The sequence below is a fragment of the Methanoregula sp. genome (assembly GCF_052325125.1).
Lineage (GTDB): Archaea > Halobacteriota > Methanomicrobia > Methanomicrobiales > Methanospirillaceae > Methanoregula.
Genome location: NZ_JBKQWO010000033.1, coordinates 1 through 54,710, shown reverse-complemented (window position 1 = coordinate 54,710; position 54,710 = coordinate 1). Strand labels below are relative to the sequence as shown.

63 protein-coding genes, 1 tRNA gene and 1 pseudogene (1 of these 65 running past the window's edge) are annotated in these 54,710 nt (G+C 56.0%); 28 read left to right on the top strand and 37 right to left on the bottom strand.

The window, feature by feature from the left end:
- Positions 1–236, bottom strand: the beginning of a protein-coding gene (locus tag ACLQMU_RS07805) for an NOG1 family protein (RefSeq protein ID WP_422149638.1). It extends 742 nt beyond the left edge of the window; the window shows 236 of its 978 coding nt (coding positions 1–236); the start codon lies at positions 234–236; its stop codon lies beyond the left edge, outside the window.
- 61 nt (positions 237–297) lie between these two features.
- Between ACLQMU_RS07805 and ACLQMU_RS07800 the strand changes: the two genes are divergently transcribed.
- The gene (locus tag ACLQMU_RS07800; protein WP_422149664.1) at positions 298–1,176 is read left to right on the top strand and encodes a CBS domain-containing protein; all 879 of its coding nucleotides are present in this window, start codon (positions 298–300) and stop codon (positions 1,174–1,176) included.
- Positions 1,177–1,340: 164 nt separating this feature from the next.
- Entirely contained in the window at positions 1,341–1,595 is a 255-nt protein-coding gene (locus ACLQMU_RS07795) for a PRC-barrel domain-containing protein (protein WP_422149637.1), read from the top strand.
- On the opposite strand, the gene ACLQMU_RS07790 is transcribed toward ACLQMU_RS07795, so the two are convergent.
- From ACLQMU_RS07790 to ACLQMU_RS07770, 5 genes are all read right to left on the bottom strand, one after another.
- Positions 1,577–2,275: a phosphoglycolate phosphatase gene (locus ACLQMU_RS07790; RefSeq protein WP_422149636.1), complete on the bottom strand. Its 699-nt coding sequence runs from the start codon at positions 2,273–2,275 to the stop codon at positions 1,577–1,579. The two genes, ACLQMU_RS07795 and ACLQMU_RS07790, sit on opposite strands and share 19 nt — an antisense overlap.
- Positions 2,269–3,246 carry a DNA repair and recombination protein RadA gene (radA, locus tag ACLQMU_RS07785; RefSeq protein ID WP_422149635.1) on the bottom strand — a complete coding sequence of 326 codons (978 nt, stop codon included), beginning with the start codon at positions 3,244–3,246 and terminating at the stop codon, positions 2,269–2,271. The genes ACLQMU_RS07790 and radA overlap by 7 nt, the downstream gene beginning before the upstream one ends.
- 80 nt (positions 3,247–3,326) lie before the next feature.
- Positions 3,327–4,637, bottom strand: a complete 1,311-nt coding sequence (locus ACLQMU_RS07780) for a nucleic acid-binding protein (protein WP_424039521.1) — start codon at positions 4,635–4,637, stop codon at positions 3,327–3,329.
- Between the two features lie 16 nt (positions 4,638–4,653).
- Positions 4,654–5,946: a diaminopimelate decarboxylase gene (gene lysA, locus ACLQMU_RS07775; protein ID WP_422149633.1), complete on the bottom strand. Its 1,293-nt coding sequence runs from the start codon at positions 5,944–5,946 to the stop codon at positions 4,654–4,656.
- Positions 5,943–7,091 carry an LL-diaminopimelate aminotransferase gene (locus tag ACLQMU_RS07770; RefSeq protein WP_422149632.1) on the bottom strand — a complete coding sequence of 383 codons (1,149 nt, stop codon included), beginning with the start codon at positions 7,089–7,091 and terminating at the stop codon, positions 5,943–5,945. The genes lysA and ACLQMU_RS07770 overlap by 4 nt, the downstream gene beginning before the upstream one ends.
- A 107-nt stretch (positions 7,092–7,198) precedes the next feature.
- Here ACLQMU_RS07770 and cutA point away from each other — a divergent pair, with 107 nt between their 5' ends.
- From cutA to ACLQMU_RS07730, 8 genes are all read left to right on the top strand, one after another.
- Positions 7,199–7,564: a divalent-cation tolerance protein CutA gene (gene cutA, locus ACLQMU_RS07765; protein WP_422149631.1), complete on the top strand. Its 366-nt coding sequence runs from the start codon at positions 7,199–7,201 to the stop codon at positions 7,562–7,564.
- Between the two features lie 95 nt (positions 7,565–7,659).
- The gene (locus ACLQMU_RS07760) at positions 7,660–8,136 is read left to right on the top strand and encodes a DUF1890 domain-containing protein (RefSeq protein ID WP_422149630.1); all 477 of its coding nucleotides are present in this window, start codon (positions 7,660–7,662) and stop codon (positions 8,134–8,136) included.
- Positions 8,124–8,405 (top strand): DUF1894 domain-containing protein, encoded by a 282-nt coding sequence (locus ACLQMU_RS07755; protein WP_422149629.1) that lies wholly within the window; start codon positions 8,124–8,126, stop codon positions 8,403–8,405. Before ACLQMU_RS07760 ends, ACLQMU_RS07755 begins: the two co-directional genes overlap by 13 nt.
- 220 nt (positions 8,406–8,625) lie before the next feature.
- On the top strand, positions 8,626–9,015 hold the full coding sequence (locus ACLQMU_RS07750; protein ID WP_422149628.1) for a response regulator: 390 nt from the start codon (positions 8,626–8,628) through the stop codon (positions 9,013–9,015).
- A gap of 92 nt (positions 9,016–9,107) precedes the next feature.
- Positions 9,108–10,766, top strand: a complete 1,659-nt coding sequence (locus tag ACLQMU_RS07745) for a 2-oxoacid:acceptor oxidoreductase subunit alpha (RefSeq protein ID WP_422149627.1) — start codon at positions 9,108–9,110, stop codon at positions 10,764–10,766.
- Positions 10,763–11,611, top strand: coding sequence for a thiamine pyrophosphate-dependent enzyme (locus ACLQMU_RS07740; RefSeq protein ID WP_422149626.1), 849 nt, complete (start codon positions 10,763–10,765; stop codon positions 11,609–11,611). The genes ACLQMU_RS07745 and ACLQMU_RS07740 overlap by 4 nt, the downstream gene beginning before the upstream one ends.
- 78 nt (positions 11,612–11,689) lie before the next feature.
- On the top strand, positions 11,690–12,526 hold the full coding sequence (locus ACLQMU_RS07735) for a hypothetical protein (protein WP_422149625.1): 837 nt from the start codon (positions 11,690–11,692) through the stop codon (positions 12,524–12,526).
- A 182-nt stretch (positions 12,527–12,708) separates the two neighbouring features.
- The gene (locus ACLQMU_RS07730; RefSeq protein WP_422149624.1) at positions 12,709–13,677 is read left to right on the top strand and encodes an IPT/TIG domain-containing protein; all 969 of its coding nucleotides are present in this window, start codon (positions 12,709–12,711) and stop codon (positions 13,675–13,677) included.
- A gap of 105 nt (positions 13,678–13,782) precedes the next feature.
- Here ACLQMU_RS07730 and ACLQMU_RS07725 read toward each other — a convergent pair whose 3' ends face one another.
- The gene (locus tag ACLQMU_RS07725; protein ID WP_422149623.1) at positions 13,783–13,950 is read right to left on the bottom strand and encodes a hypothetical protein; all 168 of its coding nucleotides are present in this window, start codon (positions 13,948–13,950) and stop codon (positions 13,783–13,785) included.
- Between the two features lie 60 nt (positions 13,951–14,010).
- Here ACLQMU_RS07725 and ACLQMU_RS07720 point away from each other — a divergent pair, with 60 nt between their 5' ends.
- The 9 genes and pseudogenes from ACLQMU_RS07720 (at position 14,011) to ACLQMU_RS07680 (ending at position 21,900) form a co-directional block, all read left to right on the top strand.
- On the top strand, positions 14,011–14,142 hold the full coding sequence (locus ACLQMU_RS07720; RefSeq protein WP_422149663.1) for a rubredoxin: 132 nt from the start codon (positions 14,011–14,013) through the stop codon (positions 14,140–14,142).
- Positions 14,143–14,157: 15 nt separating this feature from the next.
- On the top strand, positions 14,158–15,342 hold the full coding sequence (locus ACLQMU_RS07715; RefSeq protein WP_422149622.1) for an FprA family A-type flavoprotein: 1,185 nt from the start codon (positions 14,158–14,160) through the stop codon (positions 15,340–15,342).
- Positions 15,343–15,395: 53 nt separating this feature from the next.
- Positions 15,396–15,692 (top strand): annotated as a pseudogene (locus ACLQMU_RS07710) (desulfoferrodoxin); the annotation flags it as partial.
- Between the two features lie 75 nt (positions 15,693–15,767).
- Positions 15,768–17,225 carry a TrkH family potassium uptake protein gene (locus ACLQMU_RS07705; RefSeq protein ID WP_422149621.1) on the top strand — a complete coding sequence of 486 codons (1,458 nt, stop codon included), beginning with the start codon at positions 15,768–15,770 and terminating at the stop codon, positions 17,223–17,225.
- A 75-nt stretch (positions 17,226–17,300) separates the two neighbouring features.
- Complete coding sequence (gene cfbC, locus ACLQMU_RS07700) at positions 17,301–18,113, top strand: Ni-sirohydrochlorin a,c-diamide reductive cyclase ATP-dependent reductase subunit (RefSeq protein ID WP_422149620.1); 813 nt, start codon at positions 17,301–17,303, stop codon at positions 18,111–18,113.
- The gene (locus ACLQMU_RS07695) at positions 18,079–19,119 is read left to right on the top strand and encodes a nitrogenase component 1 (RefSeq protein WP_422149619.1); all 1,041 of its coding nucleotides are present in this window, start codon (positions 18,079–18,081) and stop codon (positions 19,117–19,119) included. The genes cfbC and ACLQMU_RS07695 overlap by 35 nt, the downstream gene beginning before the upstream one ends.
- Complete coding sequence (locus ACLQMU_RS07690) at positions 19,112–20,239, top strand: nitrogenase component 1 (RefSeq protein ID WP_422149618.1); 1,128 nt, start codon at positions 19,112–19,114, stop codon at positions 20,237–20,239. Before ACLQMU_RS07695 ends, ACLQMU_RS07690 begins: the two co-directional genes overlap by 8 nt.
- 146 nt (positions 20,240–20,385) lie before the next feature.
- Positions 20,386–20,805, top strand: a complete 420-nt coding sequence (locus ACLQMU_RS07685) for a hypothetical protein (RefSeq protein WP_422149617.1) — start codon at positions 20,386–20,388, stop codon at positions 20,803–20,805.
- A 174-nt stretch (positions 20,806–20,979) separates the two neighbouring features.
- A complete protein-coding gene (locus ACLQMU_RS07680) occupies positions 20,980–21,900 on the top strand; it encodes a PAS domain-containing protein (protein ID WP_422149616.1) in 921 nt (306 codons plus the stop codon).
- Between the two features lie 958 nt (positions 21,901–22,858).
- On the opposite strand, the gene ACLQMU_RS07675 is transcribed toward ACLQMU_RS07680, so the two are convergent.
- The 3 genes from ACLQMU_RS07675 to ACLQMU_RS07665 all read right to left on the bottom strand — a co-directional run bounded on the left by ACLQMU_RS07675 (position 22,859) and on the right by ACLQMU_RS07665 (position 25,772).
- Positions 22,859–23,977: an isocitrate/isopropylmalate dehydrogenase family protein gene (locus ACLQMU_RS07675; RefSeq protein ID WP_422149615.1), complete on the bottom strand. Its 1,119-nt coding sequence runs from the start codon at positions 23,975–23,977 to the stop codon at positions 22,859–22,861.
- Entirely contained in the window at positions 23,956–24,453 is a 498-nt protein-coding gene (locus tag ACLQMU_RS07670) for a 3-isopropylmalate dehydratase small subunit (protein WP_422149662.1), read from the bottom strand. Before ACLQMU_RS07670 ends, ACLQMU_RS07675 begins: the two co-directional genes overlap by 22 nt.
- Before the next feature lie 68 nt (positions 24,454–24,521).
- A complete protein-coding gene (locus tag ACLQMU_RS07665; RefSeq protein ID WP_422149614.1) occupies positions 24,522–25,772 on the bottom strand; it encodes a 3-isopropylmalate dehydratase large subunit in 1,251 nt (416 codons plus the stop codon).
- Positions 25,773–25,940: 168 nt separating this feature from the next.
- Between ACLQMU_RS07665 and ACLQMU_RS07660 the strand changes: the two genes are divergently transcribed.
- The 3 genes from ACLQMU_RS07660 (at position 25,941) to hisE (ending at position 27,589) form a co-directional block, all read left to right on the top strand.
- Positions 25,941–26,669, top strand: a complete 729-nt coding sequence (locus ACLQMU_RS07660; RefSeq protein WP_424040442.1) for an SIMPL domain-containing protein — start codon at positions 25,941–25,943, stop codon at positions 26,667–26,669.
- A 165-nt stretch (positions 26,670–26,834) separates the two neighbouring features.
- Positions 26,835–27,278, top strand: a complete 444-nt coding sequence (locus tag ACLQMU_RS07655) for a NusA-like transcription termination signal-binding factor (RefSeq protein WP_422149612.1) — start codon at positions 26,835–26,837, stop codon at positions 27,276–27,278.
- Entirely contained in the window at positions 27,275–27,589 is a 315-nt protein-coding gene (gene hisE / locus ACLQMU_RS07650; protein WP_422149611.1) for a phosphoribosyl-ATP diphosphatase, read from the top strand. The genes ACLQMU_RS07655 and hisE overlap by 4 nt, the downstream gene beginning before the upstream one ends.
- Positions 27,590–27,622: 33 nt before the next feature.
- On the opposite strand, the gene ACLQMU_RS07645 is transcribed toward hisE, so the two are convergent.
- From ACLQMU_RS07645 to ACLQMU_RS07620, 6 genes are all read right to left on the bottom strand, one after another.
- A complete protein-coding gene (locus ACLQMU_RS07645) occupies positions 27,623–28,072 on the bottom strand; it encodes a bifunctional nuclease family protein (RefSeq protein ID WP_424040444.1) in 450 nt (149 codons plus the stop codon).
- Between the two features lie 68 nt (positions 28,073–28,140).
- Positions 28,141–29,157 carry a lysylphosphatidylglycerol synthase transmembrane domain-containing protein gene (locus ACLQMU_RS07640; RefSeq protein ID WP_422149609.1) on the bottom strand — a complete coding sequence of 339 codons (1,017 nt, stop codon included), beginning with the start codon at positions 29,155–29,157 and terminating at the stop codon, positions 28,141–28,143.
- A 106-nt stretch (positions 29,158–29,263) separates the two neighbouring features.
- Positions 29,264–29,845 (bottom strand): DUF357 domain-containing protein, encoded by a 582-nt coding sequence (locus ACLQMU_RS07635; protein WP_422149608.1) that lies wholly within the window; start codon positions 29,843–29,845, stop codon positions 29,264–29,266.
- On the bottom strand, positions 29,839–30,591 hold the full coding sequence (dph5, locus tag ACLQMU_RS07630; RefSeq protein WP_422149607.1) for a diphthine synthase: 753 nt from the start codon (positions 30,589–30,591) through the stop codon (positions 29,839–29,841). Before dph5 ends, ACLQMU_RS07635 begins: the two co-directional genes overlap by 7 nt.
- Positions 30,592–30,650: 59 nt before the next feature.
- The gene (locus ACLQMU_RS07625; protein WP_422149606.1) at positions 30,651–31,814 is read right to left on the bottom strand and encodes a GTP-binding protein; all 1,164 of its coding nucleotides are present in this window, start codon (positions 31,812–31,814) and stop codon (positions 30,651–30,653) included.
- On the bottom strand, positions 31,811–32,518 hold the full coding sequence (locus ACLQMU_RS07620) for an RAD55 family ATPase (protein ID WP_424040447.1): 708 nt from the start codon (positions 32,516–32,518) through the stop codon (positions 31,811–31,813). The genes ACLQMU_RS07625 and ACLQMU_RS07620 overlap by 4 nt, the downstream gene beginning before the upstream one ends.
- Before the next feature lie 148 nt (positions 32,519–32,666).
- On the opposite strand from ACLQMU_RS07620, the gene ACLQMU_RS07615 reads away from it, so the two are divergent.
- Positions 32,667–33,308, top strand: coding sequence for an undecaprenyl diphosphate synthase family protein (locus ACLQMU_RS07615; protein ID WP_422149603.1), 642 nt, complete (start codon positions 32,667–32,669; stop codon positions 33,306–33,308).
- Between the two features lie 9 nt (positions 33,309–33,317).
- Here the strand turns inward: ACLQMU_RS07615 and ACLQMU_RS07610 are convergent, their stop codons facing one another.
- From ACLQMU_RS07610 to ACLQMU_RS07570, 9 genes are all read right to left on the bottom strand, one after another.
- Positions 33,318–33,980, bottom strand: coding sequence for a hypothetical protein (locus ACLQMU_RS07610; protein ID WP_422149602.1), 663 nt, complete (start codon positions 33,978–33,980; stop codon positions 33,318–33,320).
- A 78-nt stretch (positions 33,981–34,058) separates the two neighbouring features.
- On the bottom strand, positions 34,059–34,826 hold the full coding sequence (gene uppS / locus ACLQMU_RS07605; RefSeq protein WP_424040449.1) for a polyprenyl diphosphate synthase: 768 nt from the start codon (positions 34,824–34,826) through the stop codon (positions 34,059–34,061).
- Positions 34,823–35,854 (bottom strand): radical SAM protein, encoded by a 1,032-nt coding sequence (locus ACLQMU_RS07600; RefSeq protein WP_424040451.1) that lies wholly within the window; start codon positions 35,852–35,854, stop codon positions 34,823–34,825. Before ACLQMU_RS07600 ends, uppS begins: the two co-directional genes overlap by 4 nt.
- A 363-nt stretch (positions 35,855–36,217) precedes the next feature.
- Entirely contained in the window at positions 36,218–37,147 is a 930-nt protein-coding gene (locus ACLQMU_RS07595; protein WP_443673646.1) for a hypothetical protein, read from the bottom strand.
- 60 nt (positions 37,148–37,207) lie between these two features.
- On the bottom strand, positions 37,208–38,608 hold the full coding sequence (locus ACLQMU_RS07590) for a hypothetical protein (protein WP_443673645.1): 1,401 nt from the start codon (positions 38,606–38,608) through the stop codon (positions 37,208–37,210).
- Entirely contained in the window at positions 38,595–39,197 is a 603-nt protein-coding gene (locus tag ACLQMU_RS07585) for a hypothetical protein (protein WP_443673644.1), read from the bottom strand. The genes ACLQMU_RS07590 and ACLQMU_RS07585 overlap by 14 nt, the downstream gene beginning before the upstream one ends.
- A 1-nt stretch (position 39,198) precedes the next feature.
- The gene (locus ACLQMU_RS07580) at positions 39,199–39,756 is read right to left on the bottom strand and encodes a hypothetical protein (RefSeq protein ID WP_422148199.1); all 558 of its coding nucleotides are present in this window, start codon (positions 39,754–39,756) and stop codon (positions 39,199–39,201) included.
- Complete coding sequence (locus ACLQMU_RS07575; protein ID WP_422148200.1) at positions 39,749–39,937, bottom strand: hypothetical protein; 189 nt, start codon at positions 39,935–39,937, stop codon at positions 39,749–39,751. The genes ACLQMU_RS07580 and ACLQMU_RS07575 overlap by 8 nt, the downstream gene beginning before the upstream one ends.
- 105 nt (positions 39,938–40,042) lie before the next feature.
- Positions 40,043–40,168: a hypothetical protein gene (locus tag ACLQMU_RS07570; protein WP_443673643.1), complete on the bottom strand. Its 126-nt coding sequence runs from the start codon at positions 40,166–40,168 to the stop codon at positions 40,043–40,045.
- Between the two features lie 194 nt (positions 40,169–40,362).
- Here ACLQMU_RS07570 and ACLQMU_RS07565 point away from each other — a divergent pair, with 194 nt between their 5' ends.
- Complete coding sequence (locus ACLQMU_RS07565) at positions 40,363–41,157, top strand: hypothetical protein (RefSeq protein ID WP_424039145.1); 795 nt, start codon at positions 40,363–40,365, stop codon at positions 41,155–41,157.
- Between the two features lie 205 nt (positions 41,158–41,362).
- Here ACLQMU_RS07565 and ACLQMU_RS07560 read toward each other — a convergent pair whose 3' ends face one another.
- From ACLQMU_RS07560 to ACLQMU_RS07550, 3 genes are all read right to left on the bottom strand, one after another.
- On the bottom strand, positions 41,363–41,914 hold the full coding sequence (locus ACLQMU_RS07560) for a TATA-box-binding protein (protein ID WP_443673642.1): 552 nt from the start codon (positions 41,912–41,914) through the stop codon (positions 41,363–41,365).
- 216 nt (positions 41,915–42,130) lie between these two features.
- The gene (locus tag ACLQMU_RS07555) at positions 42,131–42,448 is read right to left on the bottom strand and encodes a hypothetical protein (RefSeq protein ID WP_443673641.1); all 318 of its coding nucleotides are present in this window, start codon (positions 42,446–42,448) and stop codon (positions 42,131–42,133) included.
- Between the two features lie 261 nt (positions 42,449–42,709).
- Entirely contained in the window at positions 42,710–43,420 is a 711-nt protein-coding gene (locus ACLQMU_RS07550; RefSeq protein WP_422148341.1) for a CRISPR-associated protein Cas4, read from the bottom strand.
- An 83-nt stretch (positions 43,421–43,503) separates the two neighbouring features.
- On the opposite strand from ACLQMU_RS07550, the gene ACLQMU_RS07545 reads away from it, so the two are divergent.
- A complete protein-coding gene (locus tag ACLQMU_RS07545) occupies positions 43,504–43,800 on the top strand; it encodes a DUF3467 domain-containing protein (protein ID WP_422148342.1) in 297 nt (98 codons plus the stop codon).
- A gap of 54 nt (positions 43,801–43,854) precedes the next feature.
- Positions 43,855–43,926 (top strand) — tRNA-Thr (locus ACLQMU_RS07540).
- A 32-nt stretch (positions 43,927–43,958) separates the two neighbouring features.
- Here ACLQMU_RS07540 and ACLQMU_RS07535 read toward each other — a convergent pair.
- The 8 genes from ACLQMU_RS07535 to ACLQMU_RS07500 form a co-directional block, all read right to left on the bottom strand.
- Positions 43,959–44,441, bottom strand: coding sequence for a hypothetical protein (locus ACLQMU_RS07535; protein ID WP_422148343.1), 483 nt, complete (start codon positions 44,439–44,441; stop codon positions 43,959–43,961).
- A gap of 78 nt (positions 44,442–44,519) precedes the next feature.
- Positions 44,520–44,900 carry a DNA polymerase ligase N-terminal domain-containing protein gene (locus tag ACLQMU_RS07530; RefSeq protein ID WP_422148344.1) on the bottom strand — a complete coding sequence of 127 codons (381 nt, stop codon included), beginning with the start codon at positions 44,898–44,900 and terminating at the stop codon, positions 44,520–44,522.
- On the bottom strand, positions 44,897–45,535 hold the full coding sequence (gene thiE / locus ACLQMU_RS07525) for a thiamine phosphate synthase (protein ID WP_424040455.1): 639 nt from the start codon (positions 45,533–45,535) through the stop codon (positions 44,897–44,899). The genes ACLQMU_RS07530 and thiE overlap by 4 nt, the downstream gene beginning before the upstream one ends.
- A 9-nt stretch (positions 45,536–45,544) precedes the next feature.
- Entirely contained in the window at positions 45,545–46,345 is an 801-nt protein-coding gene (gene thiM / locus ACLQMU_RS07520) for a hydroxyethylthiazole kinase (protein WP_422148346.1), read from the bottom strand.
- A gap of 385 nt (positions 46,346–46,730) precedes the next feature.
- The gene (locus ACLQMU_RS07515) at positions 46,731–49,373 is read right to left on the bottom strand and encodes an aminotransferase class V-fold PLP-dependent enzyme (protein WP_443673640.1); all 2,643 of its coding nucleotides are present in this window, start codon (positions 49,371–49,373) and stop codon (positions 46,731–46,733) included.
- Between the two features lie 34 nt (positions 49,374–49,407).
- The gene (locus ACLQMU_RS07510; RefSeq protein ID WP_443673639.1) at positions 49,408–51,417 is read right to left on the bottom strand and encodes a M3 family metallopeptidase; all 2,010 of its coding nucleotides are present in this window, start codon (positions 51,415–51,417) and stop codon (positions 49,408–49,410) included.
- Between the two features lie 144 nt (positions 51,418–51,561).
- Positions 51,562–51,804: a hypothetical protein gene (locus ACLQMU_RS07505; protein WP_424039171.1), complete on the bottom strand. Its 243-nt coding sequence runs from the start codon at positions 51,802–51,804 to the stop codon at positions 51,562–51,564.
- A gap of 98 nt (positions 51,805–51,902) precedes the next feature.
- Positions 51,903–52,517: an FmdE family protein gene (locus ACLQMU_RS07500; RefSeq protein ID WP_422148892.1), complete on the bottom strand. Its 615-nt coding sequence runs from the start codon at positions 52,515–52,517 to the stop codon at positions 51,903–51,905.
- Positions 52,518–52,678: 161 nt separating this feature from the next.
- On the opposite strand from ACLQMU_RS07500, the gene ACLQMU_RS07495 reads away from it, so the two are divergent.
- Positions 52,679–53,083, top strand: coding sequence for a pyridoxamine 5'-phosphate oxidase family protein (locus tag ACLQMU_RS07495; RefSeq protein WP_422148891.1), 405 nt, complete (start codon positions 52,679–52,681; stop codon positions 53,081–53,083).
- Between the two features lie 578 nt (positions 53,084–53,661).
- On the opposite strand, the gene ACLQMU_RS07490 is transcribed toward ACLQMU_RS07495, so the two are convergent.
- Positions 53,662–53,913: a hypothetical protein gene (locus ACLQMU_RS07490; RefSeq protein WP_424039170.1), complete on the bottom strand. Its 252-nt coding sequence runs from the start codon at positions 53,911–53,913 to the stop codon at positions 53,662–53,664.
- 485 nt (positions 53,914–54,398) lie between these two features.
- Here ACLQMU_RS07490 and ACLQMU_RS07485 point away from each other — a divergent pair, with 485 nt between their 5' ends.
- Complete coding sequence (locus tag ACLQMU_RS07485) at positions 54,399–54,599, top strand: zinc-ribbon domain-containing protein (RefSeq protein ID WP_443673638.1); 201 nt, start codon at positions 54,399–54,401, stop codon at positions 54,597–54,599.
- The last annotated feature ends 111 nt before the right edge of the window (positions 54,600–54,710 follow it).

Genomic DNA, 54,710 nt, shown 5'->3' with positions numbered 1-54,710 from the left:
TGCTTGATCCTGTCGATCCCGTAGAGGATCTCCGCCATCTCCCGGTAAAAAGGAGGGATCTCTTCGAACTCCGGGAACCCCCGGATGATATAGACCAGCCGGTCGTGGATCGCCGCGCCGACAGCCCGCACAAACTCCTCGTTTGCCCGGTCCTTGTTTATCTTCTCTTTACGCTTCTTTGCTGCACGGCGGAAACTCCGGTCGAGGATCTCATCTGCAGTGGGCACTGTCGGCATCCGTTCGAATTCCACAAAACTCCAACCTATATATCCATAGACTGTGATACGTCTTATCGTTATGGAGCTGTCCCTGATCCAGAAGGATATCCTGATCACGCTCATCACCCTTTACCACCAGCAGTCCCATTCCATTAAAGGCGAGGAGATTGCGGACATGATCCTCCGGAATCCCGGTACGGTGCGCAACCAGATGCAGTCCTTAAAGGCGGTCGGCCTTGTGGACGGCGTTCCCGGGCCGAAGGGGGGGTACATCCCCACCGAACTGGCGTACAAGGAACTCAACCTGAGCGTGTCCGGGGGGGACTACGATGTGCCGATCAGCCGTGATGGCGAGGTGGTGAAGGGGGCACATGTGCAGGAGATCGATTTTACCACGCTCTGCCATCCTGACATCTGCCACGCGGTCATCAAGCTCGTCGGCAGTGCAAAGATCTTCGAGATCGGCGATAAAATCACGATTGGCCCGACACCGGTGAACAAGCTCCTGATCCGGGGGGAGGTGTTCGGGAAAGATGAATCGAAGCAGTCGCTGTTGATCGCCACGTCCGAGATGATCTCGCTTCCCAAGCAGCCGATAAAGGCCTACATGAGTTCGCCGCTCAAGTCCCTGGAGAGTACCCGGACGCTGAGGGACGCGATCGCCCTCTTCAACCGTCATCATATCCATGGCGCGCCGGTCATTGACGGCGGGCATCTCTCCGGCATCATCACCATGAGCGATCTCGCAAAGGCCATTGAACGCGGCCTGTCCCTGGAGACAAAAACCGCCGAAGTGATGACCCACGACGTCGTTGAGGCGCCGTCCGACATCCAGCTCTTCGAAGTGATCCGGCGGTTCAAGGAACGCGAGATCGGCCGGCTCATCGTGACCGAGAACGGGAAACCGGTGGGCATCCTCACCCAGTCGGATATCATCCGGGTCTTTCCCTCGCTCTGATGTTCCGGCTATCAGCCAGAATTCTGGTTGCGCCGGGGCGCCATGGTGTATTCACGCGGGCCGCGCAGGAAAAGAACGAAAATGCCGTATCAATTTTTCAAAATAACCTTCAATGCCCCGCCATTTCAGAACACTTTAAATATTAATACATCGTCATTTTTTTTATGACTCGTACATTCGCCCGCAGCCTCTCACGAAAAAAAATTATGAGCAATGACGGTAAGCTTGTCGGGGTGCTCAAGAACATCCGGGTCGATTTCGATTCAGGGCAGGTTCTCGACCTGATCATCCACCCGGACCAGTCCTTTGTCACCGACGGTTACACATTGGAAGACGGCAACCTGCTGGTCGTCCCCTTTGAGTCGGTAAAAGACATCAAGGACTATATCGTCGTTGACCGTTACCTTGCCCGAAGATAAGGCGAATACTTTTTTACGGCTTGTACAAATCCCTTACCGTATCCATCTTCCATCACATCGGATGCCGCTGCTTTTGTTTCCGGGTGGGCATTTGCGATGGTCACGCCCCGGCCGGCCCGTTCGAGCATCTGTGCGTCGTTGATCCCATCGCCGATGGCAAAAAAGTCTTTTGGGGAAAGGCCCATGTCACGTGCAAGGGCGACAAGGGCGGTTCCCTTGCTCACGCCTTCGGACTGGAGGTGGATGGCAAACCCGGTGTCGATCACCTGCACCGGCTGGCCGGCAAGCAGCTGCCTGACCTCTTCAACCGGTACCGTCCGGGCAAATGCAAGGTCCGCATACCGATACGTGGGGTTGTAGAGATCCAGCTCGATCCCTTTCTTCCGGTAATGGGCCTGCACGATTTCAAGTGCGGCCCGGCAGACACCCTGATCCCCGGTGATGTGGAGGGTACCGGTGTAGCCGATCCGGTACACCCCGCCGTTTTCTGCGATGAACGTCCCCTTTGTACCCACCATTTTGCAGAGGGCATCCATGAAGCAGGCAGTATTCCCGCTCGCAAGGACGACCTCTATCCCGTCGTCGACGAGCGACCGGATACACTCTACCGCACCGGTATCGATCCTCCGGGTGGAGTCCGTTATTGTCCCGTCGACATCGGTCAACAGCGTTTTTAACACGGCTTGAGTCCTGCCTCTTCAACCATGAATGGTGCTTCGCCCTCGGGAAGGTTGGGGCTGTCCACGAGACGGGCGATACGCTTGCCGGCCTTGCTCTTCCTGAGGTAGATCCGGAAGGTTGCCGTGTGGCCAACAATGTTTCCCCCTATGGGTTTTGTCGGATCCCCGAAGAACACAGCAGGGTTGGACATAACCTGATTTGTTACGAGACCGACCGCATTATGCTCATCGATGAGCTTGAAGAGCTCGTGCATGTGCCGGTTGAGTTTCTGCTGCCGTGCGGCAAGCGTGCCCCGGCCCGCGTACTCGGACCGGAAGTGGGCAGTGAGCGAATCGATGATGAAGAGCTTCACCGGCTTGTCGCTGGTCTTGAGCTCGTTTGCAAGGTCCCGGGAGTTCTCCACGAGAAGCATCTGGTGGTCCGACGTGTGCGCCCGGGCGATATGGATATTGTTCAGGAACTCCTGGGTGTCCGGGACGTCATCGATGCCAAGGCCCTTGACCATCTGCTCGATACGCTCGGGACGGAACGTGTTCTCGGTATCGATATAGATCACGCTGCCGTTAAGGCCGCCCTGCTCTTCGGGCAGCTGGACATTGACTGCCATCTGGTGGACGATCTGGCTTTTACCGGACCCGAATTCACCATACATCTCGGTAATCGCCTGCGTTTCCATACCGCCGCCTAAGAGTGCGTCGAGTTCCGGGACACGGAAGGACAGTTTCCTGATGTCCTTTCTCTGCTCAAAGATATCTTTCCCGGTCCTGAAACCGCCGATATCTGCGGTCTCACGTGCCGCCTTGATGATCTTTTTTGCCGTGGACTCCGAGATCTCCGTGATCTCGGAGAGTTCGGCCGGTGAGGCAGTTGCGATGCTCTCAACGGAAAGGTAGCCTGCTTCACGAAGCTTGTCGGCGGTGCTTGGTCCGACACCGGGTAAATCTTCAATATCCAAAGGTTTTTCAGCCATTTCCAGTACATCTCCTATGGCACAACAACATTTTAACCCCACCCATATAACCCGGGGCCATGCGGGGGGTGAAAGTGATATTATGGCGGTGCAAGGGCGTCCAGCCGGGCGACAAGGGCGGCAAGGCGCTCTGCCACCTTTTCCGGGCACCACTCTGCCGGTTCTGCCGTATCGGGGATGATACGGCTTCCCGAAAGCACTCCTGTTATCTTCATCTCGCTCCCGGCCGGGAACTCTCCCCCGATAAGGTACCGTTCTGTACCATCGTCGATGAACGTGCACCCGTTGCCGCGAATGATCGCCCCGGTAAAGGTGATTGCCCGGGTTTCTTCGTGCGGGACCCGGAACACGCTGCCCCGCCCCACACCGAGCTCGATGCTCCCGAACCTGCCGGGCTTTGCCGCCGCATGGTAGATCTCGACACGATCGCCGGGATGCACCGGCGCCAGCGCCTTCTCCCCCCAGAGCACGACATTGAGTACTTCATCCCCGTCACCGATGCGGATATTGCGCACCCACGAGGCCGTCCCGTCCCGGGAGGTAAACGACCGGGGCTCCTGCACGGTCTTTACCTCGCCCGTCACTGCATAGTACCCGGTATCGCCGACCGAAGCGAGCGGCGCAAAGGGGACGGTGACGACGGCATCGGAAAAACCCACGGTGGCCATCTCATCGATGCTGTAGGCCCGCCCCTCGGAACGGCGGTCGGGTTTCGCCCCCGCAATATGGATAGTACTTCCGGCCGGGATATCCCGGAGCAGGTCCGGTGCCCATGCAACAAGGCGGGCAGTGCCGTCTGCGTCACCGATCACGCACTCCATCATCTCCCCGGTCGTCCCGTCCCGGCGCGTAAATGCCCGGGGCGTATCTGCCCCGATCAGGAGCGCATCGAGATCGACCGGCTCTGTGGACAGTCCCGACCCGTTCCCACCGGCGGTCACATTGCAGGTAATCTCGCTGGTGGCCTTTCGTAAGGCAAGCGCGTAGATCTCCCGGGTATTTTTTCCCGGGTGCCTCCCGATAATCTCCAGTACCTCGCCCGGCGTGAGCTCCAGGGCCGCACCCGCCTTCTCGTCCCAGAGTACAACCCGGGTGGTCCCGGTCTCGTCGCCCACGAGAAGAGTGGCAACCCAGCCCTTCTCGCCGTCGTTCCGGGTAAATTCCTTTGGCTCGGTTTTATCGATCACCTTGGCAAAAAAACAAAAAAGGCTGGATTTTCCGGAGAGTTCCCTGACCTTGACATGCTGCCTCCCCAGTGCCCCGACCACGAGCATCGCCGCGGTCGGCTCATCGAGGAGGTCGCCGCACTCCCCGATCTTATCCTCAACGCGCCGTTCGAACTCTTCCTGCGTGATGAGGTCGTCGACGAGCGCGTAGTGGAAAAGTACCACGGGAAGGCTCCTGTGCTCACTGCTGCCAGGGCGGCCGCACCATGGTGCCGGTCAGGTCAGCGAGGGTCTCACCGCGCCGCATAAGCGCGGCATCTTTTCCGTGGATCAGCACTTCGGGGCAGCGGGGCCGGCCGTTATACTGCGAGGACATGGCATACCCGTAGGCCCCGGCGTCCAGCACTGCGACGAGGTCCCCGGCGGCGAGCTCCGGCAGTTTCCGGTCGGCGGCAAGGATATCGCCGGTCTCGCAGATGGGGCCGGTGACGGTATATTCGGTGGTCAGGGATGCATCCGCACGGTTTGCCACGATCACCTCGTGGTAGGCATCGTACATCGCGGGCCGGATGAGCAGGTTGAAACCGGCGTCCACGTTGGCAAACCGCTTGTGTGCCGATTTTGTCGAATTGACCCGGGTGAGGAGCACGGTTGAATCGGCGACTAAAAAGCGGCCCGGCTCGATCCAGAGTTCGGGAGTGATGCCTGCCGTTTTAATCCCTGCCAAAAAGACCGGCATGACGGCCCGTGCATAGTCTTCCGGTGTGGGAGCCGGGTCGGTGTCGTGGTGGTACGGAATGCCCAGGCCCCCGCCGAGGTCGAGGAACTCGAGTTTCACTCCAATCTCCGAGAGTTCCTTTGCGATCCGCACCATGACCTCCGCTGCCTTTGCAAACGGCACCACGTCGAGGATCTGCGACCCGATGTGGCAGTGGATCCCGACCGGTTTTACATTTTTGCAGGCCAGTGCCTCCCGGTATGCGGACGGGATCTGCCCGTGAGGGATCCCGAACTTGCTCGTGGCAAGGCCGGTGGCGATCTTGGGATGGGTCGGGACTTCGAGCGCCGGGTTCACCCGGAACGAGATCTCCACGATCTTGCCGGCTTTTCCTGCTACTGCGTTGAGCTGGTGAAGTTCATCAAGGGAATCGACCGAGACTTTCACGTCATGCTTGACGGCGAGAGCGAGGTCGGCTTGTGTCTTTGAGCTGCCGTTAAAGAGCAGTTTCTGTGCCGGCATGCCGGCCTCGAGGGCGAGCGCAAGTTCTCCGCCGGAGAATACATCAGCCCCGGCACCCAGCCGGGCAAGCGCCCGCATCACCGCGAGGTTGCCGTTTGCCTTTGCCGCAAAGAGCACCTGCACCCTGTCGTACCGGGCAGAGAGGGCGAACTGGTACGCACGGAAATTCTCGCAGATCCGGTCCTCGCTGGTCACGTAGAGCGGGGTGCCGTACTGCTCTGCAAGGGTGACGCAGTCGTGGCCTCCGATGCAGAGATGCCCGTTTTTTATCGTGAGATGGGGCGGGAGTTTCACAAGGATAGCCTCCGCATGCGTCCGAGGGCTTCCTGTATCCGCTCCACCGGCCGGGTGATCGCAAACCGCACGTAGCCTTCTCCCGCAGAGCCAAAGCCTATGCCCGGCGTCACCACGATACCTGCTTCGTTGAGAAGTTTTGCTGCAAAGGACATGCAGTCTTTGACCGGCATCCAGACATAGAACGTTGCCTTCGGGGCCGGCACATCAAAGCCCAGTTCCCGGAGCCCGGCAACCAGCACATCCCGGCGCTCCTGGTAGATGGCGCAGGCTTCTTTCACGCAGTCCTGCGGGCCCGAGAGTGCTGCAATAGCGGCATGCTGGACGGCGTTAAAGACACCAGAGTCCACGTTGGTCTTGACCCGCCCAAGGCCCGCAAGGATCTCCGCATTCCCTACCGCCATACCAATCCGCCAGCCGGTCATGTTGTAGGTCTTGGAGAGCGAGTGCATCTCGACGCCGACTTCCATCGCTCCTTTTGCCTCCAGAAACGACGGGGCACGGTAGCCGTCAAACGCGACCTCGGAGTACGGGTTGTCCGAGACCACGACGATATGGTGGTCGGCGGCAAAATCCACCACCTCGCGGTAGAACGAGAGCGGCGCCACAGCAGCCGTGGGATTATTGGGGTAGTTGATGAACATGAGCCTGGCAGAGCGCACGACATTTTTGGGCAGGTCATCAAGGACAGGGAGGAAATTATTCTGCCGTAAAAGGGGCATCTCGTGGACTTTACCCTCGGCAAACAGGGTGCCGGTCGAGTACCCGGGGTAGCCGGGACTCGGGGCAAGCACGTAGTCCCCCGGGTTCACGAACGCCTCCCCGATATGGGTGATCCCGTCTTTCGACCCCATCAGGGCGAGGGTCTCAGATGACGTATCGAGTGCGACCCCGAACCGCCGGTGGTACCACCCGGCGACAGCTTCCCGGTACGCAGGCATCCCCGCGTACGAAGGGTAGTGGTGGTTCGCCGGGTCCCGCGCAGCCGTGCAGAGTGCGGCAACAATGTGCGGAGGGGTGGGGAGATCCGGGTCGCCCACGCCCAGATCGATGATGTCAACACCTTTTTTCTGCTGCTCTGCTTTCATCTCATCGATCCGTGCAAAAAGATACGGCGGGAGATTGCTCATGCGTGTTGAGTACATAGGTAGTACCCGTTCGTGCCCCGGCCACTAGTAATTAACGATCAGGCAGGGATACCATCCGGTCCCGGCCAGGGAGGGTATGCTTAATATCGGACGGGTGCGAACCAGTGACGTACGGTACATATGTACCTACCAAGTGGGAGCGGACAGGAATGGCAACGGATATCGTGGTGATCCTCTGCACGGCGGCGCCGGCCGAAGCGGCATCGATGGCGCAGGCACTGGTCAGGCAGCAGCACGCCGCATGCGTCAATATCGTTCCTGTCCAGTCGGTCTACCGGTGGAAAGGCAGACTCTGCAACGATCCTGAACACCTGATGATCGTAAAGACCACCAAAGAGGGAGCCGATCGGGTGGTGGCAGCCATCCGGTCGATGCACAGCGCCGAAGTCCCGGAGATCATCGTGCTGCCGGTGACATCGGGACACGCTCCTTATCTCGACTGGGTGCGCCATGAAGCCGGGGGTTCCTGACCCCTGCAATAAAAGACGGTGCTTCAGGGCAGGATACGCAGGATTATTGCCTCGGGCTCCAAAAAAGGAGAACTAAAAAAAACCGGATGCAGGTCATGGAACCAGATACCATCGCACAATCCCCGAAGACGGCGCTCCTCGTGCTGGGGTGCCCGCAGGTGCCGGTGCAGACGAGCATCGCGCTGTACCTGGTCAGCCGGCTCAAATCCGCCGGCATAACCCCGGTCATTGCCGGCAACAAGGCGGCAAATACCCTGATGGTCGTTGCCGATCCCGACCGGCACTACATTGGGGAGGTCATGGACCTTGACCGGGCCGTTGCCCAGATCACGGAAAAGAAGCGGGACTTCGACCGGTGTTTCGTGTTCATCCACAACGATGCCGGGATCAGTTATGCGGCAACGATGGGTGCGATATCGAAAGCGAAACTGTATGTCCTGGTGTATGGCGAGCACCAGGAGGATCTCGTGCAGCAGATCACCTTTCCCTGCACGAAGATCGCGGCAAAGGCAGTGCACAACCCCCTGCCGCTGAAAAAGGCGATCGACGAGGTGGCTCCATGGGCTGCGTAGAAGCGCTTAATTACGAGATCCTGATCCGTGATGCATCGTTCAAGGAGTGCCGGGATTATATCAGGAGCAATTTTTCCGAGTCTATCGATGTCGAACCGGGGTTCAAGATCTTTGACGTCCATGTCATCGGCGTCCCCCCGATTGCCGTTGGCCTCGACGGGGATTTTGTTATTTTTCCGTACACCAAGCCCTGCCACGGGACATACCTCCTCCGGGTACAGGATGCCGAAGAAGCCGCACGTCTGCGGGCGCAGAAAAAAAGCCGGTAATGGGAAAAACACCCCGGCCCGGGGGTGATTTCCCGAAACCTGATCGGCAGTCGGCCGGTCCACATCAATCCTGTTCGCAGGCAGGGGCATGACCGGGTCCCCCTCGTTTCCTGCAGGTCAGGCAGTTTTTCCCTGCTGTTTCCCACAGCGTGAAAACCTGCCTGTGGGTGAAAATATATAGTGTGCCGGGTCGAAATAGAAACACGGGCGAGGAGAGGGCATGGCAGGCAAAGGAAAAGTGCTTCTGGTGGATGACGAGGATATTATTCTCGATGTCTCCCGCGAGGTGCTCCAGTTTCTCGGGTACGATGCCGCTTTTGCAAAAGAGGGCGCGTCAGCGATAGAGCTGTATGCGCAGGAAAAGGAAGCGGGCCGGCCGTTTGATCTGGTCATTATCGATCTCTCCATACCCGAGGGGATGGGCGGCCAGGAAACAATAGAGAAACTCCGCAGCTACGACCCGCAGGTGAAAGCGATAGTATCAAGCGGTTATGCCAACGACCCGGTTGTGCAGGACTTTTCCAGTTACGGTTTTTCCGGCAGGCTTACCAAACCCTACCGGATCAACGAGATGAAAACGATGCTTGAGAATATGATCCCGAAGAGCTGATTTTTTTTCTTTTGCCTGCTTCATGCGCGGGGCGATCCCCATCCCAACCTATATACCGTTCCCGGAAACATCAGAGATGTGAAGGAACGCTCATGAAAGAACTATCCGTGCTCGTCGGGGGCAGAGCCGGGGATGGGATTAATAACGCCGGTGCGATAGTCGCCCAGCTGCTCAACCATCTTGGCTATTTTGTCTATGTCTATACCGATTACCCTTCCCTCATCCGCGGGGGACACAATTTTGCGCTGGTGCGTGCCGCTGATGAACCCATCGGTGCATACAACGACCGGATCGATTATCTTGTCGCACTCAACCAGGAGACCGTCGACCTGCACCTCCTGCACTGCCCGGACTGTACCATAGTAGCAAACGCGGATCTGGTAAAATCCTTACAAAGCGGCCAGGCGGTTTCCATAAATTCCATCCTGAAGGCAGAATCCGCCCCTGCCATCACCGGAAACTCCGCTATGATTGGCGCCTTTGCAAAAGCGGCAGGCATTCCGTGGGAGATCGTCGGGGAAGTTTTCCGCCGGCATATGCCAAAGGCAGTAGACGAGAACACCCGTGTTGCGCGGCGGGCATACGACCAGGTACAAACGAGCCGGCCGATACCGGCGATCGCCGGTCGGCCGCATACCCTAATCTCCGGGAACGAAGCGATCGGGCTTGGCCTGGCTGCCGGTGGCCTTTCTGCCTACATTGCCTACCCGATGACGCCGTCATCCACCCTGCTCCACTTCCTTGCCGGGAATGCAGAGCGGTTCAGGATAACAGTCATCCACCCGGAGAACGAGATTGCGGTTATCCTGATGGGCCTGGGCAGTGCCGTGGCCGGGGCAAAAACCGCGGTCGGTACTTCAGGTGGCGGGTTCTGCCTGATGACCGAAGGGCTCTCGTTCGCCGCTATGGCGGAGATCCCGATCGTGATCGTGGTCTCCCAGAGAACCGGCCCATCGACCGGCCTCCCGACATATACCGGACAGGCGGATCTCCGGTTCGTGCAGTATGCCGGGCAGGGTGAGTTTCCCCGGTTCATCGTGGCGCCTGCCGATCCCGGTGAGGCATATAGCTGGTCTGCGGCAGCCATCCGCCTTTCCTGGAAGTACCAGATCCCGGCATTTGTGCTGACCGATAAGACCCTCTCGGAAGGATCCTACAGTGTCGATTATGAACGGCTTATGGATCTGCCGTCTCCTGATCCCGTGCTCTGGGACGGGCAGGAGCCCTACCGGCGGTACCGTGTCACCCCGGACGGCATCTCCCCTCTCGCGTTCCCGGGAAGGAAAGATGCCGTCGTGAAAGTGAACAGTTATGCACACGATGAGGACGGGATCACAACCGAGGACGCGGGGCTGGTTACCCTGATGACGGAAAAGCGCCGGAAAAAGGAGGCGAAACTGAAAGAGGAGATGAGCCGGTACCCCTGCGTCAGTGTCCGGGGTACGGCCGGTGCCACGACCGCCCTCCTCTGCTGGGGGTCTGTTCGCAATGCCTGCGACGAAGTGGCCGCACGGCTGGGGCTGCGGGTCATCCAGCCTGTGGTGCTCTCTCCCTTTCCGGACCAGCAGTTTTCTGCTGCGTGCCAGGGGGTAGATCGCCTGATCGCGGTCGAAGAAAATGCCACCGGGCAGCTCGCGGCGCTCGCCCGGGAGCACGGCGTGAGTGCAGATGCGACGATCCTGAAGTATGACGGCCGCCCGTTCACCCCGGATGAACTGCTCCTGCGGGTGCAGGAGGTGCTTCCTTCATGACCCGGAACCTGATCACTCCTGCGCAGAACACCTGGTGTCCCGGCTGCGGAAACTTTTCCCTCCAGCACACACTCAAGGATATCCTTGCCGGCTTTGAAAAAGAAGGCTGGTCCCTTGACGACGTGGTGCTGGTCTCGGGTATCGGGTGCCATGCGAAGATCGCCGATTACCTAAACATCAACAGCGTCTACGCGATCCACGGCAGGACGATCCCGGTAGCAACGGGGATCAAGCTCGCAAACCCGAATCTTACGGTCATCTGCTGCGCGGGAGACGGGGACACGTACGCGGAAGGGCTCGATCACCTGATCTTTGCTGCCAAGAGAAATATCGATATCACCATGATCGTCCACAACAACCGGGTCTATGGTCTCACTACGGGGCAGTACACCCCCACGTCCCCGCTGGGATTCAAGGGAAAATCCACGCCGTCGGGAACAACCGAGTACCCGTTCAACCCCCTGGAACTGATGCTTGCAAGCGGTGCCACGTACATCGCCCGGGGCTACACGAGAAAGATGCCGCAACTTGCGCAGCTGATCCGGCAGGGCATCTCCCACAAGGGTTTTGCCTTCGTCGATGTCCTCCAGATCTGCGCGAGTTTCTTTAACATGACCGAATATTACCAGTCACGGGTATACGACCTGACCGGTCACGATACTGCCGATTTTGAGAAGGCGTGCATAAAAGCGCGGGAATGGGACTACAACCGCGACGCGCCCATCGCACTGGGGATATTCTACGAACAGGTCCTCCCCACCTTCGATGACCGGTACCCTGCCCGGGACATATCCACTGAGGAACGCATGCGCCGGATCCGTGAACTTTTTGAGGCATCGGCGTGATAGTCATCCCGGCGCGGTGCCGGTCGAACAACCCGTGAAATGAGGTCAGGTAACCGGGGCGGCGACGGGAAACAGCATATGGAAATAACGGACGTAAAAGGTGGGGAGGGGCACCGGCAGGCAGCTTGGCATTCCGCCCTCGTGACCCTGGTACTTATCCCCCTCGTGATCGCACTTATCTGGCTGCTGGAGAATTATCTGCTTGCAGGAAATACCCGCCTCTTCCTTCAGGCCAGTCTGTCGGGTCTTGTGATCTATTCCGTGCTTGCCGGTATTCTCGTAGGTATTATTGTTCCCGCCGTGCGCATCCGGGCGGCTTTTCTTTCCGGCGCCGTCAATATGTTCCAGATCGGATTCCGGTCAACGCGCCGCACGGTTGCCGCCGTCAGCCTGACTGCCTTGGGGGTATATGCAGGATGTATGATTCTGGCCCTCTCAGGGCAGGTGAGCTTTGACCATTCAACCGGTGCAGCGCTCTTTATTCTCCTGCTCCCGGCAGCGATTGCGGCGGTGATGATCTGCTGGGTGCTGGTGGGAACCCATGTCCAGGCCTATGTCCGCAGCGACGGGGCGATGATATCGGTCTTTGCCGGTGTCCTCCTGACGGCACTCGTCTTTGCCCTTTCCATGGCGGTGTTGTTTGGAGGGGCTGATGTACAGGAGTCGGTTGCCGGGTTTTTTGCTGCCGGGTGCATAGCCGCTCTCTTTTTCTTTGCCGTCCGTGACGTCTATGCGACGATCATTGTCGTCACCACCAGTCTCGTGGTCCTGGAAAACTCCCGTATCGATCCCACGTATCTGGTCCCGTTCAGCCCGGTGGTTGCCCTCTGCGGGATTCTTACCACCGGCGCACTGGTGGGGCTCCACTGGCACTTTTCCCGGCATTATACGACGGTGTTGCTGCCGGGAAAATGACCGGGTTCTGCCGGCACGATTACCTGTCGGCACGGGAGTGACGACCCGGGAGGACTGGCCGCTCGCCGGGCGTTGAAGAACCCGGATCGTTCCCTTATGAGAAGTTCAGGACTTTCTGCCATACCGGGCCGTTTTTTTTACGAATCCAAATTTTTATCCGTCTGGGCGCAGAACGCTATGTCATGACTGGAAAATCCCGTTACGGACTTCTGCTGGGCCTGATCCTTATCCTCTGCGTGTTTTTTGCCGGCTGTTCAAGCCAGAACACTTCCACGACCACCACACCGGTCACGACCACCCAGGCCGGGCCAAAATACACGGCAGGCGATATCGTTACGAATAACGCGTCATCGGCAATATGGCTGATCGTATCCTATGACACTTCCAGTGATCTGTACACGCGTGCGCTGGTTGTGAAAAATTCCGATGGCACCTGGGGGCAGGTAACGGGCACAACGGATAATTTCCCCCGTAAGGATATGGAAACTCTGTACCCGGTACTGCTCACCCAGGTTTCCGTGTCATCGGTCCCCATCAATACCCCGACGGTCCCGACGACCGTGGTAACCACTCTCTCGGGAAGCGGACCGTTGCTGACCTCGATATCCCCAACGAGCGGGGTTACCGGTACGAGTGCGACCATCACGATCACCGGGAGCAACTTCCAGACCGGGGCAACGGTGCGGTTGATACAGCCGGGACTCCTGCCCATAACGGCAACGGGTGTTTCGGTCTCTTCCACCCAGATTACCGGCACTTTCAATCTGGGCAGTATGAACGCAGGCACGGCGAATGTTCAGGTAATAAATCCGGACGGCCGGTCAGCCTCCCTTTCGAACGCGTTCACCATCGGAGCAGCTTCACCTGTGATCACCGGTATAAGCCCAACGAGCAGTTATCTTGGCGAGTCGCTCACCCTGACCGTCAACGGCCAGAACTTAAACGATATCGCATCGGTGATTCTGGTTTCAGCTGACGGGACTCTGCAGGTTCCGTGTTCAGGAGTGTCCTCTGGATCAACAACGGCCACGTGCACTCTTGCGGTCCCCAGTTCTGCAACCCCGGAAGTGTACAATGTTCAGGTCATGAATTCTGATGGCTTGACAGGATTGCTGAATTCGTCATTTACCATCAACAACGCCACTTCATAATTTTTTTACCGGCCGGCAAGAGTTAAGATGCGTTCCTTTTGCCTTATCCGGTGTCAGGCCGCTCACAAAATTTCCCCGTAAAAGACCGGTATGCACACAGGCTCCTCATGATTCGGAAGCGGCATTCCTGTAATTGCCTGCTGCGACGCCAACCTGCAGATCTTCCTCGTGGAACCCGATTTTCCCGTCCGGGGAGGTATCCACCAGGTGCAGCAGCGCCCGCCCTCTTTCGCGTGCACTATCGAAACGGTTATTCCCTGCGATACTCCACACTCTACCAGCCAGTAAAAAGGAGCGGTGTTATGGATCGATGCGTATGCACTCTCTGCGGGCATGGTTATAATCCCGAAAAAAGGCGAACCGCTGCAGGACATCAGGCCCGGTATCGATTATGCCAGTCTGCCGGCAGACCGGGCCTGTCCGGTCTGTTTTTGCGTCCATGGACAAGGTCAAAAAAAGGAGTAACTCCCGGTGATCGTTATGGTTTCCCGTGAACTTGTCTCCGGAGTGTACTGGGTGGGGGCGTTCGATTTTGACCGGCGGATCTTCGATGAGCTGATCCCGCTGCCGGATGGGACGAGCTACAATGCATATCTTGTTACGGGCAGCACAAAAACCGCGCTCATCGACACGGTCGATCCGACAAAGGAATACGATCTCCTCTCAAACCTGGTCAAGCTGGGCACCGAACGCATCGACTATATTGTGATCAACCATGCAGAGCAGGATCACTCCGGCACACTCCCCATGATCCTGGAGTTCTACCCGGACGCACGGGTGGTCACAAATGCAAAGTGCCGCGATCTGCTCGTAGCCCTCCTGCACATCCCGCAGGAACGGTTTCTCATTATCACCGACGGGGAGACCCTGTCGCTCGGGAACCGGACGCTCCGGTTCTTTATCACGCCGTGGACTCACTGGCCCGAAACCCAGATCACGTTCCTTGTCGAGGATAAGATTCTCTTCCCCTGCGACCTCTTCGGGTTCCATGCCGCCACAAGCGAGCTCTTCATCACTGACGAGGCTGCCGCGTACCGTTCGGCAAAACGGTACTATGCTGAGATCATGATGCCTTTCAGAGGGAGTATCAAGGGTTACGTGGAGAAAGTCCGGGGGCTCTCCCCGGTGATGATCGCACCAAGCCATGGCCCGGTCAACAAAAACCCGCAGTTTATTCTCGATGCGTACGCTGACTGGGTATCGGACACGGTCAAAAACGAGGTTGTCCTCCCGTACGTCTCGATGCACGGCAGCACCGCAAAGATGGTGGAGCACCTCACCGGGGCGCTCGTTGCCCGGGGGATTGTCGTTAAACCCTTCAATCTCACCCGGACCGATATCGGCGAACTCGCTCTCGCTCTCGTCGATGCGGCCACGGTCGTGATCGCAACCCCGACCGTCCTCTTCGGCCCGCACCCGACCGTCGTCTCCGCAACCTATCTTGCGAACGTGCTCCGGCCCAAGACCCGGTTTGCATCCGTGATAGGCTCTTATGGATGGGGGGGAAAAAGCGTCGAGACCATCACGAAGATGCTCGACCATGTCAACATCCAGCTGATCCCGCCGGTCATGGTTCAGGGGGAACCCGATGAGGCGGCGCTCCAGGCTCTCGACCGGCTGGCAGACGAAATCTTAAGGAAGCATAAAGAGATCGGCATCGTGTAAGGAAAGGAGGGGGGATATGACAAAACCCTCCGGGATTTAGCCGGTGCGATGTCTGTGGAAACATCGTTATGGTTGTCGGCGCATCCGGTGGCACTCCGGTGTGCTGCGGCCAGCCAATGGTTCTCACGCAGGAAAAAACAGCCGATCAGGATCATGAGAAACACGTGCCCGGTAATCAGGAAGACCGCCAAAGGGATCAACGCCAGGGCCGGCTCCGTTCCGTTGACAATATCTCTATCAAGTGGCTCCCGCCCAGTGAGAAACCAGAAGCAGAGTTCCCGATCAGTGATACCGGTGTGAAGGCACGCGAGCTCTGCAACGTCCACGGCCTCTGGACCAACAAAGCGTAACCGCGTATCTCATTAACATTTTCTGGTCTTTTTAGAGGCAAATCCTCATAGAGCACAAATGACAACTTCCTAGTAATGCACCGGCTCTCCTACATCTCCACGATTGCCGCCGATCTTGGGGATATCTTCTTCTTTATTGCCCCCATCACTGCGTTCCCGCTGGTAGTCACGGTACTCTATTCGGAATGGTATATGTTCCTCCCCATGGCTGCCGTTCCGGCCATCTTTTTTCTCCTGGGACTGGTTCTAAAACGTCTGCCCAGGAACGAGCGCGAGAACCGGCTTTCGACGGCGCTCTGCTCGGTTGCCCTCTTCTGGTTTGCCTGCGCCATAGTATGCGGCATCCCGTTCATGCTCGGCCTCAACATGAGTTTTACGGATTCTCTCTTTGAGGGAATGGCCGGGTGGACCGGAACCGCGTTTACCATGATGCAGTCCCTTGACACTGCTCCCCACACCCTTCTTTTCTGGCGCTCCTTCATGCAGTGGATCGGGGGCATCGGGATCATCGCGTTTGTCATCGCTCTCGCCGGCAGCACCGGGCTGTTCCGGGGAAAACGTTACCGGACGGAAAGCCGGGAAGAGCCCCTCATGCCCAGTATTATCTCGACAGGACGGGCAATCTGGAAAATCTACGGTTTTCTTACGTTTATTGCAATCGGGCTCATCCTCTTCACCGGCCTTTCCCTCTGGGATTCTGTCAATCTCGCACTCACCACGATCTCCACGGGAGGCTTTACCCTCCACAGCGGTGGCATCCTCTCCTATCACAACATCATGCTCGAGCTGCTGCTTATCCCGCTCATGATCGCGGGTGCACTGCCGATCCGCCTGTACTACCTGATTGCGGAGAACCGGCGCTGGAGCCTGTTTGGCGACGAGCAGGTCAAGCTTTTCTTTGTTGTCATGGCCATCGGGACCGCCGTCCTGACCTATGATCTGATCTACTTCGGCAATGCGGATGTTGTCACGGCCCTTGAACAAGGACTTTTCATGACGGTATCTGCGCTGACGACGACCGGCTTCCAGATTGCGGATCTCCAGACCTGGGCGAGCGTGACGCTCCTGTTTCTCATGATGCTCGTGTTTATCGGGGGGGCAGCCGGCAGTTCATCGGGAGGCATCAAGTTGAACCGGGTAGTGCTGGGGCTCCGTGCGCTCGTCTGGTGGTTCCGCCGGCTCTTTGTAAGCGGCAAGGTGCTGATTCCCTTTAAGAGCGAAGGCCGTATCATCCCGCGTGCGACTGCCGAACTGGAGACCGCAAAGACGATGCTCGTGATCATCCTCTCGGTTGTTGTCATATTCGTTGCGACCATTGTCATCCTGCAGTTCGACCAGTCCACGTACCCGATCACCAGCATCCTCTTTGATATCACGTCCGCATTCTCCACGTGCGGGATCACTACGGGGTATGTTTCTGCCGATATGCCGGTCGTTTCGAAATGGGTCTTTATTATCGTGATGTGGCTGGGCCGGCTTGAGGTGATCCCGGTCGTCATGTTGTTCATGGCGCTGTTCCGGGGCTCCGACTAAAAGGGACCGTATACACAAATATACTTTTGTTAACTTCAGAAGACCTAATATAAACTGCCATCTCATAGTACGGTAATGAAACAGATCGCCCTGTACGGAAAAGGCGGTATCGGGAAGTCCACGACATCAGCGAACCTCTCTGCCGCTCTCTCACAGGCAGGGCATAATATCCTCCAGATCGGGTGCGACCCCAAGCGGGACAGCACCCGTATGCTGATGCAGGGCAAGCTGATTCCCACCGTGATGGACCTGGTACGCGAGCGGGGCGCTCCGGGCGTGACCCCGGCCGATGTGGTCTATACCGGCTTTAACGGGGTCCGGTGCGTGGAAGCCGGGGGGCCGGAGCCCGGTGTCGGCTGTGCCGGCCGGGGGATCATTGCCACGTTCCAGCTGCTGGAGAAGTTCGGGACGCTCACCGGTGACGTGATCGTGTACGATGTACTGGGCGATGTGGTCTGCGGGGGGTTTGCCATGCCGATGCGGGAGGGGTATGCGCAGGAAGTGTATCTCGTGACCTCGGGAGAGCTCATGTCCCTGTACGCGGCAAACAACATCTGCAAGGCGATAGAGCGACTGAGTGCCCGCCCGAAAAGCAGGTGCCGGCTTGCCGGTGTCATCTGCAATGCCAAGAACCAGCCAAAAGAAGAGGAACTGGTGGCCGAATTTGCCCGCCGGGTCAACAGCCATCTCGTCCAGTTCATTCCCCGTGATCGCGTCGTGCAGCTGGCGGAACTGAACCGTAAGACCGTGATCGAATACGAGCCGGCCTCGGCCCAGGCTCAGGTATACCGCGATCTTGCCGTCCGTGTCATGGAGAATACCCGGTTTACCATCCCCACCCCGCTTGAGATCGATGACCTTGAGGCCCTTGCCATCGAATTCATGTAGGTCTGCCGGCTGCACCCTCACGGGAGCACTGTCGGTGACTACCCATGTCCGCGACGCGATAACGGTCGTGCACGGCCCGCAGGGATGCACCCATCACAATTTTTCCCTTTTACATGCGACAAGCCTCGACAATGACCGTATCGCCCTCCCCCCGCTCGTTTCGACCGGGCTTTCGGAAACCGATGTGGTCTTTGGCGGTGAGGGGGCACTCGACCGGACCCTTGATCTGGTGATCGCACGCAGTCCCGGGGCTGTTTTTGTGCTCTCGACCTGCATCGTGGAAACGATCGGCGACGATGTCGGGATGGTCTGCGGATCCAGATCCGGGGTGCCGGTCGTTATGGTGCCGACCGCAGGCTTCCTCGGGGGATCGTTCCAGGCCGGGGTCAATAACGCGCTCATCGCCCTTGCCGGTATGGCACGACCGGCAGAGGGAAACGGCCGGGTGAATATCATCGGTGAGAAAAATCTCGAATACGAGGTCGACGAGAACTTCGCCGAGGTCTCCCGGCTGCTCGCCCTGCTTGGTCTTTTTGTGAACATCCGGTTCGTGCATGACCTTGCAACAGACAACATTGCCTCCCTCGGTGCTGCCCGGCTCAACGTGCTCCGCGATCCCTCACTCATCCCGGTTGGCGAATATCTTAAAGAGCGCTTCGGGACGCCGTATATTCCCGCTTATCCGGTCGGGATCACCGGTCCCGTCGCGTTCCTCGAATCCGTGGCCGGTGCCTGCGGTATTGATTACCGGCGTGCGGTGGATGAGGAGCATGCACTCCGGCAGGAGACGCTCGACGATTTTGCAGATCTTGCAGGGGCCGGGATCTCATTTGCCCCCCTTCCGCCAGACCCGGAAGGATCCCGGGCGGCGCAGGATATCGCACAGGCGCTCCGGCTCGATATCACCCCCTCCGGCTGCCCGGTGCCGGTACCGGTGACGCCCCCGATCGGTATCACGGGAGTACGACGGCTGCTGCACCGGTGGAGGAGGGCGCTTCATGCCTGAATGCGAGACCCCGCTCTGGCCCTGTGCCATGACCGGGGCTGCGGCCTGCCTTGCCGGGTTTGAGGGAATCTCGGTTGTCATCCACGGTTCGAGCGGGTGCTATTATTATCCCGCAACGCTGCTCCATGCTCCCCTGCACGGGACCTTTATTCTCGAAAACGAGGCGATCTTCGGGTCCGGGGACCGGCTTCGTGAAGTAATCGGCGACCTTTCCGGCAGGGGGGGCCGGATAGCCGTCATCACGACCTGTGTCCCGTCTGTACTTGGTGAGGATATAAAAGCGATGCTTGACGGAACCAATGTCATCCTCGTCGATAGCCCCGGGTTTTCCGGGGAACTTGAAACCGGGTACCGGGCGGCACTTGCCGTGCTTGCCCCGGAGACGGACCCGGAACGACCCGGTGTCAATATCGACGGGGTGTCCCTGTCAGATCCGTTTTACGAGGGAAACGTACGGGAGGTCTCCCGGCTGCTGCACCGCGCCGGTGTCCCTGTGGGAACAGTGTTCTGCCGGGACTGGTCCGAAATGGCGGGGCATGCAGCGCCGCTGACGATGGGAACAAATGACGATTTTGCATCCGGTGTGGGGAAGTACCTTGGCGGCACACTGGGTATCCCCGCTCTCCGTGCCACGTTTCAGAATCTTGCCACGGTGCGTGAAGGTGCGGATGCAGACCCGGTCCTTGCCGAACTCGACCTGCAGGAAGAGCGGGTGATCCATGCCTGCGACAAGTTCCTCCGCCGCTACGATCCCCCCGGAGCTGCGATCTTTGCCGGCACTGCGTATGCACTCTTTGCCGCAGATACCCTGAAACGGTATCTCGACGCAGAGATCCTCCTGGTCGGCACACGCAACGACCCCCCGCTTTCGGCCGCACCCTACACGGTAGAGAAAGTGACGGGGCTGGAACAGGTTGCCCGGAAGATCGCAGAACGTTCCCCCGATCTTATAATTGGATCGTCATTCGAACGATCGCTCGGCGGCGACCGGGCTTTTGTGGGGATCATACCTCCGCTCCGCGGACGGGTCCGGCTTGCCGAGCCCCCGCTGGCAGGCACCGGAGGCACGCTTCATTTCGTTGAGAACGTCCTGAATTCCTGCATGGACAAGAAGACGTAAATGCAGGGGCGCTGTTCACCCGGCACAGGTAGCATACCCCGGAAAACAATCCATATCCCCTTCTCATTTCACTTTCACCCCCCGCACGGCCCCGGGTTATATACTGCCCGGGAAAGATGCATTGTTACGACAGAAGGTGGTCGTGTATGATGCAGAAGGCAGGTTATATCCAGCGGACCGGGTGCAGGGCGATCGACCGTGACGGCAGACTCCATGAAGTGGCAGAACTGCATGTCATGGGTGCCCGGTATGCAATCCGGCTGGCGGATCTGGCAAAAGGCATGTCCGGGCGACAGGTGGTCGTTCAGGTGGAAGCGCTCGTCCGCGAGTGGAACTACTATCTTGGCGCCACCTGCGGTCTCGCCCAGGTGTCGGCATCCGGTAAAGCCCTCAACATCGAACTCTTCGAATCAGGGAACTTCACGGTTTCGCTTCTTGCCCTCCGATCGGTCATCTACGGGCGGGAACGCCTCGCCACCATCGCACGGATCCCCGAACAGCCGGCATCCCCGGCCTGGAAAGACCGCAGGCTTGCCGGCCAGCAGCAGATCAGCGCACTTGTCTGACCCTGCACGCTCCTTCTTTCGTACCCTCTCCTTTTTTCAGCCCTTCTCAGGTTTCCGGACCGGCTCACCTGATCGCGGTGTGCAACATTAATAGCCCCAAAAAGAAACGTGTACGTGTGAGAGAGGGGATGTTTTTGGTCGGGTACCGTCCCCTGTCAGTGCAGGAGACCGGCAATGAGTGAACACGACGACGACAGCCTCTACAGGGAACTGGTGGAACACCAGCAGGACCTGCTGGTCAAGTTCACTCCTGACGGGCACCTCCTGTTTGTCAATACGGCGTACTGCCATATGGTGGGAAAGGCCAGGGAGGAACTTGCCGGAAGTGTCTTTATGCCGGCAACCGATCAGCGTTACTCAGAGGTCATGGCTGCCCGGATGACCCGGCTCTTCCGGCCACCCTATGCATGCCAGGTGGAACAATGGATCTCTTCACCGCAGGGACCGCGGTGCATCAGCTGGTCGGCACGTTCGATTACCGACGGAAACGGGAACGTGACCGCAATTGTGGCCACCGGGCGGGATATCACCCGGCTCCAGAGGGAGCACCGGTCCATCAGGAAACGCGATGAGGAACTGATGCTGCTTCTGGAGAGCGGCACGCAGATGTATTTTACGCACAGCCCCGATCATACCCTGCGCTATGTGAGCCCCCGGATCCGGGCCCTTCTCGGGGACGCTTCCCGATCAGGTAAACGGCTGTGGACCGATTACCTGACCGACGAACCGCTCAATGCGAGAGGGCTGGAGCGGACTCTCAAGGCAATCTCTTCAGGGAGGCGTGAACCGCCGTACAGGCTGGAGTTTTACGGCCAGAATAACACTAAGATCTGGGTAGAAGTCAACGAGATCCCGGTGGTGAAAGACAAAAAGACCGTAGCCATCGCCGGGTATATCGTGGATGTGACTGAAAAGAAAAAAGTCGAAGAGGGGCTGATCGAAGCCGAGATTCTCCTGAAAGGTTGCGGGGGACAGAAAAAGGCCGGGGGGGAAGAGGCAGACCAGGGACCGTTTGCTGCACTCAAAACTATCTTCTCACCTAAAAAATCACAAAGCGATAATGATATTCCTCCGGACATCCCGGACAACCTGTGATAACTGCAGCGATAGTCCATCATACTTTCTTAGAAAAGACGGGTTTTATCGGATCTTGCGATCCCTCTTCCAGCAACGAATTTGAGATCGATCCAGGTACCGAATTGGCAGGAAATTCCGGAAAGAACGATCGGATCGCGAGCGAAACAATTCCGGAAAACCGATCGCCCCGGCCCGTCATCATGATCGGTCATCCCGACCTTTTAAAAAATCAGCAGCCCCCCTCCCCCTGTCTCTCATTCCGCAAAAAAAATGATCGGACCGATCGATCTCAGATATCGGTCGGGGTGATCACTTGTATTCCAGTATCGCAACATGTGTTTCTACTGGAGTTTTAGGCGGGACGGGGTAGTCGCCCCGACCGTACCCAATAACCGGTCGGTCCGACCAATCTCAGGAATTGATCGGGGTCGCCCCTCATGCCACAGGGATCAGGGGTAACCCCCCTCCCCCTATCTCTCATTCCACAAAAAACAGATCGGACCGACCGATCATCAAAAGAGATCGCCCCGACCCTGTTGTTCATGCGGGATGGACCTCCATCATAAAGACGATACAGCCCCATTCCGCTGCCGTGGGGGCTAACGGTGCGCCCCAAAAAAGGGCGATGGCGGGGGCGCGGGTTTGTCCAAGGGGACTCCCGCGGACGGGAGGCTTACCGCCGATCTTCTTGGCGCATATAGAAGAATTCTGCTCTGTTGAAATCCTGGATGGGATTTGTAAGAACGCTCTTTTAGGACTCCGGCAATCCTTGCCTTCGCCCCCGCATGCTTGTGGCATCCCCCGCTTCGCGATAGCGCTGTATTACCCGTACTCAGGCAATGCCCCCGACACGGGTAATACGAAAAGCATCGCATGTGCGCCCTGTCCTCCCAGGGGGACGCATTGGCGCGAAGAGGGAAGCTGCACAAATTTAAAAACAGGTTTTCTACAGAGAAAAAAAATCTGAAAACGGGACCTACTTCGCCTTTTTCACGCATTCCGCAATATATGAACCGGCCTTTGCGGTTCCCGCCATTCCGCCGAGATCTTTTGTCACCACGCCGACCTTAATGCTCTTTTCAATGGCTTTGACCACGGCTGCCGCCGCCTCATGCTCGCCAAGGTGATCGAGCAGGAGCGAGCCGGCCCAGATGGTCGCGATGGGGTTTGCGACATCCAGGCCCTTGTACTTCGGCGCCGATCCGTGAATCGGCTCGAACATCGAGGTACCTTTCGGGTTGATATTGCCGCCCGGGGCAAGTCCGAGGCCGCCCTGGATCATCGCGCCGAGATCGGTGATGATATCGCCGAACATGTTGGGCGTGACCACGACATCGAACCATTCGGGGTTCTTCACAAACCACATCGTGACCGCATCGACAAAATTGAAATCGGTGGCGACATCGGGATACTTCTTTGCGGTCTCGGAAAAGACGTCCCGCCAGAGCCCGTACACATCGGAAAGGACGTTTGCCTTATCCACCGAGGTGAGCTTTTTCCGGCGCTTCTCTGCAAGCTCGAACGCGTAGGTCTGGACCCGGCGCGCCCCTTCCCTGGTCACGACCCCGATCTGGTAGGCCAGCTCCTCGGCATCGCTCTCGACATCGAGGCCGAACTTCACGTTGTAGAGGTCGCGCACGACTTCAAGCTCGATCTTCTGGTGCTTTTTGAACCGGGAACCGATCCCGACATAGAAGTCCTCGGTGTTCTCCCGCACGACCACGAAGTCGATGTCCTTTGACGTCTTGTTTGCAAGCGGCGTCTCCACTCCTTCGAGCAGCTTGATCGGCCGGAGGTTCACATACTGGTCGAACGAGAACCGGAGCGCAAGCAGGATGCCCTTCTCAAGGATGCCCGGAGGTATACGGGGATCCCCGATGGCACCGAAATAGATCGCCCTGAACTTTTTGAGTTCTTTGAGGTCTTCCTCGGTCAGGAGCTGCTTTGTGGCGAGGTAGCGGTCCGCCCCGATATCGAAATCCGTCCAGTCGATTGCAAAGTTGAACCGCTCGCCGGCAGCTTCCAGAACTTTTTTCCCCTCTGCCACGATCTCCGGCCCGATGCCGTCCCCGCCTATTGCCGCGACTTTGTACATACCGGCACCTCCGTTAAATTCCTGGCATACTCCACAAGACCACCGGCATCAATAATGCCCTGCATGAACGGGGGCACCGGCTCAATGGCGAGCTTGTTGCCGTCAACCTCCGCGTATCCCTTTTTAAGGTCGAGCGTAATCTTCGCACCGTCTGCGATTTTATCCGTATCATGGCAGACCACCGGGAGCACTCCGACATTTATGGCATTCCGGAAAAAGATCCGGGCAAACGATTGTGCCAGCACCACGTGCACGCCGCTCCCGAGAAGCGCCAGCGGTGCGTGCTCTCGTGAGGAGCCGCACCCGAAGTTCCTCCCGCCGACCACCACGTCGCCATCCTGTACCGTCTTTGCAAACTCGTCCCGGGTGCCCTCAAAGGCGTGTTTTGCGAGCTCGTCGGGATTGTTGATCGTCAAAAACCGGCCCGGGATGATCGCATCGGTATCGATATTGTCGCCAAATTTCCAGACCCGCATGTTCTTTGTCCGGGGGGTCTGGTCAACGATCATGGTCTTTACCGTTGAGGTCTTCTTGGATGGCATGGTCACACCTCCCGCGGATCGGTGATCTCGCCTTTCACCGCGCTCGCCGCTGCGGTTGCCGCAGAGCAGAGGTACACCGACGCCTCGGTGCTGCCCTGCCGGCCCCTGAAGTTCCGGTTCGATGTGGAAAGCGAGACCTCGCCGGGTGCGAGCAGGCCAAACGACCCGCCCATGCAGGGCCCGCAGCAGGGGGCCTCGACAAGCGCCCCGGCCCTCACGAATCGTTCAATGAGACCGTTTTCGAGTGCTTTCAGGTATTCATCGCGGGATGCGGGGATGACAAGCACCCGGGTTTTGGGATTGAATTTCTTTTTACCCAGCACTTCCGCAGCCTCTGCCAGATCTTCGTACCGCCCGTTTGTGCAGGAGCCGATAAAGACCTGGTCGATATGCGTTCCTTCGACCTTGCCGACCGGCACTCCCTGGTCAACATTATGGGGGACGGCGACCTGCGGATCAAGGTCCGACACGTCGTACGTCCGCTTCTCAGCAAACTTCGCATCGTCGTCACTTGCAAGCCCGAACGGCTTCATCTTCCTGCGGCCTTTCATGTACTCCCACGTGACCTTGTCGGGCGGGACGATCCCTGCTTTCGCGCCCATTTCGATAGCCATGTTGCAGCAGGTCATCCGGCCCGGCATGTCCATTTTTGCGATGGTTTTCCCGGCAAACTCGATTGCCTGGTAGGTCGCGCCATCGGCCCCGATATCGGCAGCAATCGCGAGGATCAGGTCCTTTGCCCCGACACGTTTCTGGAACCTGCCCGACACCCCGGCCCGGATTGTCTCCGGAACCTTGAAGTAGAGGGCGCCGAACTTCAGCGCAAAACCCATATCGGTCGAACCGATACCGGTCGCAAACGCCCCGACCGCCCCGTACATGCAGGTATGGGAATCGGCACCGACCACGATCTCCCCGGGTGCCGCACGACCCTTCTCCAGGACCACCTGGTGGCAGACCCCTTCGTTGATATCGTAGTTGCGGATACCCTGCTCTTCGGCAAATCTGCGCATGTACTGATGGATTTTTGCCGCTTCCAGGGAATCGGCCGGGATCTGGTGGTCGAAGAGCATGATGACACGTTCCGGATCGAAAACGTGTTCTCCTCCCATCTCGGAGAACTTCTGGATGGCAAGAGGGCCGGTAATATCGTGGATCATGGCGCCGTCAATGGGCGTCATGACCACTTCGCCTGCCCTGATATCGCTGCCGCATTTCCGTGAGAAGATCTTCTCGACGATTGTTGATCCCATGCTCTATCGCCTGTACTATACACAGTGCCGGCACATGTACTTTGGGGAATCAGGGTTCCCCCGGATCTATCCGGAGTCATTATCCGGGTTTTCCCGGTAATTACGAATAATTTCGCAGTCAAAGCAATCTTTAATCTCCCCGATCTCCAATAACTGGCCGGATATACTATGAGAAGAACAGCAGTTCTTGTTTTGGCCGTGGTGGTTCTTGCCATGGCACTGGTAGGCTGCGTATCAGCCACGGACTCCGTAAACGACCATGTCATCCAGGTCAGCGGCAGCGGCACGGTCACCTGCACGCCCGATCGTGCACAGATCAGTTTTGCGGTCGAGACCGAGAATTCGGATGTCAAAATTGCACAGGCGAACAACGCTCTTGCGATGAACAATGTCATGGACGCACTCGCGGCAGCGGGTGTTCCCCGTGACCAGATAAAGACCACCGGCTATACGATTACACCGGTCAACCAGCAGGACAGCAATGGCATCCTTTCGGGCCCGGCGACGACCTACCAGGTGACAAACACGCTCCAGGTCACCCTCAAGGATCCTGACACGACCGGCCAGATTATCGACACTGCCGTCAACGCCGGGGCAAACAGCGTAAACTCCATCCAGTTCATGCTCTCCGATGAACAGGCGCAGGCGCTCCGGAGCCAGGCGCTCACGAAGGCGATCGCAAACGCGAGAGCCGATGCGGATACTGCCGCGGCAGCCCTCAATGTCACGATCACCGGGACACAGGAGGCCGATATCAGCCAGGGCTACACCCCGGTCGTCTACAGTAATTACGACACGCTGGCGGGGACTTCCAAAGCCGTGGCAGCTCCGACCCCAATCCAGTCCGGGGACATCACCGTCACCGCCCAGGTATCCGTTACCTACACGATCAGCTGACCGCAGCCGGCTTCATCACCGGACTTTTTTTTCCAAACTTTTTTACCCAAGCAGCGTGTGATTATTTCATAAGCCAGCATACACGTATCCGGCATAATCGGACCAGCATATATCCAAGCATCGAATATCAGTAAAAATTGCGGATACAATAGGAATGATTTTGATATGGAGCGAAATATCGGTTTTAAGGAGCGAAGGTATATTGAAGAGCTGCGGATTCTTACCCGGTCAACGGCCCTGGACTGCGTGATCGACGACCGGTTCGACCGGGTGATCTACGTGATCCGGCAGGGCGACATGGGCCTTGCAATCGGAAAAAAAGGCGACAACATAAAACGGCTCCAGAACGTACTGGGCCGGCGCATCGAGATGGTCGAGTACGCCGAGCAGCCCGAAGATTTTATCGCCAATATTTTCAAACCTGCGGAAGTCGCAGGGATCGTGCGCGGCCCTGATGACGGCCCGGTGAACGTGCTGGTGAACAGGAAAAGCGATCTCGGTATCGCGATAGGAAAAGCAGGCTGCAATATCGAGAAAGCGCGGCTTCTCTGCCGGCGTTTCTGCGGTCTTGAGATCGGGGAGGTCCTGCTCGTGCAGGAGGAATCATGAGTCCTGCGGAAACCAATCCGGTGGATACCCGGGTGATCCGGGATCTCTGGGAGATTATCTGCGAGCGGGCGGCCCATCCGGACGAAACCTCGTATACGAGCCGGCTATTGAGGGACAAAAAAGGGATCGACAAGGTGCTCGAAAAGGTAGGCGAGGAGTCCACCGAATTCATCATTGCCATAAAAAACGGGATCCCGGAGCGTACTACCGAAGAGGCAGCCGATCTCCTCTTCCATATGCTCGTCGCGCTCCGCGCTGCGGGGGTCGAGCTGGAAGACGTCATGCAGGAGCTTGAGCGCCGGCGCAGGTGAACGCCACCCCTTCTCATAACCTGCAGGCATCCCCTATTTCTGCAGGAACGTCGAGAGATCGACCATATCGGAGACCGCCCCTCTCCGATCTGCTGTGGCAATCAGGCCTTCATCCACAAATATTGGTGCACTGGCGCGCAGGGCAACGGCAATCCCGTCGCTCGGCCGGCAGTCGAGGCATTCATTCCTGTCGTCAGCTGCAAGGACAAGCTGGGCATAATAGACCCCCTCTTCTGCACTGTCAATCTGGAGGTGATGGACGGAGATCGAGAACCGGTTCATGAGATCCAGGAACAGGTCGTGCGTGAACGGGCGGGGCGGCACCTCCTTGTTGTGGGCGCTGTTGATGGAGACCGCTTCCCAAAGGCCGATAAAGATCGGCATCAGGCGCCCGGCACCATCGGTCAGCACGACCACCGGTACGGTGGCCGAATCGTTTATGGCCACAAAAACACCCCTGACTTCGCACCTGACCTGCTGCATATCCGTTCAAGAGACATTACCCTGCCGTATGATAAGAGTTGAGGTTGGCGGCGGCAGGTGCCGGGCAGTTACGGGTTGCCCGACTCTCTCCTGACGATAATAAGGCTGGAGACGATCCCGAGGGCTATGTTGAAGTAGTACAGCACGATCCGCCAGATGACAACGAAGACGCCGACAATCGCTGCGGGAATAAAAAGGGCGTACATGGTGGTTGCCCCGACCTCGGCAATGCCGGAACTGCCCGGGGTCAAAGGAAGCATCATCAGGATCGCAAGGATGAGCTGGATCACAAACGATTCGAAGAAGAGCGGCGGTTGTCCGAGACCCACGAGGATCAGGGATGCAGTTACGATCTCCGAGACCCAGTAGAGCAGGGTAAAGAGCATCCCCCATGCCAGCCCGGATTTTGCGGTCCTCATGAATCTCAGCACGGCTGCATGGAAGTTTGCAATCTCCGTATCGATCCGCCCGAGGACCTCCGTGACGCGGGCCGGTTCCCATTTCCGGGTAAAGAAGCGCGCGGCACGGTCCGCCAGACGCTTCATCACATCGGGCCTGCGGATGGCAAGGTAGAAGAGGAAGAGACAACCTGCCACAAAGATCCACGTGATGTAGACCATGACGTCCGAGATCGCCCCGAGGCTCTTCCACTGCTCGGAAAGGGCAAACATCGCAAATGCGGCAAGGCAGGCAAGGGCAATCCCGTCCAGTACCCGCTCCATGATCACGATCGCTGTCGCATCCCCGAGCGGGACTTTTGCCTTGTACAGCTCGTGCACCCGGACCGGTTCGCCGCCGGCCTGTGCAGGGGTGACTGCCGCGGCAAGCAGGTTGGCAAAAACGAGGTTTAAGGAATAGAAGAACTTTATCGGGTACCCGAGCGACCCGGACATCTTCTTGACCCGCATCGCCCAGAAGCACATGGTCATGACGTGGGTGAGGAACGCGAGGAGTAAAAACCATGGATTGATTTTCTGGAGGTACTGGATAGTGTTGGCATTAATCGTCAGGTACAGGATGACAATCAGTACCGTGAGAGAGAATCCGACGGAAATATACAACCATTTCTTCTGCGATCTCTCCATGTACCCTCCGCGACGGGTTTTTAGCCTGCCTGTATTACCTTAAACCGTTATAAGGCATAGTATATACACTTTTTATCAGGGCAGCATCTCTCTTCTGGCAGCCCTGTCAGATCGTAAAGATGTCCCGGTTGCCGGTGAGCGACAGGAGGCCGGCCCGGACTCCGGCATCCAGCCACCCGTGCCCGTAGCTGAAACGTGCGAGGGCTTCCTCACCGGCACCCGCGATCAGGCTGTCCCGACCGCCCCGCGCATAGCAGGTACCGACCAGAATTACCCGCCGGGCAAACATGCCACCTGCCGTTTCAGGTTCAGGGGCCGGGACGACCGATGCGCAGGCGGTGTCGAGCAGCCGGGAATAGCGCCGGGTTTTCTCGTCAAGTTTTACCGCAAGAGCCGGGGGAAGGGTTTGGGCTCGCCCGGCAAAGGGGCAGGCCGCCGGCTTTCTGTCCGGGAGAGTGAAAAGGCCGTACGCGAGGCCGAAATGCAGCCAGCCTGACCCGTAATAGTATGCGGCCAGGGCATTGACCAGGTCCCCTTCCTGAAAGAATACAGAACCATCGTCGGCATAAGCACGTGCCATATCCCTGACGGTGCCGGCGAGGGCTCCAAGCGGGGTGCCTTCAGGCGGGGCAAGGGAAACGGCGTCAAGTCCGGCAGAAAGGAGATCCCCGCACGCGGCAATCAGCATAGGCCGGCAAACCTCGAAAGATACGTCTTCTCCATATCATGGAGCTCCCCGGGGACAACGAGTACGTGGAGAGGGGGGCCGAAATCTGCGCACCGGAGTGCCCCGGCAGGGCCGGCCCGCACGACCGGTGCATCGGAGCCGGCCCGTGCGATGCCGACATAGAGCGGGATTTTCACCTGTTTTTTCCGTGCCATCTCTTCGAGCAGGTCAATACCTTCCCCGACCGTCATATAATGGTCATCCTGTATGTCCAGGTACACCAGCGTATGGAGGCGGAGGTTCCGGTTTTCACTAATCACCTCCATGGGCGATGTGGGAGACCAGTGGGCCTGCGGGAAGGGCACCGAGCAGGACTTGCCGAACCGGTAGTTCTGGAGCCCCGAGAGGCCGCAGACGGCGCTTACGATCGAGGCCCCGTGGATGATCGCGGTCGGGATACCCCGGTCCGCCGCCCGGATCCGGAGATCCGCATGGGTAGTCGAGACCATCGGGTCACCGGCACAGAGAAAAACCGTGTTTTCCCTGAGCGCACAATCGAGCAGTTCTTCCGGGTGCTGTTCCACGTCCACCCGCCGGAGCAGCCGGACCGGTTTGTGGTAGTATGCTTCGAGTTCTTCCCTGGTCGCCCCCATAAGCCGGGACGTGTACCCTTCAAGAAAAACATGATCCGCATTCCTGATAAGACGAAGTCCTTTCTCCGAGATATCTTCCTTGTCATAGAGGCCAAGGCCGATAAACGTGAGCATTTGTGCGCTTCTCCTTTTATTCAAATGGGGGGAGTTACCGGTGTGCCCCCCTGCACGTATCAGTAGATGAACCGGGTAATCGAATCCACCAGCGATTCCAGGACATCCCGCACGTCTTCTTTGTGCAGTGCGGAGATCAGGAATACCGGTATGGTTTTGCCTATCCCGATCCCTTTTCTGATCTCTTCTTCGCTTACGCGTCCCGGCAGATCTTTTTTATTCGCCGCTACAACGATCGGCACATGCATCTCCGCGATTATCTTATAGAGGTGCCGGGCCCGCGTGAGCTGCCCGGGGGTTGTTGCATCTACCAGCAACACGACACCCATCGCGTTACGGAGGATCACCGGGAGCATCGGGTCAAACCGGGGCTGCCCGGGTGTACCGTAGAGCGTAATGTCAAAATCCTGCCAGTGCAGCCAGCCGAAGTCCATGGCGACGGTCGTGGCATCGCCACCAGGGCCCGTCCTGTCGACAGACATCCCCAGCTCCGTAGCGTTTGCCACGAACCGGGACTTCCCGGCTTCCGGCGGGCCGGTCACGACGATCTTGGGGATGTAGGGCACAATGTGGCCGTTCCTGACGAGGAACGGCACGGAACGGCGCGGCTGTGCTGACCACGAGGTGTACATGATGGTAAAGTAATTGAAGTGTGGCAGGGGCCGGAACGAGGACCTGATGGCAAGGATAAGGTCAAAAGACTTCCTGACCGCAAACGACTCAAGAAGGGTATCTCCTTCGAGATTGAGGTGTTCGATAATGATGGTGGATTCCGGCGGGCAGCTGTCCCGGGAGAGCAGGGAAAGTCCTTTTTCCAGGCCGAAATCCTCATAGATGATGTCGAAATACCCGAAGATGACCTCAACCTGGTTTTCGGCGCAGAGTTTCTTAATCCGGGCCTGCCATCCCCGTTGTGCGGCCTCCTCGTTAACGGCAAGGCGCTGTATCCGTTCGCGGTCGACGCTGTCCAGAAACACGACTTTGGTATCCTTTGCAGGAAATGGTTTTTCCCGGATCCGGGCGATGTCATGCAGAAACGCGTCAACCGTCGTGTGCGGGATGATTACGAGGCAGGATTGTCCCTTTTCGAGCGCCTCGTACAGTGTCGAGATCATGAAGAGCTGTCCGTCGACCCCGGGCTCGAGGCTGTAGAGCACCCGGCTGCCGCGGGGTATCCCACCGCCCAGCATATCGTCTATCCCATACATCCCGGTTAAAATCATAATGTCAGAACCACCTGTCCCTTATTGATCGTAAACTTATGCCAGTCCGCGTTTACGCCACGGATACCCATCACCCGGAAATAGTTGTCAGATCGTTCCACTTTGACCTCTATGACAATCGTCATAAGCTGTTTGATCAGGGAGACGGTCTTCTCGTCAAACGCCTCACTGCTGAGGACGTAGATGCCAAACCCCTCGACCTTCTTGAGTTTTGCCGTCATCACGTGGAGGAACTGGTACAGCACCTCCAGCTTGCGGTACATGAGCAGGGTCGAGACCGAGTTGATGCAGAACCTTACCGGAGGCGGGAAAAGCCCGGACTCTTCCCCGGAGAATGTCCCGTCGAAGATGGTCTCGATCATATGCGAGAATTTGATCCCGATCCCGGTGAGATCGGTCGGGTTTGTGACAAACATGAATCGCCCGGTATCGCAAACCGCCGGTGTCGAGCTTTTTGTGATCGCGTCGATCACGCCGATAAAATGCTTGTCAGCCCCGGCTGATTTAAACTGGTCGATCACTTCCGAGGCACGCTCGTTTGTGGAAAGGATAATCGCGTACTCCCCGGTCAGGGGCTTTGCCAGGGTGTATGCGAGTTGTTCTGCATAGGAGAGGGATGGTGCCAGCAGGAGAAGGTTGGTGCCCGCATCAAAACCCCCGGTTGCCTGATCTATCTGGGGGATACCGGTCTTATAGGAGTACATCTGTTGTCTGATTATTTCACAAGAAGGCTTATAATTGCTTTTCCCGGGATGCCGGCGCTGATCGGGGAGGCCTGCCCCCTCATCCCCATCGGAGAGGGGGCGGCAGAAGTAAATCCTCTTAACCTTGGCTGCCAAAAGATTAGGTCAGATGTTTTACTGGCTCTACGAGCGGATGCTTCTCTCGCAGATACAGATCCTGCCCGGGCACATCTGTTTCATGATCAGCAGTGCTGATCTGGTAGCGGAACCGGCAAAGTGCTTCGAGGTGACCGGCTGGTGCTCAGGGTTAAATGCCCTCCTTGCCCGCCAGGACCTGCCTGCCTTTGACCGGAAACCGCCGGCGATCAGGGGCCTGACCTTCCATATCAGCCCGCTCTCCCCGGGAGAACTGGAGCAGTCCCTGCCGGCAATAAAAAAGATTGCCTCGGTTGCCCGGCTCGTGCTCCATTGTGGGACGACCGAGGAAATCTCGGGAACCGGTCTTGATGTCGTGGTCGCGATTGGGAAGAGCGGTCGCGAAGAGATCACGGACTGCATCCGCCGGCTGGCAGAGAACAGTGTCCCGCCGTCGGCAATCGATGAAAAAATGCTTGAGTCCTGCCTGACCTTCCGGTACGACCCGGACATCGTGGTCAAGACCGGAGACGACCACCTGACGGATTTTCTGATCTGGCAGTCGGTCTATTCGGAGCTCTTCTTCTCGGATGTCAACTGGAAATACTTCCGGCGCGTGGATTTCCTGCGGGTGCTGCGCGATTACCAGTCCCGCATCCGCCGGTTCGGGAAGTAAAAACACAGATTATTTTATCCGTATACTGATCCAGCTGGGGACCCCGGCCACGGATCGTTCCGCAAGAGCGTACTTATTCTTGAGAGCGACAAAAAACACCCTCCGGTCGGGAATCGCTGCGTAGTCATGGTCCCGGCACCACCGTTCGAATAGTTGGTAGAGTTCGTCCTTTGCGATGATCGCGTCAGGGCTTTCCTCGGTCTCCCGGACGATCCGGGTGCTCACAAACCGTTTGATGGCATCCTCTTTTTTGCCTTTCCGCCCGGTCTTTGGCGCCGGCCCGGGGGCCACCGGCGGGAGTACGGGGGCCCCGGGAGGGGACAGGGCCGGTTCCTCCGGGGGTGCCTGCAGTTTCGCCGCCGCATGGGCTTTTCTCTCTTTTTTCTCCCTGAGTACTTTTCCGGGCACCGTGGGATCCTCGGCGTTGATGACCGCGGGAGGTGCCGGGGCATGAACCGCCGGTACGGCATCCGGGGCAACGATCACCTGCGGCTCCCCGGGAGTATGGATTCTCCGGGGGGGCCGGAGGTCGATCCCGAGACGCTTTGCGAGCGCCCTTGTGCACTCCTCGCTGATATCCAGATGTTCCCGCTCTGCGGCTGCCATAATATCGGACCTGATCAGGACCGGCACCTGCCGCCATCCGGTTTCCGCTGACTTTTCCGCACCCATAGGTTCACCTATCCCATCTGGTATGTCCCGGGAAATATAGTACGCGAATTGTTATTTCGGGAATATGCGTGAGCGGTTTTAGTGCGCTTTTGCCCTCATCCGCTGGTCGTAGATCCGGATGGCACGCAGCAGGTCGATCTTACGGAAGAGCGGCCAGTACGGGGCACAGAAATAGACGGCGGATTCATGGCCGTTTGCAAGCCACGGCAGGAAGTTGGAGGTGCGGTACTCGTTCCCGGTCCTGATGATGAGATCGACAGGCGGTATATCTTTTCCTTCATGGAGGTGGGATTCTACCATCTGAACGTCAATTGCCGAAGGGGCGATCTTCCCCTCGCGGACGGCTGCCACGATCTCCCGTGCGGCAAGGACGATCTCGTTTCTTCCCCCGTAGGCAAGCGCTACGTTGAGGGTGAAGCCGTCGTAGTTTTTCGTCGCCTCTTCTGCGGTCTCTATGGCACTGCGCAGGTCACCAGGGAGGAGCGACCGGTCGCCGACCATCTGGATGCGGATCCTGTACCGGTGCACACGCTCGTCGGAGATTATCCGGATGAATTTTTCCCTGAAGAGCCGGAAAAGGTCCTGTACTTCGTCCTCGGCCCGGTTGAAATTTTCCGTGGAGAACGAGTAGATGGTGATATACCGGATGCCCAGGTCGTGGGCCCAGTCCAGCATCTCCTCGGTCTTGTCCGCCCCCGCCCGGTGCCCTTTAGCGGTATCGATGCCCATCTCCTTTGCAAACCGCCGGTTGCCGTCCTGGATGATGGCAATGTGCGCGGGGATATGCGTAAACTGCATCAGCAGGTGCCGCTCGTAGAGGGGAACAAGGAGATCCCGGAAGTTCACAGGGGTGTCACCTCGACAACTATGCCACCGTCCGGGTAGCGTTCGACCACCGACTTTTTCCCGGGGATCTTGTCCCTGTACTCTTCGAGCAGCCACCACGCGGTCTCGACCCGGTCGACACAGTCGGCGAACTCATCCTCTGCGAGGAATTTCCGGCACCGGGCGACGACCTCGTCCCGGGTGTCCGGGTGGAGGTCCAGCACGCCGTACACGACGGTCCCGTCATCGGTCACTTCGTCGAACGGGCGGGCGGTGTTCTCCGCGATGCGCCTGAGGCGCTCCCGGAGCTGCACCGAGTCCTTGAACGACGAGGCGCACCAGTGGACTTTTGTGTGCTTTACGAGTTCTGCCGCCCACTCGCGTGCACCCTCGACTGCGTTGTGCACGCCGTCGGCCGGCTCATAGCCCCGCTCCCGCATATCGTCGGCGTTCGTCTCGCCCCATTCGAGTTCGTTGATGTTAAGGAAATCGAGGTACGGGAGGGCCGGGATGAGTAGTTCAAGGCCGGGGAGGGCCGGGACTTCGATGCCGATGTCAAAGCCCTGCTCCTTTGCCATTTTTGCGGAGGCGATGAAATCCGTATCGAGGATATGGTCCCAGCACTCGCGGGGCGGGTGGAGCCGGATCTCGTCCACGACTCCTTTGAGTTTTTCCAGGTCCACCTTTGACGGGGCCTGCGCAGTATAGAGGTGGATCTGGTGCTCCGGCCCGAAATGATCCTTGAGGGCCTTACAATACTGCGCGACCCGGTCGAGGCAGAGGAGCGGTTCGCCGCCGGTGACCCCGGTCCCGAGCGCGCTCATGCGCTCCGCGATCTCGACCGCCTGTTCCGGAGTTTCGATCCGGTGTTCGTTTGCGAAGATCACATCCTTCCCCTTGCGCTCCTCCGAGAGCGGGCAGTACCAGCAGGAGCGGTGGCAGCGTCCCGTAACAAAGAGCACCATCTTTGCGCCCTGGTAACAGAGCACGCAGCCTTTTGCGAGGTTCGCGGGCAGTCCTTTTGGGGATTCGGAACGTGGAGCGGTCATCAGAAGTATGGGTAGTACGTTGGTGCCGGGGATTCAAAACTCTTCTTGAAGGAAGCGGGGCCATCCATCCTTTTTTTGCACATCCGGGCCGGCACGGTCCGGAAAATGCGGTTGGGGGGTGATCCCCCACCCCCCACCCCCCTCTTTCGATCAAAGTGGGGGTCACCCCCCCTCCCTTGTGCCGGACCAGGTGGGGGTACCCCCCCTGTCCCTTTAGTGTGGTGTAAAATGACATCGTGTCCTTTTTAGAGATCCTGAAAAGTATGAGGTCGTACAAAAGATCGCTTTTTTGTGTTGCCGTCGATTCTGTTAACTTGTTGAGGGACGGAAATAAATGTTAATTAGAGAGGGACTTACAACACCTTATCCGAATTCTTTAACTTTGTGATAAATTTTGACTCTTTTAGCATATCCTTCGCATTCACTATTAACATCATCCCTCACATAACCACTGCCGGGAAAAAATTTTAAATGATATTTTTTGGAGTACTTATTATTCCCAATATCAAGATATGTGATAATTATTTTAATTAAAGGAGGGGCGAAATAATAACAATTTGGCGTTAATCTTGGTGTATAACCCATAAATTGTATAAACATTGCATACATATCACAGAATCCGGAAGGAAGGTCAATTTCAGCAACTTCCTCTTTTATACGAATTGGTAAAATGTACTCCAAACAAATATCATCTGCACCAGACACGAATGAACAAAATTCGGTTCCATTTCTGCTGCACACAAATCCATTTTTATCAGATTGTATAGTAAAATCAAGATGTTTTTTGTTAGCTAGGTCATTGAGGGCATTTTGAAGATAATCAAAATCCACCAACCATCTGATATTTATCTTTCTTGCAAATCCCTCTCCAATGTTAAACGCCTTAATTTTGGGGTAGTAATAATGGGGATAATCAAATATATTCTCAAAATCTTTTATTTTATCTATTTCTATCTCCTTACTAGTCCATTCAAATATTAGTGGATCGGATTTATCAGGATAATTAATAATAGTAGAACCGTCTGCAATCACAATTTGAGGTTGATATGTGGTCTTTCGTTGTCTTTGCATTTCAAAGAGAGTGAATAAAACTATAATTGCAGTAATTAATGTAGATAAGCCCTCTAAATTAGTTATTGAGGATGACAAATTTATTCCATAGATCTTTACTGATACACTCAATAAGAGAAGAATTAACTCAACAATAGAAATTATTAAAAAAGCGTATGTTAAAATTCTATATTTTGTTTCAACCCATAATGAGATCTCATCTATTCGACTTGATTTTAACATAATATGGGTGCCCCGTCATTAATTTATTCGTTTTTATGATCTCTTATCGCCACGTTTATTTTAATCCCCAAGACCACCGAGTTCATCGAATGTTGATTGTCTCGGTTTAAGATCTGTTATTTCGTCTCTGATAATGGGAAAGTCCATCATCGCTTGTTTTGAGTCAAGATAATCTTTTAATGTCTTTTTTGGTTTTTCTTTAGGCGGTTGCTTTTCTTTTAAATCTTTTTTAATTGCTCTCTCTACATTTTTCGGGGCCAATTCCAATGCAAGTTGTTTTGTTCGTTCAATTTCCGAATACAACAAAACTCCATTGGCAATTCGATTCACACTTTCATTGGTTCTAAGAAGATCGGTATCTGTGGGTAGATCATGTGGGTATAAATTCAAATTGTAATAGTAGTAACTGCTTGGGTCGAATAACCGGTTTTTATGCAAGGATCTCATCAATTTGTATTGATCTAGAGTTATTCCTAGGTCTAGTGCATGTTTATAATCCGCTTTTTGTGCATCGTCTCCAAAAATTGGCATATCATCAAATCTGCTTTTATTAATGCCAATAAAATCTGCACCATTGAATTGTGTTAAAATATCCGATGCTAAAACTTTCACCGATTGAATGTTGGGCGTTATTTCTTTTTGCATGTGAGAATAATACAATACTGGCGTTAGAGATTTCATTTTTTTGTTCATTATCGTCCTAATTGCCCTTATATTTGCAATATAAGAATCGTCACATTGGTGTGTGAGGAAATTAATCCATATATTTGAATATCGCTTTTTTGCGTAATGATTTAGAATTTCATCAACGTGATTGGCTGGAAGATCTATTTGTAAGGGAACAAATATTGGTTTTTTATTCCATTGTGAAAGAATACTTACACACTCATCAACGTGCTCTAGATATTTGTTAATTGATAGAACGGGTGTCCCCTTGTTATTCAATTTGATATCTGGAACAAGCACGCAAGCTTTTGACTTTGAATAAATGTAACTTAAAAGAAAAGTAAAACAAGTTTCATCAAATGCCTCAATAGTTTTTGTTATTTTTGGAGCGCCTTTTTTCTCGTAAGTAAAGGTTGTTTGCTCGTGGGGATTTTTTGGGAAAACCATTGAAAGCGTTGTCAGTGGAAGATTATCCCACAAATCTTGATTTATTCGGAAAAAACTTGTTAATTTTGAGTTCCGTTCATCCCCACTAGCTTCAGTTAGGAGATATCTTAAACCCCCCCAAGATTTGCCCCCCTTCACATATCGGCCATTTTCCACAAATTTTTCTTTGATATTGGAGGTAAAATTATCAAAGATATCCGACGACAATTCTTTCCCTGGGAAGACCTTAAACGGCGTCTCTACAGATTTATTTAGATTATCAAAAGTTATTTTTCTGACATTATAATCTGGATGCTTTAAACTAGACGATATTGGATCAACTGATAAGTGAGGATCATATTCTTCCATTTTTATGATCATCCTCCAATTGGCTTATCAAAGGGATAAGGATTTGGGTATATATAGTTGAATCAAGACTGCATGGCCGCTTTTTCTTTAATGACGGGTCTTTTTCATAAATTTCGAATGATCTTTTCATTTCCAATAGCATCTCGTGCGATTCGTCGAATGACAGTGTTTTGTCTTCGTAACAACAGATTTTTACAAAACCAAGGGTACGTATTAATTTTTTTGAAATCGAGGCAAAATTCTTTTTTGTAAACTTATATGCAACTATGTCGTCTAAAATCAAGTATCTCAAATTATAATGTTCATTCAAATGATAGGCAATTCCAATTGCTTCATATTCTCCATCATTTTCGTGTTCAGCGGATCTTGTAAAAAATGGTCTTATTAACTCAAAAAAATTCTCTTCGATTATGGATACTGATTTTGTAAATTCTTCACAATTCGACAAAGATGCTGGAATTTCATTTTTTATCCTTTTACCCAAGAAAAAATCGTATTTTAATAACAAAGAGATCAAAACATCCCGTTTTTTAATATCAGACTCGCAACAGCAATAAAAAGACGAGTCTGCGATAACGCATTCTACCATATTACCCGCCAACAGTAATTTTTTCAAATCTTCTCTGGTCGATCAAACCATTTTTTAAAAGGTTTTTTGCAAGCTGGTTTTTCTTTCTTTCAATATCTTTATAAATTTTAGAAAATTCGGTGTATTCTGGATAAGTATCGTAAATTAACAATAACAATTCCTCTAGAGACAAATTATCATAGAGTTCACGAACCAGTTTTATCCCCGATAAGAGCGGCAGTAAAGATTCCCGTTCTTTTGCGTCAGAATATATTCGATTATATTCAGCGCGTCCATTATCAGTTAATTCAACATAACCCCCACCCAAATCATTTTCGCTATGAGGTGGATAATACTCCCAACAGTTGTTCAAATAAAAAGGATGATGAATAATTTTTGCAATTTCCTCGGAAAACGGCCCTTTGTAGTGTTTTACAAAATTTAAATAATTGTGAATATCCGGATGAAAATTCCATAATAAAAATACTTCTTTTTCTAGGTGTAATATGGAGATTGGTCTATCGATAGCACCTAAAGTAAGCAAAATAAAGTTTTCAAGTGCTTTTAATCGATCAGCCATTTTCTCTCCTCACGCTAATTTTTCTCATTAGCACCGGTGTGTTTTCATCGATTGGATCGGTTAGGTCTTTGAGATATGGGAATATCCCAACCTCAGTATTTTCATCCCATCCGGTTAAGAGGATTACGTCTTTTGGGATATTTATTCGATATTGTTCTCCACTCTTGGTAATTCTCGCCATGTGGGGTGAAAGTGATAAGTACTAATTTAGTACTTTATTATGGCTATAATAGTACTTATTAAAAGAAATAGTTTGTGTTTAAGATATTGTCTTTTCTCGCATAATCTACATCGGGGTCTTGTATCCCGACTTCTGGATCTCCCTCTCGTTATTGAACCACTGCCGGAACTCTTCGAGGGCTTCCTTTAACGACTTTGAGATATTGTATCGGCGGTAGTTGATCCACACCACTTCACAACAGCTCGCTCAGCCGGTGCCCCCCGCTATCCTCGCACCGCTCCTTATATTTGCACCGGTTACAGGGAGCATTCAAAGGGTGGACGGGCGCCTCGCCCCGGTGGATCTCCTGTTGTATGTGCAGGTTCTGTCCTTCCCTCATCCCCCGAAGCGCATTTGATGATCAAGATTTTATTATATTCCCCGAAATGCTGATCATGACTCCCCCGGCCAGCCGCAAACACATCCTTGTCATCAGCCCGGGAACCGATCTCCCCGCCATCTTAGCGTCGGCCCTTTCGGACCCGGGGGCTGTCACGCACACCGTCATCCTTGCCGAAGGGCTGCTTGTCACCGACCGGACCGGCGAGACAACGCAGGAGCGGGCCGCAAAGGTGGCATTACGGAACGGGATCACGCGGGCGCACGACCTTGCGCTCTCGCTTGGTATTCCGGCCGAGCACCGGACGCTCGATCCCACAACCGTCGATTCGGTATGCAGCCAGGTAATGGATATTGCAGCACGCCACCCGGGCGCCCGTTTCTCGTTTGTCCTCTCCGGGGGCACCGCCCCGCTCGCGCTCGGTCTCTTCCGGATGGCGGCATGGCTTGACGGCGACGTGTATTTTGCGTCGCGAAAGGCCGTCCTCAAGAAACTGACGGTCCCGAAGATGCCGGCCAGCGCCCTTGCAGCGAACCCGAACTACGAGGCGATCCTGACCCTGCTGCACAAGAAGCCGGCGGTGCCGGGCGTGATCTCGGGGGTCCCCCGGGACGAGCTGTTCCGGGCGATGGCGGATATGTATGTCCCGGTCCGGACACTGGCAGGCCGGGCGGCCCGTCCGCAGATGACCCGGGGCAACTTTGGCCAGTTCCTTGCCACGCTCGTACGCTGGGGCCTGATCGCAGAAAACGTGATGCCGGGTCGGGAAGCGATCCGGTTGTACACGATCACGCCCGATGGCGAGTTCGCGTTTGCGCTCTATTTTTCACATGCTCTCTGACGTGAAGGCGTCTGTAAGATTACAGACGGTCTGTAACTTTACAGCCGGTCTGTAGGGTTAAGTACTCTGGCCGGGCCGGGATTTTTTGGAAAATTTACTTCAAGAAAAAGGATTTCCACAGAGCCATAGATTCCAAAAAGGAATTCCGGTCAATTGACTGAGTGAGAAAGCGAAGGGGAGGGAGATTTCATTCCAGATAGTATAATTAAATATTACCTAACATTTGTTCAAGGAATGCAACTCCTCTTTCTATATCATCCATAGTTTTCCCCCCCGTCAGGATTATTTTTCCCGATGAAAAGAGAAGAGCAACAACTTTTGGATCTGACATACGATATACTAACCCGGGAAACTGTTCCGGTTCATACTCGATATTTTCCAGGTTTAGCGTGATAACTACCTTATTTAGGTTAATATACTTTCCGAGGTTATACGAACAGACCATATTTGTAACGGCCACATCGGGCGTATCATGACAGATTACTCCGGCCTCTTTCATTTTCAAAATGAGATTATCCAGACCACGAACAAACTCATCATGACTTTTGACGCCAGTAATTACCACCTTTCCGGAAGAGAAAACGAGTACCGTGATTTTGGGGTTTTGAAGTCGTAATACTGCACCAGGAAATCGTTTCTTGTTGAGTTCGCAGTTCTCAACTGTTTCTGAAAGTTCAACAAGATCGATAGAATCAGCGATAGATCCCGAAGCAACGACGTTCTCGATCTTAGGTGACTGAAATTTTTCTTCACTCATGATGGTTAGATGGGTATGATGATCGCAAGTTGTTATCGGTCAATTATCCCAAAATCTTACAGGGTTAAAAAATTCTCACTTGGGAAGAATAAAAAGTTCAATATGATGTTGGAATCTCCTCATCGGGAGACTTTCCCAGAATCAGAACAACAAAAATATCTCATCCGTCTTTAAAATTTTTCAGGGACCGGCACATGCACTTGTCAGAGCAAGGAATCAGAGTGGGATCCACTCAAGAATCCCGGAAAACTGACTGACATGATCCATTGATGTAGCGGCAAGAGCGAGAGGATTAACCGAAATCGATCCATCTTCTTTCACTTCAATGGATGTTATCACCAGAGCAGCGTAATCCATAGATTCGGAGGTAAGTTTGAGATCCTGTCGGTATACCAGGAGTGAGGACACGGTGTTGATTGTTGGTTCTCCCTTAAAGATTTTCGTGGAAATTACCTCGATATCAATGGCATCGGAGATAGATTCTGAATCAACACTGTTCTCAACATTAGGAAACTGAGATTTTTTTTTGCTCATGAAGGTTAGATGGGTATGATGATCGCAAGTTGTTATCGGTCAATATTACCCGGATTTCGGCTCTGTAAAATTCCTCAATCACGATGAAAACAAAAATTGAATGAGGGTGTTGCATTTTTTTTAAGATACCTATTCCCCCAAACAGATATGAGGATGGATTTGAACCCGCGAACCCCTCCGGAGATGGATCGTGCCGTCGATTTGATCGCATAGTATCGTAAAAATACACCCCTCGAATGGCGTAATTAAAAGACTCCCCTCTCACAACAGCTCGCTCAGCCGGTGCCCTCCGCTCTCCTCGCACCGTTCCTTATACTTGCACCGGTTGCAGGGAGCATTGAGCGGGTGGGCGGGCGCCTCGCCCCGGTGGATCGCCCGGAGCTTGTGCAGGGTCGAGAGGAGCTGGCGCCGGTCCCGGGGCTGGACCGTGTGGTACCGCGAGATCCCGTCCGGGATGTACTCCACGTGGCCGCCTTCGACCTCATGGCCGGTCATCTCCTCGAGGCAGAACGCAATGCCCGCGACCCGGAGCCGGTCTGCCGCGTAGGTACCAAAGGGCATCGCGCCTGCCGCCCGGATAATCGAGAACGTCCCGTCCTCTGCCACCCGGTCGATCATGCCGGCGATGCCGTGCTTCTTTGAGACCACCGTCACATCGGTCTGGGCCGCCGGTTTCCACTCGTGCTTGGTGCAGGCAGCAATACAGATGTCCATGAATTCCCGGAGCGCCGGGTCGGTGGTGGGCCGGACCGTGAGCACCTCGTCCCAGATGGCATCCGCTTCAAGGGGGCGGCCGAGGTGGTACGAGAGCTGCTTGCAGACCGCGTACCGGTCCGACTCGGTGACGGGCTCGTCCTTCTCGTAGTAAAACCGGACCGGGCAGGCATGGACCCGCACCAGTTCCGAGATCGTGACATGCCCGTCCTCGCCCGCCAGAATGATTCCTCTATTGAACCGGGGAGAACCGGCCACATATACTTATGGGAATGCTCCGGGGCAGTCCCGCACGGGGCAGGTGACCAACTATTCATACCAGCAGGGCACAACTGATCTGTATGGCAGGACAGGAAATTTCGGTCAATATCCCCCCGACGCTTGACCCCGTCTACAGCAACATGATCCAGATCGCGTATAAGGACGACGAGTTCACGTTCATGTTCCTCCACCAGCTCCCGCAGGTCAACCAGGCACGGGCAAAGGCAATCGTCTCCATCACGCCTGCGCACGCGAAGAACCTCCTTGCCGTGCTCCAGAAAACCGTCGCCGACTATGAAGGGAAGTTCGGCACGATCTCCCCGGCAAAGGAGTCGCATCCCGCAGACAGCGTGACGACCCTTCGTGGCTATTCATAGAGCCCGCCAAACACAGATTTTATTAATGCACGGGTCGATATTGTGAGGCAGTGCGCCGCCGTGGCTTAGCGGCATAGCGGCTGATTCGTAATCAGCAGGTCGAGGGTTCAATTCCCTCCGGCGGCTTAACTTTTGAGTGCTTTTTATTGTAAAAAGGGTTACCCGATCACTGCCGTATTGTTGGCATCCCACCCGATCGTCAGCTCCGCGTTCCCGAGCGTGACACCGGTTGCAGGATCAATAACATCAAGCGTAATATGCACCGGTGGCCGTGAGGCATTCTCGTTCTCGTAAAGGTATGTCCAGTATACCTTTGTTGCATTCCCCGTTACGGTCATGCCCTGTTCCCGGACCTTATAATCCGGGGCGCTCCAGCCAAGGAAGTGGCCATAGTCGGTCTTCCACACATAGGATAGGTTGACGGCCGGGAGCGGGCCGGTGATAGTGGGGGAGAGCCCGATGCCCGGGGCCGATGACATAAGCACGGTGTAACGCGTGATATCGGGATGGATCGCAACGGTGACTGTTCCGGAGGGCGATGCGGTGACATTCTGCGGCGCACCGGGTGTGGTGGCGGTGCACCCGGCAGCAGCAAGCATGACGGCAAGGAGGAGCAGAAGTACAGGCAGGAGGGCTCTCATGAGTGAGGGGTGGAGCGGCAGGGCAGATAAACCTGCAGGAATGTATCGGGCGTGCCCGGTCCCGCTGATGCTGCTTTTTTAACCCTCTTTTCCTTTCAGGATAAGCCAGTTCTTCTCCCCGGCCTTCCTGAACCGGAGGAGCACGTATTTCCCGGTATACTCCCGACCGTGCAGCACGACCTCGATCCGCTCGTCCGTCCATTCGAGCGTCTCGTACGTGCCGGCATCCGCGATCCTCACCTCTCCCGCGCCATATTCCCCTTCCGGGATCGTACCCTCAAAGTCCCCATAGGAAAGCTGGTGATCCTCGACTGCAATCGCAAGCCGGCGTTCACCGGGTGTTGCCGGCAGTCCTTTCGGGACCGCCCAGCTCACGAGCACGCCGTCCCGCTCCAGCCGGAAGTCGAAATGGTGATGCTGCGAGAAATGGTCGTGGAGCACGAATTTATTTTCAGTCATCGCCGGCACTCCTGTTTTGCTGCAGTGATCCGGTCCTTGAGGTCGCGGGCGGCCGCAGTAATATCCGGCTGCCCGGCCACCGCCGAGATCACAGCGATGCCATCCGCACCTGCCCTGATCACTGCGCCCACGTTATCCCTGCTGATCCCGCCGATGGCGATCACCGGGATCGAGACCTCTGCCCGGATCTCCCGCAGGGCTGCAAGTCCGTGGCCAGGACCGGCGTCGTCCTTGGAAGTGGTGGAAAAGACCGGGCTTACGGCCACGTAATCCGCCCCGCCATCCTCCGCCGCTACCGCCTCGCAGACACTGCCCACCGAGACGCCGATCACAAACGGGCGGGGTGCTGCCCGTCGCGCTGCATCCACCCGCATATCACCCTGCCCGAGGTGGACGCCGTCAGCCCCGCAGGAAATGGCGACATCCAGCAGGTCGTTGACGATAAAAAGCGTTCCCGTTTCTCGGGTGATCTCCCGGATCTCCCTGCCGATACGGCACAGGATGTCCCGCCCGCAAGCCTTGTCCCTGAGCTGGATCACATCGGCGCCGCCGGCGATAGCGAGCCGGGCGATCTCCGCGTGGGTGTGCCCGGCGGCGATCGTCTCATCGGTGATAACGTAGAGATCAAGGTTCATAATTCCGGTTCAGGCTGTTTTTACCCGTGCACCCGTCACTACATCCTTTGCGGTGAGCGCTGCCATTTCATCGAAGAGCGCCGGCCTGAAAGACCCGGGCCCCCGGCTTTTTTCTGCTGCCCGCTCTCCCGCAAGCCCGAAAGCCGCTAGAGCAGTCGCTGCCGCCGTCACCCGGTCGGTACTGACCGCAGCGCAGACACCGGTCACCGATGACGCCATGCAGCCGGTCCCCGAAATTCTGCCCATGACCGGGTGACCGTTTTCCACCAGCAGGATGCGTTTCCCGTCAGTGATAATATCGGTCGGCCCGCTCATGACGACCGTGATCCCCGTATCCCGGGCAAAGGTCCGGGCAATATCCACCGGATCGCCGTTTATCCCCGCGAAATCGACGCCCCGCACCTTTGCATCGGCACCGGCGAGCACCCCGATCTCCCCGGCATTTCCCTTGATAATGGCTATCGCCAGTTCATCGAGGAGGCGCAGGGTGCTCTCCGTCCGGAGCCGGGTCGCTCCCGCCCCGACCGGGTCGAGGATGATCGGGATCTTGTGGTCGTTTGCTGCTTTCCCGGCGCAGATCATGCTCTCGATGATCCCCGGATTGAGCGTCCCTATGTTGAGTACGAGCGCCCCGGCAAACCCCGCCATCTCCCCTGCCTCCTCGCGGGCATCTGCCATCACCGGCGCCCCGCCGGCACAGATGGTGATATTGGCGCAATCGTTGACCGTCACGTAGTTGGTGATGTGATGGACGAGGGGGTGGTGTTCCCTTGCCCGGGAAAAAACCTCGGAAAATACCTGGTTGTCCATACCGTTTTCACTGGTTCCCCTGCACGGTGCTCCCCGTGCAAACCGTACACGAGTATGGGACGGGGGGCGTAATAAACCGTAGCAGAGCGGTAAAGGGTAGAGAAGAAAATCGGATAAAGTGCGTAATATAATTGGAGTAACGCTCTTGGGGGCTTCGGCATGTCTGCCTCCGCCTCCGCACGCTTGAGGCACCCCCTATGTGCGATTGTACTGTATACCGGTTTGCACGATTCAGGAGATGCCCCTCTAGGTGATACCGAAGCACCGTACTGCGCCCCGTCCCCCCGGGGGACTGGTGGCGCAAGAGGGGGGGCTTCTTTACGCAGCTTCTACGCTCTGTGAAGAAATGCCCTTAATAATTCCAAAAAAGTTCCTGCCGCTACCTTCACCGGGTGAGTTCTTCGAGGGTCGCCACCAGCAGGTCTATCTCCTGCCGGGTATTGTAAAGCGCCAGGCTTGCCCGTACCGTTCCATCGGGAAGCCCGAGACTCTCGACGAGCGGCTGGCAGCAGTGGTGGCCGGACCGCACCATGATGTCTGCCGTCTCATCGAGCTGCTGGGCCACTTCGTGGGGATGGAAACCATCGACGGTAAAGGAGACGACCCCGATCCGGTGTTCCGGCTTTTGGGGGGCATAGACATGGATTTTTGGGTTCCCGGAAAGGCCGGCGATGAGCCGGTCCGTAAGTGACGTCTCGTACGTGTGGATCCGCTCCATCCCGATTCCCTGGATATAGTCCACTGCGGCTCCAAGGCCGATACCCCCCGCGATGTTGGGCGTCCCTGCCTCGTACTGCTGGTAGCCCGGTGCCGGTGTGTACCCTTCAGCGGTTACCGCCTCGACCATGCCCCCGCCGAGCATGAACGGTTCGATGCAGGGTTCTTTCATCCAGAGCACGCCGGTGCCGGTCGGCCCGAGCATCTTGTGACCTGAAAAACAGTAGAAATCGCAGCCGATCTTTTCCACGTCCACCGGCAGGTGCGGGACGGCCTGTGCCCCGTCGAGGAGGAGGAGCACGCCGTGGTCATGGCAGATCTTCGCGATCTCCCGTATGGGGGTTACGACGCCGAGCACGTTTGATGCCTGCGTGACCGCCACGAGCCGGGTAGACCCGGTAATCGCCCGTTCCAGCGCGGCAAGATCCAGCGAGTACTCCGGGCCGATGCCGACAATATCGGTGGCGACACCCTGCCGGGCGAGCCTGCGCCAGGGGAGCAGGTTCGAGTGGTGTTCGAGGATGGTTGTCGCGACCCGGTCGCCAGGCTTCCAGCCCATGCCCTGCGCGACCATGTTCACCGATTCGGTGGTGTTTTTGGTAAAGACCGTGATCCCGTTTTTGCCGCCGATAAACTCCGCGACCTTCTCGTGGGCGTGCCAGTACCGCTGGCTGGCGATACTGGTGAGCCGGTGCACGCCCCGTCCCACGTTTGCCCGGTACCGGTGTTCGAACTCGACCATTGCCGCGATCACGGGCTCGGGAGAGAAACTGGTCGCGGCATTGTCGAGGTACATGATATCGCCGAGGATGGGAAAGTCCCTGCGGATCGCCTCCACATTATATCCCCCGGTATCCTGTGCTGCCATCTCTGGTTCCATGGTTCTTTCTCCTGCTATTTCGACCGTCTCTTCCCGGGCTGCCGGGGGCTCTGCCTGCAGGGTGTAATCGTCCCGGACCGGGATCCCCCGGTCCCGGCAGAGCTCCCTCATTTTCGGCGGCAGCGCTTTCCAGCGCCAGAGCCCCCATTGTGCGTATGCGTCAGGAAGCCCCCGTTTTTTTGCGTACTTCGCAAGAACCGCGTCCCACCGCCGGGCATACTCCGGGTGCATGGCACGGAGTTCCTCGTACTCGCTCTCGAGCATGGACGGGCAGACATAGCACCCGATCCGTTCGATTCCCTTCTCGTAAAGCGGATTTATCGGGGCCTTCTGCCACCAGAGGTAGAGGAAGACCTCGAGCGCCCGCCAGTTCCGGATCGGGGAGACGTTGAGCTGGAGCGGGTTTGCCGGGTTCTGGCTGGTCTCTTCGAGTGCAGCGCGGTTCCACGACTCGTACCAGCGGTTGCCCTGCACGGTGACGCAGGGACCAATCTCTGCAAGGTGGAGCTTGAGGGGGCGCAGCTTCAGGAGCTTGCAGCACCACCGGTTGTCCTTCCCCGGGGGGCCGGCCTTCTCTGCCGCCTGCCAGAAGTCCCCGGCCTTCTCGATCACCGGCACACCCTGCGCTTTCACAAACGCGATGGTCTCGGGAAACTCGATACCGGTGTCAAGGAAGAATGCATCCGTCACACCAGCCTTGCGGGCAAGCGTGAGCACCGCCATGCTGTCCTTGCCCCCGGAGAACGAGACGTTGCATGTCGGCCGGTCGTGGATATGCTGTTTTATCATCCGGATTGCGTTCCGTTCGAGGTTCTTTAAGTGGTACCGGTTCTGCTGCACGACCTGTTCCCAGCCCGGGTTTTTCCCGGTGCGGAGATCGACAGGCATGAGTTCCTTGACCCGGATCTGTCCCTCCTTTACCACACCGGTCCCGAACCGGTTCCTGAACTTCACGATCACGGTGCCATCGGGCCGGGACTCTTTGAGCCGGAACTTCTTCCCCCCCATTCGCCCGGCCCCGCCGGGGGCATCGATGCCGGTTTCAAGATCGACGACGCCCTTGGTCACGTATTTGAGGATATACGGCAGCGCCTCGGGAGCGATATCGAGCGAGAACTTGCGTGCCACAGGGTCGAAAGTAAGCCAGCCAAACCGGTACCCATGGGCGATCACGAGATCGGCCCGGTCCACCCCGCCGGTCTTGTTGAGGAGGAGGACGGACTGGATCGGGACGTTGCCGAACCGTTCGCGGACGAGCCGCCGGATAAGTGTCACATCGGAGCCAAGCGCCGGGCGTACGTCGTACGGCTGGAGGAGTTCGATCTCCCGCCCCTCCGCACCGCAGGCGCAGGTCCGGCCGATCAGCGGGACGTTGCACCGGTCGCACCAGTAGAGGATCTTTTTTACCGGCGGCTCGTGTATCACACTCACATGATTTGGGCGCGGGGGTGATAAGAGAAACGCTTCAGGAACTCCCGGTACCGCTGCCCTTTTCCGACGGATCTGCTGCGGGGGGCCGGATGTGCAGCCGTTTGTAAAATACGTCCATGGAGGGGTCTTTTTCGAGGAATCCTTTCAGGAGCATATCCCCGTCTTTCATGTTTCCCTGTTCGAGGATCCAGTGCCGGTATGCAGCACCGGTGGCGGCATGGGAAAGGCCGTCTTTTTTGAACCGGGCAAAGACATTCAGGGCATAGACCTCGGCCCAGAGATAACTGTAATACCCGGCATCGTACCCGCCCATGAAATGCCCGATGGTCGCTGGTTCGTGCCCCCCTTCGAGCGGCAGGATGCCCATAAGGTCTTCGTAAATCCTGTCTGCTGTTCCCGTGGTATCGACCGGCCCTGATGCCGTGTGGAACGCCATGTCCTCGGTCGAGATGACGAGCATCCGCGTGTATTTCAGGCCTGCCCCGAGGTCGCGGGCGGCGATGATCCGGTTGCGGAGGTCTTCCGGGAGTTTTTCATCCGGGTTTGCATAGTTCCCGGATATGGCGTCAAGCACTTCCGGTTCCCAGATCCAGTTCTCCAGCGCCTGCGATGGGGTCTCGACAAAGTCCCACTCGACGCTCGACCCGGAAAGGCTCGCGTAGGGTGCCCTGGTCAGGCTGCCGTGAAGCGCATGGCCGAACTCGTGGAAGAGCCCTTCGACATCATCGTGGGTCAGGAGCGAGGGAACCTCCCCGGAGGGTGCCCGTAAGTTGCCGACGATGGCAGTGACCGGGACCGTATAACCGGTCCCCGCGGCCCTGCCCGCGATCAGGGGCACCATCATCATGTGGCCGTACTTCCCGTCCCGGGGGAACATGTCGAAGTAGATGTACGCGAGCGTCCGGTCGTCCGCGGCGTTGATGACCCGGTAGAGTTTCACGCCCGGGGCCCAGGCATCCGCACTTGTCACTTCAGAAAACCGGATCCCGAAGAGCGGGCCGAACCGGTCAAACATGCCCTCGACGACCCGTTCGAACGGGAAGTACTTCCGGATCTCCTCGTTGTCAAGCGCAAACCGCCGCCTGCGTTCCTGCTCGGTCAGGTACGCGAGGTCCCACGGCTCGATGCGGTCTGCTCCCGGTTCCTGTTCCTTTTTGAGCCTGATCAGCGTGGCGAGGTCGTACCGGATCTTCTCCTTCAGGGGTTCCTTTAACCCTTCGAGGAACGCAAGGACCGTCCCGGTGCTCTTTGCCATACGGCCATCGAGCCGGTAGTCCGCCCAGCTCGCGTAGCCCAGTTCTTTTGCGCACTGCTGCCGCACGCAGATGGCTTCTTCGAGAAGCCGGGTGTTCGGGCCCGCCTGCCGGTTGACAAAGGCGGCGTACAGCCGTTTGCGCGTCCCGGCGTTGTTCGCGTTCTGCATCACCGGGATGTAATCCGGGTATTTGGTGGTGACCCGGTACAGGCCATCGTCCGTCCGCGCAAAGGTGGCCAGCGCTTCTTTGGGGACACCGTCAAGTTCCGCAGCGGAGAACATGACAGAACTCGTGTCATTGTTGAGGTTTGCGGTAAACTCCACCTCGAGTTTTGTGAGCTGTTCCTTGAGGGAGCGGACAACCGCAAGCCCGTCATCAGGCAGGGCAAGACCGTTCTTTTTGAACTGCCGGAGGGTCTCGGCGAGAAGCCGGGACTCTTCGGGTGTGCGGGGTATGGCAGTTTTTACCGCATTGTAAAGATCCCGCCGGGTGAAAACCCCGACAACAAATATCCCCGCTTTCTCCTCGCATGCCGAACCCTCGGCCGCAATTGCCGGGCCGGGATAGACGTACCCCATGAGGGTCAGGGGCAGGGTAGCGTCACCGAAATCCGCCATGGCGGTTTCAAAGGCAAGGAGCGTGGTATCGATGGATCTCTTTTCAGGAGGCAGGGCGGCAATCCGGTCGAGCGACGCGGTTGCGGTGCTGATTGCCGCCTCGCACAGGGCCGTGATCTCGCTGGGCCGGTAATGCGACTGGATGGGGGAAGTCTGAGCAGGGGATGTCATGATACTCGTTCCGGGAGGATGTTCAGGTATAACGATGAATATAAAACACTGACTGGTACTGGGATACACGAGCGTAAAAGAGGATGGATCCAGTTCTCACCTGACTGGGCATTAGGGGAAAAACCGGTTTTGCGGGCTGGAGCATCAGGCCCCGGCCTCTGCTAGGGCGTCACGGATCATGGCCTTAACCTCATCCGGAATGGAAAGGCCGTCCAGAGCCCGCAGCAGGAGGAGCCGGGCCATCTGCTGGCCTCCGGGAGTAGAAAGGTACGAATCGATCGCCTCTTTTCCCTGAGGGGAGGAGAGGAACGAACGTATGGCCTCCTGTCCTTTTGGGGATGCGAGATATCCTGCGACCATTCCCTGTATGCCGTCAATTGCGCCCATATGGTGTCACCGTAAGAATAGAATTACTGGTTCCGGTAATCAGATAAATCCACCAGAAGCGGCCCGGCGCCCGATGGGGAATACCGGGTAAAAAAGTGTCACCAGCCCCGGCTGTACTCCCCGGCGCAGGGGATACAGACAATTTTTCCGTTTTTGATGCGGGCCCGGTGCTCGGCCACCATCTCGCCGCAGACGGCGCACTGCACCGATCCGGAGATCCGCGCCCGTTCGGGGATCTCTGACCGTGCCTCTTTCTCGATAAACAGTTCGCCAAACGGGATCGTGAGGATCCTGTCGATCACACCTGCCTGCCGCTCATGGAATTCCTTTGTTTCATCCGGCGTGGCTTTTCCGGTCATCACTTTCCCGCGCAGTGCAGATGCCACCGGATCTATCCTTTCGATCAGGGGCTCGGGTCGCTGGACGAGACGGATCGCGGTCCCGGTCTTCCGGTTGATGAAGGTGTACGCGTGCTTGCCCAGATCGCGGAGGATCAGGTTGCCTTTCCCCACCGAACACCCGGCAATGGCCTGGACGGCGTCAATCCCGCAGGCATCGTTCTCGACTATCGCGACCAGATCCTCGTCCTCGGATCGCTCTGCATGGAGTGCGGCGAGCGCGTGCCTTGCCGCACGGTAGCCGAGCGCAAGGCCGGGGCAGGAGTGGCCGTGGAAGGCGACCGCGTCCTCGTAGGAATGGAATGACCGAGTCATGATCTTCACGAAATCTCTTGCCGGTAAGACCGTAAAACCGTTTCGTCCGCGGGTACGGCCGGTGTGCGGGAGTACACCGGTCATCCGGCTGTACCGGTACACTTTTCTGACACTAAGGTATATACGAACCGGGCGCAGAGGAAGAGATCGGTGCATTCACCATGGTCAAATTAACCGCAGAGATGAAAGAGGCCTTCCTCAAAATGAAGGTCTTCCCGGTTGCGACCGCAGCAAAAGACGGCACGCCAAACGTGGTCCCCATCGGGATCGTCGAGCTCGCGAGCGACGATACGATCTGGATCACGGACAATTTCATGAACAAGACGCTTGAAAATCTCAAGGCAAACCCGAAGATCGCCATCTTTGTCTGGGGCCCCGATATCAAGGGCTGCTACCAGATCAAGGGGCACGTCACCCTCAAGACGAGCGGTAAGGAATATGATGAGATGAAGGCAAAGATCAATAAGAAGAACCCGGCCCTGCCCGCACGGTCGCTCCTCATCGTGAAGATCACCGATGTCTTCGAGTGCAAACCCGGGGCAACCGCCGGGACAAAATTAGGTTAACCACTTTTTTTTAAAAAGATGATTTGGAGACGGTCGAGCCTGCTCACCGCGTCCGGTGCATGGGCGGTTTCAGGGCCAAAAGGAGGGGGTCGTACCTGAAATGTGTATGACCCCCCCTGTTTTCAGGGTATTAATCCGGGCCGGTTTGCAGCATCCTGATCCGCGTTTTAGCTGGTCCCGGCTCGGGTCGCTGTTGTATTTTTACGAAGAGAGACGGAGCTGAATCCTGCTTGAGCTTGGCTTTCCCGGATCGCGAAAATCCCATGGGCCAGGCTCGTACAAAAACAGGTGCGACCCCCCTTCCCCCATCTGGAACTCCGGGCGTTTTTTCTGCGGTATTTTATGACGTGAAAATGCCGGACTTCCGGCCTTGAAAATGGCAGTGCAGCAAAGGGGGGGGGTCATGCATGATCATGATGCGACCCCCCCCTCGTTTGGTGATGTAATTGAACCGGGGTGTTGGGGAAAAATGGAGGTACTGAAAGCAGCAGTGAATATTGGTACTATACAAAATTCCGCGAAATTGTATATTGGTGTTATCCAATCTGTGATATGTGGGAGAATTTAAGAATGCCCTTCTACTGCCGATTATACCAATCCATTGTCAAAGACCAGACTACAGGATGAAGTTTTTTCATCCTTGCTTCTGCAATATCCCTTGAATTTCCACGACGAATTTCTTTTCGTCTTAGTTTTGCATACTCACTCAGGTAAACATCCCAATGCAAAAATCCAAGCGTAACATTATTATTTCGTTCCCATTTTTCTTTTTCTGGTTTATATATCCAGTTAGAGAGCAACTTTTCCTCATCTTGCCATCGTATATCCATTTACCTCTTCCCCCCAAACTAAAATGTAGTTTAACTTTATTTATCATATTTTCATTCACTTGGACGATAACTAAAATACCTGACGAAGAAAAGTGAGGAACTATCTCGCTGAAAATTTTTGTGTCACCTGAAAAAGGGGACGAGCGTGTGTGAATGAGGGCGGTTAACCTTATACTTAAACGGGGGTTGGAGTGAAATCTCATAAGGGGATTTCCCCTTAGGTACGATGAGTGCCGCCGCCCCCGACGGGGCGCCCCCGCGGCGGATCAGTTACTAAAAATCTACTAAGAAATTTCCCTGCCCCGCCGTGCCTCGGAGAGGCCCTGAGGCGGGGAGCCCTCACACATTATTTATTAATTTTCATGGATCTGGTGTGAACTGCCCGTTTTTGAAAAACACGATGAAATTATCCTATTCTGGAATAAGTTTTTCATCAAACTATTATAGAAAAATATTATTGCCTGAATAGACAATGTTCCGTCATTATGTTCTGTAATAATTGTGGCGCAGAAAATCCTGATACTGCCAAGTTTTGTCACAATTGTGGAGCTAATTTGGATGGTGAAAGATCCTCCACGGCAAAACATGGTGTCGATGGAATAAAAAAACCCAACGATTGGAAATGGAAAGATGTACTATTGGCGACAATTGGACTTTGCATTCTTGTACTTTTTTTTGCTCTGTAGAAATCCTAAATAAAAACGAGTTGTACCGACGACCGAAAGATCTAAGGTACAGCGTCTCCTTACTATGATGTGTCGTCATGTAAGGAGACAATTAAGAGATTGGCAAGCCGG

Bases quoted from the DNA above. Each gene is read 5' to 3' on its own strand.
- ACLQMU_RS07800 (WP_422149664.1), top strand. From the start codon at position 298: ATGGAGCTGTCCCTGATCCAGAAGGATATCCTGATCACGCTCATCACC.
- ACLQMU_RS07795 (WP_422149637.1), top strand. From the start codon at position 1,341: ATGACTCGTACATTCGCCCGCAGCCTCTCACGAAAAAAAATTATGAGC.
- radA (WP_422149635.1), bottom strand. From the start codon at position 3,246: ATGGCTGAAAAACCTTTGGATATTGAAGATTTACCCGGTGTCGGACCA.
- ACLQMU_RS07770 (WP_422149632.1), bottom strand. From the start codon at position 7,091: ATGTACTCAACACGCATGAGCAATCTCCCGCCGTATCTTTTTGCACGG.
- ACLQMU_RS07760 (WP_422149630.1), top strand. From the start codon at position 7,660: ATGGAACCAGATACCATCGCACAATCCCCGAAGACGGCGCTCCTCGTG.
- ACLQMU_RS07755 (WP_422149629.1), top strand. From the start codon at position 8,124: ATGGGCTGCGTAGAAGCGCTTAATTACGAGATCCTGATCCGTGATGCA.
- ACLQMU_RS07750 (WP_422149628.1), top strand. From the start codon at position 8,626: ATGGCAGGCAAAGGAAAAGTGCTTCTGGTGGATGACGAGGATATTATT.
- ACLQMU_RS07745 (WP_422149627.1), top strand. From the start codon at position 9,108: ATGAAAGAACTATCCGTGCTCGTCGGGGGCAGAGCCGGGGATGGGATT.
- ACLQMU_RS07740 (WP_422149626.1), top strand. From the start codon at position 10,763: ATGACCCGGAACCTGATCACTCCTGCGCAGAACACCTGGTGTCCCGGC.
- ACLQMU_RS07735 (WP_422149625.1), top strand. From the start codon at position 11,690: ATGGAAATAACGGACGTAAAAGGTGGGGAGGGGCACCGGCAGGCAGCT.
- ACLQMU_RS07730 (WP_422149624.1), top strand. From the start codon at position 12,709: ATGACTGGAAAATCCCGTTACGGACTTCTGCTGGGCCTGATCCTTATC.
- ACLQMU_RS07720 (WP_422149663.1), top strand. From the start codon at position 14,011: ATGGTTATAATCCCGAAAAAAGGCGAACCGCTGCAGGACATCAGGCCC.
- ACLQMU_RS07715 (WP_422149622.1), top strand. From the start codon at position 14,158: ATGGTTTCCCGTGAACTTGTCTCCGGAGTGTACTGGGTGGGGGCGTTC.
- ACLQMU_RS07705 (WP_422149621.1), top strand. From the start codon at position 15,768: ATGCACCGGCTCTCCTACATCTCCACGATTGCCGCCGATCTTGGGGAT.
- cfbC (WP_422149620.1), top strand. From the start codon at position 17,301: ATGAAACAGATCGCCCTGTACGGAAAAGGCGGTATCGGGAAGTCCACG.
- ACLQMU_RS07695 (WP_422149619.1), top strand. From the start codon at position 18,079: ATGACCTTGAGGCCCTTGCCATCGAATTCATGTAGGTCTGCCGGCTGC.
- ACLQMU_RS07690 (WP_422149618.1), top strand. From the start codon at position 19,112: ATGCCTGAATGCGAGACCCCGCTCTGGCCCTGTGCCATGACCGGGGCT.
- ACLQMU_RS07685 (WP_422149617.1), top strand. From the start codon at position 20,386: ATGATGCAGAAGGCAGGTTATATCCAGCGGACCGGGTGCAGGGCGATC.
- ACLQMU_RS07680 (WP_422149616.1), top strand. From the start codon at position 20,980: ATGAGTGAACACGACGACGACAGCCTCTACAGGGAACTGGTGGAACAC.
- ACLQMU_RS07675 (WP_422149615.1), bottom strand. From the start codon at position 23,977: ATGTACAAAGTCGCGGCAATAGGCGGGGACGGCATCGGGCCGGAGATC.
- ACLQMU_RS07670 (WP_422149662.1), bottom strand. From the start codon at position 24,453: ATGCGGGTCTGGAAATTTGGCGACAATATCGATACCGATGCGATCATC.
- ACLQMU_RS07665 (WP_422149614.1), bottom strand. From the start codon at position 25,772: ATGGGATCAACAATCGTCGAGAAGATCTTCTCACGGAAATGCGGCAGC.
- ACLQMU_RS07660 (WP_424040442.1), top strand. From the start codon at position 25,941: ATGAGAAGAACAGCAGTTCTTGTTTTGGCCGTGGTGGTTCTTGCCATG.
- ACLQMU_RS07655 (WP_422149612.1), top strand. From the start codon at position 26,835: ATGGAGCGAAATATCGGTTTTAAGGAGCGAAGGTATATTGAAGAGCTG.
- hisE (WP_422149611.1), top strand. From the start codon at position 27,275: ATGAGTCCTGCGGAAACCAATCCGGTGGATACCCGGGTGATCCGGGAT.
- ACLQMU_RS07645 (WP_424040444.1), bottom strand. From the start codon at position 28,072: ATGCAGCAGGTCAGGTGCGAAGTCAGGGGTGTTTTTGTGGCCATAAAC.
- ACLQMU_RS07640 (WP_422149609.1), bottom strand. From the start codon at position 29,157: ATGGAGAGATCGCAGAAGAAATGGTTGTATATTTCCGTCGGATTCTCT.
- ACLQMU_RS07635 (WP_422149608.1), bottom strand. From the start codon at position 29,845: ATGCTGATTGCCGCGTGCGGGGATCTCCTTTCTGCCGGACTTGACGCC.
- dph5 (WP_422149607.1), bottom strand. From the start codon at position 30,591: ATGCTCACGTTTATCGGCCTTGGCCTCTATGACAAGGAAGATATCTCG.
- ACLQMU_RS07625 (WP_422149606.1), bottom strand. From the start codon at position 31,814: ATGATTTTAACCGGGATGTATGGGATAGACGATATGCTGGGCGGTGGG.
- ACLQMU_RS07620 (WP_424040447.1), bottom strand. From the start codon at position 32,518: ATGTACTCCTATAAGACCGGTATCCCCCAGATAGATCAGGCAACCGGG.
- ACLQMU_RS07615 (WP_422149603.1), top strand. From the start codon at position 32,667: ATGTTTTACTGGCTCTACGAGCGGATGCTTCTCTCGCAGATACAGATC.
- ACLQMU_RS07610 (WP_422149602.1), bottom strand. From the start codon at position 33,980: ATGGGTGCGGAAAAGTCAGCGGAAACCGGATGGCGGCAGGTGCCGGTC.
- ACLQMU_RS07600 (WP_424040451.1), bottom strand. From the start codon at position 35,854: ATGACCGCTCCACGTTCCGAATCCCCAAAAGGACTGCCCGCGAACCTC.
- ACLQMU_RS07595 (WP_443673646.1), bottom strand. From the start codon at position 37,147: ATGTTAAAATCAAGTCGAATAGATGAGATCTCATTATGGGTTGAAACA.
- ACLQMU_RS07590 (WP_443673645.1), bottom strand. From the start codon at position 38,608: ATGGAAGAATATGATCCTCACTTATCAGTTGATCCAATATCGTCTAGT.
- ACLQMU_RS07585 (WP_443673644.1), bottom strand. From the start codon at position 39,197: ATGGTAGAATGCGTTATCGCAGACTCGTCTTTTTATTGCTGTTGCGAG.
- ACLQMU_RS07580 (WP_422148199.1), bottom strand. From the start codon at position 39,756: ATGGCTGATCGATTAAAAGCACTTGAAAACTTTATTTTGCTTACTTTA.
- ACLQMU_RS07575 (WP_422148200.1), bottom strand. From the start codon at position 39,937: ATGGCGAGAATTACCAAGAGTGGAGAACAATATCGAATAAATATCCCA.
- ACLQMU_RS07565 (WP_424039145.1), top strand. From the start codon at position 40,363: ATGCTGATCATGACTCCCCCGGCCAGCCGCAAACACATCCTTGTCATC.
- ACLQMU_RS07560 (WP_443673642.1), bottom strand. From the start codon at position 41,914: ATGAGTGAAGAAAAATTTCAGTCACCTAAGATCGAGAACGTCGTTGCT.
- ACLQMU_RS07555 (WP_443673641.1), bottom strand. From the start codon at position 42,448: ATGAGCAAAAAAAAATCTCAGTTTCCTAATGTTGAGAACAGTGTTGAT.
- ACLQMU_RS07545 (WP_422148342.1), top strand. From the start codon at position 43,504: ATGGCAGGACAGGAAATTTCGGTCAATATCCCCCCGACGCTTGACCCC.
- ACLQMU_RS07535 (WP_422148343.1), bottom strand. From the start codon at position 44,441: ATGAGAGCCCTCCTGCCTGTACTTCTGCTCCTCCTTGCCGTCATGCTT.
- ACLQMU_RS07530 (WP_422148344.1), bottom strand. From the start codon at position 44,900: ATGACTGAAAATAAATTCGTGCTCCACGACCATTTCTCGCAGCATCAC.
- thiE (WP_424040455.1), bottom strand. From the start codon at position 45,535: ATGAACCTTGATCTCTACGTTATCACCGATGAGACGATCGCCGCCGGG.
- thiM (WP_422148346.1), bottom strand. From the start codon at position 46,345: ATGGACAACCAGGTATTTTCCGAGGTTTTTTCCCGGGCAAGGGAACAC.
- ACLQMU_RS07510 (WP_443673639.1), bottom strand. From the start codon at position 51,417: ATGACATCCCCTGCTCAGACTTCCCCCATCCAGTCGCATTACCGGCCC.
- ACLQMU_RS07505 (WP_424039171.1), bottom strand. From the start codon at position 51,804: ATGGGCGCAATTGACGGCATACAGGGAATGGTCGCAGGATATCTCGCA.
- ACLQMU_RS07500 (WP_422148892.1), bottom strand. From the start codon at position 52,517: ATGACTCGGTCATTCCATTCCTACGAGGACGCGGTCGCCTTCCACGGC.
- ACLQMU_RS07495 (WP_422148891.1), top strand. From the start codon at position 52,679: ATGGTCAAATTAACCGCAGAGATGAAAGAGGCCTTCCTCAAAATGAAG.
- ACLQMU_RS07490 (WP_424039170.1), bottom strand. From the start codon at position 53,913: ATGGATATACGATGGCAAGATGAGGAAAAGTTGCTCTCTAACTGGATA.
- ACLQMU_RS07485 (WP_443673638.1), top strand. From the start codon at position 54,399: ATGTTCTGTAATAATTGTGGCGCAGAAAATCCTGATACTGCCAAGTTT.